The 56,688-nt window shown below is 64.6% G+C and carries 51 protein-coding genes, 2 tRNA genes and 8 pseudogenes (1 of these 61 only partly in view); 27 read left to right on the forward strand and 34 right to left on the reverse strand.

What is annotated here, in order from left to right:
* The 22 genes and pseudogenes from IPK20_12275 to IPK20_12380 form a co-directional block, all read right to left on the reverse strand.
* Nucleotides 1–641 (reverse strand): IS3 family transposase (locus IPK20_12275; GenBank protein MBK8017408.1); only part of this gene is annotated, 641 nt, incomplete at its 3' end.
* 32 nt (nt 642–673) lie between these two features.
* A complete protein-coding gene (locus IPK20_12280) occupies nt 674–940 on the reverse strand; it encodes a transposase (GenBank protein MBK8017409.1) in 267 nt (88 codons plus the stop codon).
* Between the two features lie 67 nt (nt 941–1,007).
* Nucleotides 1,008–1,790: pseudogene (locus IPK20_12285) on the reverse strand (hypothetical protein).
* Nucleotides 1,791–1,793: 3 nt separating this feature from the next.
* Nucleotides 1,794–2,354 (reverse strand): DUF2857 domain-containing protein, encoded by a 561-nt coding sequence (locus tag IPK20_12290; protein MBK8017410.1) that lies wholly within the window; start codon nt 2,352–2,354, stop codon nt 1,794–1,796.
* Between the two features lie 15 nt (nt 2,355–2,369).
* On the reverse strand, nt 2,370–4,028 hold the full coding sequence (locus IPK20_12295) for a ParB family protein (protein MBK8017411.1): 1,659 nt from the start codon (nt 4,026–4,028) through the stop codon (nt 2,370–2,372).
* Nucleotides 4,021–4,269, reverse strand: coding sequence for a type II toxin-antitoxin system HicA family toxin (locus IPK20_12300; protein ID MBK8017412.1), 249 nt, complete (start codon nt 4,267–4,269; stop codon nt 4,021–4,023). Before IPK20_12300 ends, IPK20_12295 begins: the two co-directional genes overlap by 8 nt.
* Nucleotides 4,253–5,128, reverse strand: a complete 876-nt coding sequence (locus tag IPK20_12305) for a ParA family protein (GenBank protein MBK8017413.1) — start codon at nt 5,126–5,128, stop codon at nt 4,253–4,255. Before IPK20_12305 ends, IPK20_12300 begins: the two co-directional genes overlap by 17 nt.
* Before the next feature lie 42 nt (nt 5,129–5,170).
* On the reverse strand, nt 5,171–5,383 hold the full coding sequence (locus IPK20_12310; GenBank protein ID MBK8017414.1) for an AlpA family transcriptional regulator: 213 nt from the start codon (nt 5,381–5,383) through the stop codon (nt 5,171–5,173).
* 118 nt (nt 5,384–5,501) lie between these two features.
* A complete protein-coding gene (locus tag IPK20_12315) occupies nt 5,502–6,257 on the reverse strand; it encodes a hypothetical protein (protein MBK8017415.1) in 756 nt (251 codons plus the stop codon).
* 900 nt (nt 6,258–7,157) lie between these two features.
* A pseudogene (locus IPK20_12320) lies at nt 7,158–8,247 on the reverse strand (zinc-binding dehydrogenase).
* Nucleotides 8,244–9,020 (reverse strand): SDR family oxidoreductase, encoded by a 777-nt coding sequence (locus IPK20_12325; protein MBK8017416.1) that lies wholly within the window; start codon nt 9,018–9,020, stop codon nt 8,244–8,246. The pseudogene IPK20_12320 and the gene IPK20_12325 overlap by 4 nt, the downstream one beginning before the upstream one ends.
* 6 nt (nt 9,021–9,026) lie before the next feature.
* Nucleotides 9,027–10,715 (reverse strand): NAD(P)/FAD-dependent oxidoreductase, encoded by a 1,689-nt coding sequence (locus tag IPK20_12330; GenBank protein MBK8017417.1) that lies wholly within the window; start codon nt 10,713–10,715, stop codon nt 9,027–9,029.
* Between the two features lie 60 nt (nt 10,716–10,775).
* Nucleotides 10,776–10,997, reverse strand: a complete 222-nt coding sequence (locus tag IPK20_12335; GenBank protein MBK8017418.1) for a hypothetical protein — start codon at nt 10,995–10,997, stop codon at nt 10,776–10,778.
* Between the two features lie 127 nt (nt 10,998–11,124).
* On the reverse strand, nt 11,125–11,517 hold the full coding sequence (locus IPK20_12340) for a hypothetical protein (protein MBK8017419.1): 393 nt from the start codon (nt 11,515–11,517) through the stop codon (nt 11,125–11,127).
* Entirely contained in the window at nt 11,471–12,094 is a 624-nt protein-coding gene (locus tag IPK20_12345; protein ID MBK8017420.1) for a LysR family transcriptional regulator, read from the reverse strand. Before IPK20_12345 ends, IPK20_12340 begins: the two co-directional genes overlap by 47 nt.
* Before the next feature lie 17 nt (nt 12,095–12,111).
* A complete protein-coding gene (locus IPK20_12350; protein ID MBK8017421.1) occupies nt 12,112–13,887 on the reverse strand; it encodes an alpha/beta fold hydrolase in 1,776 nt (591 codons plus the stop codon).
* A 251-nt stretch (nt 13,888–14,138) separates the two neighbouring features.
* Nucleotides 14,139–14,846, reverse strand: coding sequence for an ABC transporter ATP-binding protein (locus tag IPK20_12355; GenBank protein MBK8017422.1), 708 nt, complete (start codon nt 14,844–14,846; stop codon nt 14,139–14,141).
* On the reverse strand, nt 14,843–15,622 hold the full coding sequence (locus IPK20_12360) for an ATP-binding cassette domain-containing protein (protein ID MBK8017423.1): 780 nt from the start codon (nt 15,620–15,622) through the stop codon (nt 14,843–14,845). The genes IPK20_12355 and IPK20_12360 overlap by 4 nt, the downstream gene beginning before the upstream one ends.
* Nucleotides 15,619–16,650, reverse strand: coding sequence for a branched-chain amino acid ABC transporter permease (locus IPK20_12365; GenBank protein ID MBK8017424.1), 1,032 nt, complete (start codon nt 16,648–16,650; stop codon nt 15,619–15,621). The genes IPK20_12360 and IPK20_12365 overlap by 4 nt, the downstream gene beginning before the upstream one ends.
* Entirely contained in the window at nt 16,647–17,306 is a 660-nt protein-coding gene (locus IPK20_12370; protein MBK8017425.1) for a branched-chain amino acid ABC transporter permease, read from the reverse strand. Before IPK20_12370 ends, IPK20_12365 begins: the two co-directional genes overlap by 4 nt.
* A gap of 701 nt (nt 17,307–18,007) precedes the next feature.
* Nucleotides 18,008–18,325 (reverse strand): hypothetical protein, encoded by a 318-nt coding sequence (locus IPK20_12375; protein MBK8017426.1) that lies wholly within the window; start codon nt 18,323–18,325, stop codon nt 18,008–18,010.
* A 51-nt stretch (nt 18,326–18,376) separates the two neighbouring features.
* Entirely contained in the window at nt 18,377–19,666 is a 1,290-nt protein-coding gene (locus IPK20_12380) for an ABC transporter substrate-binding protein (protein MBK8017427.1), read from the reverse strand.
* A gap of 356 nt (nt 19,667–20,022) precedes the next feature.
* Here IPK20_12380 and IPK20_12385 point away from each other — a divergent pair.
* From IPK20_12385 to IPK20_12405, 5 genes and pseudogenes are all read left to right on the forward strand, one after another.
* Nucleotides 20,023–20,609, forward strand: a pseudogene (locus IPK20_12385) (IS21 family transposase).
* Between the two features lie 99 nt (nt 20,610–20,708).
* A pseudogene (locus IPK20_12390) lies at nt 20,709–21,067 on the forward strand (transposase).
* A pseudogene (locus tag IPK20_12395) lies at nt 21,053–21,918 on the forward strand (IS21 family transposase). Before IPK20_12390 ends, IPK20_12395 begins: the two co-directional pseudogenes overlap by 15 nt.
* On the forward strand, nt 21,908–22,462 hold the full coding sequence (locus IPK20_12400; GenBank protein ID MBK8017428.1) for an ATP-binding protein: 555 nt from the start codon (nt 21,908–21,910) through the stop codon (nt 22,460–22,462). Before IPK20_12395 ends, IPK20_12400 begins: the two are co-directional and overlap by 11 nt.
* Before the next feature lie 21 nt (nt 22,463–22,483).
* Nucleotides 22,484–23,261: pseudogene (locus IPK20_12405) on the forward strand (SDR family oxidoreductase).
* Between the two features lie 230 nt (nt 23,262–23,491).
* Here the strand turns inward: IPK20_12405 and IPK20_12410 are convergent.
* Nucleotides 23,492–23,704 (reverse strand): hypothetical protein, encoded by a 213-nt coding sequence (locus IPK20_12410; GenBank protein ID MBK8017429.1) that lies wholly within the window; start codon nt 23,702–23,704, stop codon nt 23,492–23,494.
* 116 nt (nt 23,705–23,820) lie between these two features.
* Here IPK20_12410 and IPK20_12415 point away from each other — a divergent pair, with 116 nt between their 5' ends.
* Nucleotides 23,821–24,024, forward strand: a complete 204-nt coding sequence (locus tag IPK20_12415) for a hypothetical protein (GenBank protein ID MBK8017430.1) — start codon at nt 23,821–23,823, stop codon at nt 24,022–24,024.
* A gap of 167 nt (nt 24,025–24,191) precedes the next feature.
* Here the strand turns inward: IPK20_12415 and IPK20_12420 are convergent.
* A pseudogene (locus IPK20_12420) lies at nt 24,192–24,323 on the reverse strand (IS110 family transposase).
* A gap of 420 nt (nt 24,324–24,743) precedes the next feature.
* On the opposite strand from IPK20_12420, the gene IPK20_12425 reads away from it, so the two are divergent.
* The 6 genes from IPK20_12425 (at nt 24,744) to IPK20_12450 (ending at nt 30,429) form a co-directional block, all read left to right on the forward strand.
* Nucleotides 24,744–24,817: transfer RNA gene (locus IPK20_12425), tRNA-Cys, on the forward strand.
* A gap of 384 nt (nt 24,818–25,201) precedes the next feature.
* Nucleotides 25,202–26,476, forward strand: coding sequence for a sulfatase-like hydrolase/transferase (locus IPK20_12430; protein MBK8017431.1), 1,275 nt, complete (start codon nt 25,202–25,204; stop codon nt 26,474–26,476).
* Nucleotides 26,439–26,624 carry a hypothetical protein gene (locus IPK20_12435; protein MBK8017432.1) on the forward strand — a complete coding sequence of 62 codons (186 nt, stop codon included), beginning with the start codon at nt 26,439–26,441 and terminating at the stop codon, nt 26,622–26,624. The genes IPK20_12430 and IPK20_12435 overlap by 38 nt, the downstream gene beginning before the upstream one ends.
* A gap of 530 nt (nt 26,625–27,154) precedes the next feature.
* A complete protein-coding gene (locus IPK20_12440) occupies nt 27,155–28,510 on the forward strand; it encodes a hypothetical protein (GenBank protein ID MBK8017433.1) in 1,356 nt (451 codons plus the stop codon).
* A 123-nt stretch (nt 28,511–28,633) separates the two neighbouring features.
* The gene (locus IPK20_12445) at nt 28,634–29,629 is read left to right on the forward strand and encodes a BatA domain-containing protein (GenBank protein ID MBK8017434.1); all 996 of its coding nucleotides are present in this window, start codon (nt 28,634–28,636) and stop codon (nt 29,627–29,629) included.
* A 92-nt stretch (nt 29,630–29,721) separates the two neighbouring features.
* Nucleotides 29,722–30,429, forward strand: coding sequence for a hypothetical protein (locus tag IPK20_12450; GenBank protein MBK8017435.1), 708 nt, complete (start codon nt 29,722–29,724; stop codon nt 30,427–30,429).
* Between the two features lie 310 nt (nt 30,430–30,739).
* Here IPK20_12450 and IPK20_12455 read toward each other — a convergent pair whose 3' ends face one another.
* Nucleotides 30,740–30,877: a hypothetical protein gene (locus IPK20_12455; GenBank protein ID MBK8017436.1), complete on the reverse strand. Its 138-nt coding sequence runs from the start codon at nt 30,875–30,877 to the stop codon at nt 30,740–30,742.
* 274 nt (nt 30,878–31,151) lie between these two features.
* Entirely contained in the window at nt 31,152–31,700 is a 549-nt protein-coding gene (locus tag IPK20_12460) for a hypothetical protein (protein ID MBK8017437.1), read from the reverse strand.
* On the opposite strand from IPK20_12460, the gene IPK20_12465 reads away from it, so the two are divergent.
* Nucleotides 31,699–33,156: a VWA domain-containing protein gene (locus IPK20_12465; GenBank protein MBK8017438.1), complete on the forward strand. Its 1,458-nt coding sequence runs from the start codon at nt 31,699–31,701 to the stop codon at nt 33,154–33,156. The genes IPK20_12460 and IPK20_12465 overlap by 2 nt on opposite strands.
* A gap of 178 nt (nt 33,157–33,334) precedes the next feature.
* Here the strand turns inward: IPK20_12465 and IPK20_12470 are convergent, their stop codons facing one another.
* The 3 genes from IPK20_12470 to IPK20_12480 form a co-directional block, all read right to left on the reverse strand.
* Entirely contained in the window at nt 33,335–34,045 is a 711-nt protein-coding gene (locus IPK20_12470; GenBank protein ID MBK8017439.1) for an LrgB family protein, read from the reverse strand.
* A complete protein-coding gene (locus tag IPK20_12475) occupies nt 34,042–34,395 on the reverse strand; it encodes a CidA/LrgA family protein (protein ID MBK8017440.1) in 354 nt (117 codons plus the stop codon). The genes IPK20_12470 and IPK20_12475 overlap by 4 nt, the downstream gene beginning before the upstream one ends.
* A gap of 226 nt (nt 34,396–34,621) precedes the next feature.
* Nucleotides 34,622–36,166 (reverse strand): response regulator, encoded by a 1,545-nt coding sequence (locus tag IPK20_12480; GenBank protein MBK8017441.1) that lies wholly within the window; start codon nt 36,164–36,166, stop codon nt 34,622–34,624.
* A 251-nt stretch (nt 36,167–36,417) separates the two neighbouring features.
* Here IPK20_12480 and IPK20_12485 point away from each other — a divergent pair.
* Nucleotides 36,418–37,175, forward strand: a pseudogene (locus IPK20_12485) (OBAP family protein).
* A 60-nt stretch (nt 37,176–37,235) separates the two neighbouring features.
* Here IPK20_12485 and IPK20_12490 read toward each other — a convergent pair.
* From IPK20_12490 to IPK20_12505, 4 genes are all read right to left on the reverse strand, one after another.
* A complete protein-coding gene (locus IPK20_12490; GenBank protein ID MBK8017442.1) occupies nt 37,236–37,646 on the reverse strand; it encodes a PEP-CTERM sorting domain-containing protein in 411 nt (136 codons plus the stop codon).
* Nucleotides 37,647–37,952: 306 nt separating this feature from the next.
* A complete protein-coding gene (locus IPK20_12495) occupies nt 37,953–40,148 on the reverse strand; it encodes a phospholipase C, phosphocholine-specific (GenBank protein MBK8017443.1) in 2,196 nt (731 codons plus the stop codon).
* Between the two features lie 31 nt (nt 40,149–40,179).
* Nucleotides 40,180–40,758, reverse strand: coding sequence for a PEP-CTERM sorting domain-containing protein (locus tag IPK20_12500; GenBank protein ID MBK8017444.1), 579 nt, complete (start codon nt 40,756–40,758; stop codon nt 40,180–40,182).
* Nucleotides 40,759–41,065: 307 nt separating this feature from the next.
* A complete protein-coding gene (locus IPK20_12505) occupies nt 41,066–43,108 on the reverse strand; it encodes a PAS domain S-box protein (protein ID MBK8017445.1) in 2,043 nt (680 codons plus the stop codon).
* A 290-nt stretch (nt 43,109–43,398) separates the two neighbouring features.
* Here IPK20_12505 and IPK20_12510 point away from each other — a divergent pair, with 290 nt between their 5' ends.
* The 11 genes from IPK20_12510 (at nt 43,399) to IPK20_12560 (ending at nt 54,471) form a co-directional block, all read left to right on the forward strand.
* Nucleotides 43,399–44,304, forward strand: coding sequence for an NAD(P)-dependent oxidoreductase (locus tag IPK20_12510; protein ID MBK8017446.1), 906 nt, complete (start codon nt 43,399–43,401; stop codon nt 44,302–44,304).
* Nucleotides 44,301–45,722 carry an MmgE/PrpD family protein gene (locus tag IPK20_12515; GenBank protein ID MBK8017447.1) on the forward strand — a complete coding sequence of 474 codons (1,422 nt, stop codon included), beginning with the start codon at nt 44,301–44,303 and terminating at the stop codon, nt 45,720–45,722. The genes IPK20_12510 and IPK20_12515 overlap by 4 nt, the downstream gene beginning before the upstream one ends.
* A 16-nt stretch (nt 45,723–45,738) precedes the next feature.
* Nucleotides 45,739–46,698 (forward strand): branched-chain amino acid ABC transporter permease, encoded by a 960-nt coding sequence (locus IPK20_12520; GenBank protein ID MBK8017448.1) that lies wholly within the window; start codon nt 45,739–45,741, stop codon nt 46,696–46,698.
* Nucleotides 46,699–46,718: 20 nt separating this feature from the next.
* Nucleotides 46,719–48,479, forward strand: coding sequence for a branched-chain amino acid ABC transporter ATP-binding protein/permease (locus IPK20_12525; protein ID MBK8017449.1), 1,761 nt, complete (start codon nt 46,719–46,721; stop codon nt 48,477–48,479).
* A complete protein-coding gene (locus IPK20_12530; protein MBK8017450.1) occupies nt 48,472–49,176 on the forward strand; it encodes an ABC transporter ATP-binding protein in 705 nt (234 codons plus the stop codon). Before IPK20_12525 ends, IPK20_12530 begins: the two co-directional genes overlap by 8 nt.
* 29 nt (nt 49,177–49,205) lie before the next feature.
* Complete coding sequence (locus IPK20_12535) at nt 49,206–50,441, forward strand: ABC transporter substrate-binding protein (GenBank protein MBK8017451.1); 1,236 nt, start codon at nt 49,206–49,208, stop codon at nt 50,439–50,441.
* 38 nt (nt 50,442–50,479) lie between these two features.
* Nucleotides 50,480–50,866, forward strand: a complete 387-nt coding sequence (locus IPK20_12540; protein MBK8017452.1) for a carboxymuconolactone decarboxylase family protein — start codon at nt 50,480–50,482, stop codon at nt 50,864–50,866.
* A gap of 133 nt (nt 50,867–50,999) precedes the next feature.
* Nucleotides 51,000–51,797 carry an N-acyl homoserine lactonase family protein gene (locus tag IPK20_12545; protein ID MBK8017453.1) on the forward strand — a complete coding sequence of 266 codons (798 nt, stop codon included), beginning with the start codon at nt 51,000–51,002 and terminating at the stop codon, nt 51,795–51,797.
* Nucleotides 51,798–51,895: 98 nt separating this feature from the next.
* The gene (gene ada, locus IPK20_12550) at nt 51,896–52,975 is read left to right on the forward strand and encodes a bifunctional DNA-binding transcriptional regulator/O6-methylguanine-DNA methyltransferase Ada (GenBank protein ID MBK8017454.1); all 1,080 of its coding nucleotides are present in this window, start codon (nt 51,896–51,898) and stop codon (nt 52,973–52,975) included.
* A 218-nt stretch (nt 52,976–53,193) separates the two neighbouring features.
* Nucleotides 53,194–53,571: a 4-carboxymuconolactone decarboxylase gene (pcaC, locus tag IPK20_12555; protein MBK8017455.1), complete on the forward strand. Its 378-nt coding sequence runs from the start codon at nt 53,194–53,196 to the stop codon at nt 53,569–53,571.
* 54 nt (nt 53,572–53,625) lie between these two features.
* The gene (locus IPK20_12560) at nt 53,626–54,471 is read left to right on the forward strand and encodes an NAD(P)-dependent oxidoreductase (GenBank protein ID MBK8017456.1); all 846 of its coding nucleotides are present in this window, start codon (nt 53,626–53,628) and stop codon (nt 54,469–54,471) included.
* 160 nt (nt 54,472–54,631) lie between these two features.
* Here IPK20_12560 and IPK20_12565 read toward each other — a convergent pair.
* Nucleotides 54,632–54,716, reverse strand: a tRNA-Leu gene (locus IPK20_12565).
* A gap of 295 nt (nt 54,717–55,011) precedes the next feature.
* On the opposite strand from IPK20_12565, the gene motA reads away from it, so the two are divergent.
* Together motA and motB are read left to right on the forward strand one after the other, a co-directional pair.
* Nucleotides 55,012–55,872, forward strand: a complete 861-nt coding sequence (gene motA / locus IPK20_12570) for a flagellar motor stator protein MotA (protein MBK8017457.1) — start codon at nt 55,012–55,014, stop codon at nt 55,870–55,872.
* A 24-nt stretch (nt 55,873–55,896) separates the two neighbouring features.
* Nucleotides 55,897–56,688: the 5' portion of a flagellar motor protein MotB gene (gene motB / locus IPK20_12575; GenBank protein MBK8017458.1), read on the forward strand. It continues 207 nt past the right edge of the window; 792 of the gene's 999 nt are visible here — the first part of the coding sequence; it begins with the start codon at nt 55,897–55,899; the stop codon falls past the right edge of the window.

Raw genomic sequence — 56,688 nt, forward strand, 5'->3', positions numbered from 1 at the left:
TCGCGGAACCGCCCGTTGAAGCTTTCGATGTAGCCGTTCTGCATGGGCCGTCCGGGCTGGATCAGCAGATGCCGGATGCCGTGGGCCTGGGTCCAGGCGATGAACGCCCGGCTGGTGAACTCCGGGCCGTTGTCGGTACGCACCGCTGCTGGATAGCCCCGGAAGGTGGCGGCCTGGTCCAGCAGCCGCGTGACGTAGGCGCCGCCGATGCCGAAGTCCACCGCGATGTCCACGCATTCGTGGCTGTAGTCGTCGGCCACGGTCAGGCATTTCAGGCGCCTGCCGCTGGCCAGACTGTCGCTGACGAAGTCCATGCTCCACACCTCGTTGACTTGGGTGGCGATGCCCAGCGGCGTGCGCTCGCTGGCCGCGCGACGCGCCTTGCGGCGCTTGCGCACGGCCAAGTTGGCGGCCTTGTACAGCCGGTACACCCGCTTGTGGTTCACGCCGGGGAACTGCGCGCGCAGCATGTCGTGCACGCGCCGGTAGCCAAAGCGCCGGCGTTCATGCGCGATGGCCACGATCTGCCCGCTCAGCGCCTGGTTCTCGGCACTGGTGTGTGGCGGATGCCGGTAGCTGTCTCGGCTCAGCCCCACAAGCCTGCACGCGCGGCGCTCGGACAGCCCGTGCTCGCGCACCAACTGCCCGATGGCCTCGCGCCGGGCCTGTGGGGCTAGCGCTTTACCCCCAGGACGCTCTTGAGTGCGTGCATGTCCAGGTGCGCCTCGGCCAGCAGCCGCTTGAGCTTGCCGTTCTCCTGCTCGAGCTCGCGCAGCCGGCGCGCGTCCGACGCCTCCATGCCGCCGAACTTGGCGCGCCACTTGTAGAACGTCGCGTCCGAGAACCCGCCTTTGCGGCAGATCTCAGCCACCGCGATGCCGGCCTCGGCCTGCTTGAGGAACCCGATGATCTGTTCCTCTGTGAACTTGCTCTTCCTCATGTCCGCCATTCTCCTGATAGGCGGACCCCTGCTACTTCACGTTGGTACGGCGGATGGGGAGCACGTCACCTGCTTCGGATTCCGAAGTGGGGTCATCACGATTCCGAAGAAGGCTCGCGGCCCCTTCTTCGGAATCGTGGATGTCCTTCTGCTGTGGATAACTTTCGGTGGTCGCGATGCCCTGGCTGGCGAGGCGTTCGGCCAGGACCTGCAACCGCGACGGCAGCGTGCGACCGGAGAGCAGTGGATCGTCCGCGATCTCCTTGAGGGTATTCAGGCCGATCACCTGGACGGCTTTGGCCGAATGCCCCAGGGATTGGCTGACCAGCGCCAGGTAGTCGGCGTCGAGCTGCATCGCCTCGAACGGCGTCAGCGGTTCGTCGTGCAAGACGTAGAGGTTACCGAGGATGCGGCCGGTCTTGGGGTCGCGCCGTCGCCGCACCAAGCTCAGCCATCGGGTGAGGCGCAGCAGCGTCAGCGCCCGCGCCACGGTTTCGTGCGAGGCCTGCCCGGCGCAGGGCATCGACGCCAGCCACGGCCGAAGCTGCTCATAGGTCGGGAACGCCGTCACGCCATCGTCGTTGAGCATCAACCGGAACACCTGCCAGGCGTTTCGCTCCAGCGGTGTCAGGCGGCGGTCGAGGAACAGCCGCCGCGGCACGGTCTCATGCCGGTTCCCGCTGAACAAGAAGGCATCGCCGGAGGTGCTGGGCGTGGGCGACTGTGCCGCCGCAGGCGCGCTGGGGCTGGGTTCGGAGTGGGCGTTGGGCGCAAGGTCTTGCAGCACAGCGTCGAACAGGTCAGCGAGTGCGACGGGGCCATGGCGTGGTGCAGTGTCGTCCACGGCCATGGCTCAACCCAGTCCCTGATCGACCCACGACTTGATCGCGGCCCAGACCACCGACAGGGGCAGCGACATGCCTTCGGCCAAGTCCATCGCGGCATCGAGGATGGAGGTCTCGTCTTCAAGATCGACGTTCCTGCTGCCGGTCACGGCCTTCCACTGCCGCCACAGTTCCGTGTCCTGCTTCTCGTCCAGCACGGGGTGGCGGCCTTTGCGCTTGGGCATGCCCAGGATTTCGCGACGAAGCGCCACTTCCTGGTGGGTGAGGCCGTAGAAGCGGCTGACCATCTCGGTGCTTGCGCCCAGCCTGAGCATGCGATCGACCGTGGCGATTTCCTTCTCCACGTCCTGCGCCTGTTTGAGCAACCGCCGGAGCACTTCGCGGTTGACCGTCACGGAGCACCACGAGACATTGGCGTTGGCCAGCACGCTGATCAGCGCGGGATGCTTGAGGGCGTCCAGTTCTTCCTCGCCAAACCCCATCAGCTTGCAGCGGCGCAGTTGCCCATTTCGCAGGTCATAGAGGGCTTGGGCGATGACGGCCTGGTTGAGTGGGTGTGGTGCGGACATGCTGGCCTCCCTCGCTCACGTTCCAGAAGCCGTCGCGCCAGCTTCCAGATCGAGCAGGCGGCGGGCCAGCCGCAGCAGCCGGAACAGCTTGACCAGTGCGGTGTCGCTCAATCGCCGGGCCGCATCGCCTTGACCGTGCAGCAGCGCCGGCAGGCCACTGACGACCTGTCCGTCATCCATGCCGACGTTGGTGGGCTGCTGACCGGCCAGACATGCCAGCAACGAGAGGACGGCACTGCCCAGCGGCCCCGGGTCTTGGGCGTAGGCCCGGCAGGCAAAGCCGATGCCATCTGCACGGTCATCGATGCACTCGCCCAGGCCAGCTTCGCCCACGATCTCGCGGGCGAACTGCGCGATGTGGGTGCGCAAACGCTCGGGCGTATCCAGTCCGGGCTCGATGTACCAGACATCGGAGATGGGATAGAGCCCGCCGGCCTGCACCGGGATGGACTGCAAGACATTCGCCGAGAAGTCGCGCGGCAGTGCATCGCCCAACTGGTCGGCGACCATGCGCTGGATGGACTCAAGCCGCTCGGTCGTCGGTGCCGGCGAGACGATGTGCTCCCGAAGCAGATCGGCGTCCGCTGCGGGGCTGCCTGCGCCTGCCTGGCCGGTATCCGCCTCGCTCTCGTGCGTCGAGGGGGTAGCCGCTGGCCGACCTGCAGGCGGCGCGGCCGCTGCAGATCCTGCGGTGATTGACGCGGTAGTGGCAGGTGGACGCGCGATGGCTCCCGGCTCCGGCAATACCGGTGGTCTTGAGGGCGGTGTCGGATCGCTGGTCAAGGCGCGCTGCCGGCTCTCGGATTCGGTCATGTCCAAAGCGAGCACGTCGTAATCAACACCCAGCAGCTCGGCCATCTGGCCGATCAGCTCGTCCTGTACGCGCTGGGGGGCGAACTCGTCGCCTAGCGTGTCGAATTGCGACAGCACTTCCTGAAAGAACTCGTCGAAGTCCTGAACCAGCGAGCGGCCTTTGCCGTAGCGCTCCCACGCGAACATGCAGGCTTTGCGCAGGACCGACAGGCGTTCAACCTGATGGCGTCCGAGGCCGCCATAGAGCACTGCGGGGATCGCGGGCAGGAGGTAGCGTACCGCGTCGCTCATGCGGCTGATGTGCGACTGCTGGACCGGGAAGCCATCGGCAGCGAGGCGGCGGGCCAACTCGGTTTGGCTGACGGCGGCGCTGCTTTCCTGCTCGTAGAACTCGCGCGCTTTCTCCACGCCCAAAGCCCTCTCGATGAACGTGAGGCTCCCGCGCAATTCGTTCTCGGCCAGGTGGCCGGTCAGCATGACCACTTCGCCACGGCTGGGCCAGGGACGGAACAGGCACGATATGCGAAAGAACTGTTCGTCTTTCGTCTCTGACCACAGTTCGCGCAGGATCGCCAGGCGTGTGTTGCCGCCGTTGCGGATGATGTAGTGGTCTTCACCGGGACGCCGCGTGATGGCCGGCGCTGCGTCGAGGCCACGCTCGCGGATGGATGCCTTGATTTCCTCGTAGGCCGAGTTGCGCTTCTTCCTGGGGTCGTGGTCGTAGGGGCGCAACTGGTCCAGCGTCACGACCATCGGCGTGTCGGCGATGGGGTCGCTCAAGGCCGACGCGGACGGGCCGCCGCGCTCGAACCCCGCCGCGAGCAGCTTGCCAGCCATCTGCTGGGAGGTGATCTCAGCCATGGTCGTTTCCCTGCACCTGGAACTGCGCTTCGCGCTCGGCGCGGCGGATCTGCGAACGGGCGTTGAGGGCCGCGCGGTGGTCGCTGGCCGTCGAACTGGTGTAGATCGCGGCGCAGCCGGCCTTGGTGAACTTGAGGTGGCCGCCAGGCGTGCGCTTGACGTGCCAACCTTCGCCGATCGCGAATTCGATCAGGGCGCGCAGCCGCTTGTGGCCGCGCGCCAGTTCATGTGCGTTCGCCATGGGGCCTCCCGGTATCAAGAGGGACAGGCGAACGGCCGGACACCGTGGCAAATCGGTGTTGCCACTGCGGGAACAGCTCGCCGGCGAGACCGCGCATGGTGTCTAGCGCGGTGGGGGCCACTCTGCCTAGCGGCTGTCGATACTCGACCCGATGCACCGGCAGGCCGCGCGTCGCGGCGCGCGGATAGGCTTCGATGGCCGGCACGTCGGTAGCCAACACCCGGATGCCGGCGTGGTCCTGGAACAGATCGCGCAGGGCTTGCTGGATCAGCCGGGCGTTCGCCGATATCGGATGGACGCGGTTGATGAGCAGGTGCAGCGGCGGCGGCTCGATGCCCAGGTGCCGGTACGGCGCGATGTCTTCGAGCAACTGGATGGTGCCGCGCCGCAACTCGCGGGCGGCGAGGATTTCCGGAGTCACGGGCGACAGTGCAATGTCAGAGGCAAGCACCGCCATCTCCAAGGTCACGCTGCGCGCGCCCTGGGTGTCGATCAGCACCAGGTCATAGAGGGGAGCCAGCACCGACCGCAGGTGGCGCAACCGAAGGCGCCCATCCGGGGCGTGCAGCAGCAAGGTGTTCAACTCGCCCCGGTGGTCGTTGGAGACCACCAGGTCCAGGCCCGCGATGATCGTGCGGGAAACGAGCTGGCTGAGTTCGCGCTCGTTGAAGGCCAGCAGCTCATAGATGCCGCCAGGTGCGCGGTGGCCCAGTTCGTAGTAGGACGACAAGGTGGGCTGCACGTCGAGATCGAGCAGCAGCACGCGCAGCCCCGCGTCGGCGGCGAGCCCGCCCAGGTTTGCGGCCGTGGTGGTTTTGCCGACGCCACCTTTCGTTGAAATGATGGATACAACCTGCATGGCGTTCTCCGTGTGAGGATGGAAGGTCCGCTGGAGAACGGGTCAGGCCCGGCTGTTGACGCGCTCGGCGATCCACTCATCGATCTCGATGGAATCCCAGCCGACGGCGCGCACGCCCAGGCGCAGCGCCTTGGGGAACTTGCCGGCGCGCATCAGGTTGTAGAGGTGGGCACGCTTGAAGCCGGATTTCGCTTCGACTTCTAGCAAGCGCAGGATGCGGCGCTCGGGCGGTGGAAGTACAGGTGTTTGCGACATGGCGGTCACTCCTGAACGCTCAGTGGCGTTTGTTGGCTTGACCTCTATTCAATAGACACGGCTGCGGAAAGCCATTGCAAATGCAATCTCCGCGGTTGCACATACAAGCTGGAAAACTTCAAACTGCCGCGCTACGCACCCGGCGTCTCGCCGTGGCGAACTTGCCGTTCAAGGTTCGCTCTGCGCTGCCCATGGCGCCGCTGTGATGCGCGACCAAGGCACTGACCACGGCCTCCTGCGTCTTGAAGCTGGAGTAAGGGGTGCCAGAAGGGGACTGACCGAGCATCAACTCCAGCATGCCTCCGATGCTGTTCTGGTAGGTGGCCTCGGCCCGGTCGCTGATCGGACACTGCGCGCATGCGGGGATCGCCGTGGACTGCTTAAGCAGCGCGTCGTGCTTTTCTTGTAGATCGCGGAGTTGGCGCTTGGACTGCTCCAGGGCGGATTTCAGGGCGAGCCGCTCGACCAGCATGGCTTGCCCGGTTTCCAGCGAGATGAAGGGATGGGCGATACGTTCGCTGCGGGAGAAGAGAAAGCCGGGCCGCTGCTCAGGGTAGTGCTGACGCATCCAGCGCTTCAGATCGACGTGGCGTACCGTCAGATCAGGGGAGTCGATTAGTGCGGTGTCGCGTGACGTGATGCCGTTCTGCCCGAAGGGCAGTTCCCCATTGAGGATGCCGTCGTAGATGCGGTCGGTGTACAGCAGCAGTTCGCCCCAGCGGGGGCAGTCCAGCGACTGCGGCAGGTTCCTCGGCGACGAAATCGAGGCCAAGATTACCTGCTCGTACCGCAGCAGTCCTGCCCAGCGGATGGACGCTTCGATCGGGCGGTAGAACACCTTTGATGATGGCGCATCATTCTTGTTCTCGTGCATGCTCCGTCTCCTTCCAGGAGAAAAACTACATGACCGACTCCTTTGCCGGCGTCCTCATGGTCGGCTTGTGGTCTGTGCAGGAAGCGAGTCCAGCGACTCGCTTTGAGTACTTCTCACCGGTTAGCGCGGCTGGTAGCCGTTGTGTGTTCGATGTGCAAAAATCCATCGATCGCTAGAGGATCGAGCGTCGGTATGCAGGCTCGACAGTGTCGCTCACGCTATCAGGGTCGTAAGAAGTAGCGGCTTCTGCAAAACCGTCTCGGTATGGCCTGATATGCCAACGGTTTCACGAGGCGCGAGGGGGATGGCCATCGTCGTCCAACGTCCGGGCGGACGTGGTCAACCGTTGCCTGTCATGCTTGCCCTAGCATCCTGATATATCGATAAAGAATCGCGCGCCGACACACCATAGCTACGGTGTGCGTTCTTTCGACGTGGCTTGCGATGATGAGCGCCGCGATGTGCGATGCGCGCCTTTCCACGGCGGCATCCGACCTGCGCCGCAACACCAGAAGCATCGACCTTGTCGGCATCGCGGTGGGGATGTGGGAGCAGAAAATGGTAGGTGGGTGGCCAGTCCGAGCCCGTCGCTGCTGGCGATATATCGAGCGTGTGTCTTTGCCTGCCAGAGCATCGCCGCCTACGGCTTCTTGATGGCGCAGTAGGTTCGGCATCCCGAGGGTACAGGCAAAAAACGCCGCCCAACGCGAAGAACCTGCACTACCCACGCATTACAAGCCTCGCGGCAACCCAGCGCAAGCAGCGCAACGTTCCATCATCGATCACGAGCTTGAGGCTGCGTATCACCGCAGCCTTGCTCCGGACCCTGTCTCGTTGCTCGTGCTTCCTGCGCGTAAACGCAAGGCTTCGCATATGACATAGTAAGACTAAGAATTACACTCAGAACTCGATAACAGCGCGAATCTCGAGCCGGTCGTTCAGCCGCTGCAGCGCGAGATTGACGTCTTCAAGCCGAAGTCGATTAGTGACATAGGGCTCGAGCAGCAAAGTCCCTTTGAGGTAGGCGTCGGCCAGGACGGAAAATGTTTCCGCGGCTGAGCCTCCGCCGTAACTGGAACGGGTGATTCGCTTCTCCCCCATCAAAGAACCCCAGCGGAACGCGACTTCCTGCCCTACAGGTACCTTACCTAGCCACACCACTTGGCCGCCTGGCCGGACGAGTTCCAAGCTTGCTCGGAAAGCCGCCTCGTTACCCGCCGCCTCGAACACATAGTCGGCTCCGCGGCCGTGCGTCAACACTAAATGCTCGCCCACTAAGTCCGATCCTAGCTGCATCGTATGCGTGGCACCCATGGCAACGGCGAGATTGAGCCGTTCCGGATCTCGATCAATGGCGATCACGGTGCCTGCGTCTGCCATTCGCGCGCCTTGGATCGCGGACAGACCCACCGCCCCGCAGCCGATCACAGTGACGCTGCTTCCCGGCACCGTCTTAGCTATGTTGAGCACTGCACCAACACCCGTGGCCACTCCGCAGCCCAGTAAACACGCCAAGTGCATCGGGATATCGGGGGGTACTGGCACGGCGCAAGCCCCGGTTACTACCGCCAGTTCCGCGAAGGTACCAGCATACATTAGCTGCTTTATCGGTGTGTCTCCGTAGTACACCCGAGGACGGCCGTCAAATGCAGCGCCGCTGCGGCGTGGTTGCGGTATTGCTGGCACAGAATCGGCTGGTGGCGGCTGCGGTGAAGCAACCTCCGCAATGAGGGTTCCACGAAATTACCACTGGATCCCCTGGCTTCACGTTGCTCACATCCCGCCCGACTTGTTCGACCACGCCAGCCGCCTCGTGGCCGGGTATGAACGGCAACGGCATGCCTAGGTGCCCCTGCACCGCTTCCAGATCAGTATGGCAAAGGCTTGTTGCCGCGATGCGCACCACCACATCTCCGTCGGCGAGGTTGCGCAATTCCAAGTCGCGCAACTGCAGTGGCTGGCCCGCCTGTTCGAGTACAGCAGCCTTCACGCGGTGTTCCCCCAGTAAAACTCGCGTCGCCCGCCGTCAATACAGACGATCTCGCCGTTGATAAAGCCCGCCTGGCGCGAGGCCAGGTAGGCCACCAGCGCTCCTATCTCATTGGGCTCACACAGCCTTCGCGTGGGATTCTGCTCACGGATCACCGCAAGCATCGGTGATGAGAAGCCGTCGATCAATTCGGTGGCAACGTAGCCAGGCGCGATCGCATTAACGGTGATCCCATCCGGTCCCATCTCCTTAGCGAGTGCGCGGGTGAAGCCAGCGATGGACGCCTTGGCTGCAACGTAATGCGAGGCTCCCGGGCGACCGCCTCCGGTGTAGTTCATAGACGAAGTGTTGACGATGCGCCCGTAGCCACCGAGGCGCATGAGAGGAATAGCCGCGCGCGACCAGAGGAAGGTGCTGCGCACATGCGCGCGCTGCATACTGTCCCAGACTTCCGCCGGCATCTCGTACGCGCTGTAATCCGGCTTTACTCCGACGCCGGCATTGTTAACGAGAATGGCTATCTTGCCGAATTTCTCGGCAATCTTGCGCATCGCTTCCGCCACTTCAGCTTCGTCGGCGGCGTCGGCGGGGAACGCCGACGCTTGGATGCCACGCGCACGCAGAATAGCGGCCGCGTCCATTGCTGCGACGGAGTCTATGTCGTTGATCGCGATCACCGCGCCTTCCGCCCCGAGCGCCTCGGCTTCGGCAAAGCCGATTCCGCGCGCCCCACCGGTGATAACGGCCACACGGCCTTCGATGCCCAGATCCATGGTCTGTTACTCAACATCGTCCGTGACGAACTCAGTCGCCGAAGGTTTCACTTCGGTGCGAGGCACGCAGAGATACTCTGATGGTTCGAACCGCTGGGTGATCTGCCAATACTCAAGTTGCTTCCAAGGCGAATTGACGGTTACCCGTCCGGCAGCATTTTTATACCAACTGGTAACGCGCGGGTGAGACCACACCATGTTGGCGCAACGCTCGTCGACCACGGCGTTGTAATGATCATGTACTTCCTGCTTGACTTCAATCGTTGCGAAGTCACTGTCGATCATTGCACGCAAGGCCTGCATGATGTAGCGGATCTGGCATTCGAAATAAAAGATGGTGCTGCCGCCCGGCCCCGGGTTGGTGTTGGGTCCATACATCACAAAGAAGTTGGGGAACTGGGGAACGGTCATCCCCTTATAGGCCCGCGGATCGTCATCGCCCCAGAGCTGGCGTAGGTCGACACCGTGGCGCCCCCGAATTTCCATCGGCCACAACATGCGTGACGCCTGGAAGCCAGTGGCGAAAACGATAGCGTCCACTTGATGGCGGGTTCCGTCTTCCATCACGATCGCGTTCTCGGTCACATGAGAGATTGCGTCGGTGATGAGCTCCACGTTGTCGAGCTTGAGCATGCGGTACCAGTTGTTGTCGCGCAGCATGCGGGAACCATAAGGCGGATAGTTGGGTGTGCACTTTGCGATCAGCGATTCGTCGCCTTCCAGTTCGCTGCGGATGTAAGCAACCAGTTGCTCACGAATTGCATGGTTCTCGCGGTTCAGGGAGATTTCGCTCATGGCCCACTTGGGATCCACCCGCAGCGTGTCATGAAAGCTCTCAGCCGACACCCAGAAGAGCTGGAATCGCTGCCACTGGGAGAAGAAAGGAATATGGTTCAGGGCCCAGCGATGGCCGTCAGTGACCGCCTTATGGTAGTTGGCGTTGCGCATCGCCCAATTGGGCGCGCGCTGGAACACCAGCAGCTCAGCCACGTCGGGGGCAATGCTGGGACCCACCTGCATGCCGCTGGCGCCAGTTCCGACCAGCGCCACCCGTTTGCCATTCACCTCGAAACTGTGGTCCCAGCGGGCGGTGTGGAACTTGGCACCCTTGAAGAACTCGAGCCCTTCGATACGCGGGATGAACGGGCGATTGAGCTGGCCCACCGCGGAAACTAGTGCCGTGGCACGTAGCCTCTCGACTCGGCCTTGGCCATCCACCGTCTCGATGTTCCAGCGATTGACGGCTTCGTCGAAGCTTGCTCGCGTGACCTCAACACCGAGTCGGATCCGATCGCGCAACTTGAATTTTTCCGCTGTCTTACGGATATAACTCAGTATCTCGCCCTGTTTGGAAAAATGATGGGGCCAGTCATTGTTGGGGCTGAAGGAGTAAGAGAAATAATGATTCGGCGTGTCGACGCCGCAGCCGGGGTACGAGTTTTCGAACCAAGTGCCGCCGATGTCTGCATTTTTCTCCAAGATCACGAATGGGATGCCCGCTTGCTCGAGTTGGATTGCCGCGCAGATTCCCGCCAAGCCAGCCCCAATCACCACGACCTTGAACCCTTTGGGAGGTTGCCGAGCCTCGCCGCCTGCTGCCGTAATGCGCGAATGCCTCTCGCTAAGCCCCATTTCTTCCAGCAGCAGTGGCACGTATGCTGAAGGCACTGTCTCGCCGACCGCTACGCTCATCATTTGGCGGAGGATGTCCTCATCTGGAGGGGTCAGGTTAAGGCTCGACGCCAGTGTGGCTCTTCAGCGTTTCCACCAGTCGGTCTCTGATTTTTCCTTCAGTTGCTCGGGAATCTCCTCCTGAAAGCTCCAGGCCCCTTTGATGAAGGGCGCCGCTTCGTGAAGAATTTTCATGTCGCCCGTGAGCTGCACCAACACCAGGAGCGTGGGAACAATGTCCGCTTCCTGCAGTGCCGCCCGGAGCGCACGTTCGTCATAGATTGCCGTACTGAATGATGCCTGCATTGCGAATTCCTTTCTAGGTGCGTTTGCCGTTTTGCGCAGAGGGTCAAACGATAGAGGTGAAAGCGCAGGCGTGGGTTGATATCGGATGAGCGCGTGGGTCAGAAAACGTGATTGATCGTGCGAGGCCCTAAGCGGCACGCTGCATTGGCGTTAGCGTCAGTCGAAGCGCTGGTCCAGCTGAAGTGCAGCTGCGGCGTTCTAAGACTTCAGCAAACTTTCTCTCCAGGATGTCGACGAAGCATCTCGCAGCAAGAGTGAGCGGGCGTCGCGGATGGTGTACGAAGTAAAGATCAAAGCTCATCTTCGGATTGACAATCGGATAGATGAAGATGTCCTTCCGGTCAAGCTCTTGCATCACGCCGATAGATTGGCATACGGCGCCCCAATCGGAACTTCGGATAGCTTCCATGGTGGCCACGAGTCCGTCGATGCGCATCACACGATTCACGGCGATTTCCCCCCTAGTGATGTAGTCAAGCAACGTGGCGCCCATCAGGTGGCGTTCGGAGGGAACTATCAACTTGAGGCTCGCGCATGGTCGACAAGTCGCAAGGTGTGAACTGCGGCCCGTTGATGGGCTGGCCGGAGATAAGGGCGAAGTGATCCTGAAAGCCTGGTCGGCAGGCAAGCCCGCTATGCTCCAGCGGCAAGGCGCCCAGAGCGACGTCAAGAAAGCCTGATTGCACCTGCTCCGTCACGTAGCGGCTGTAGGCCTCCACGACAGTCACGTCCACATTGGGGTAGAGGCCCATGAACTCATCTAATATTTCACCCAAAACTCCCTGACAGGTAGCCGAGGGAAGCCCTACGCGCAGAGACCCCGATACGCTATTGCCCTGGACCAGATCGCTCATCTCTTGCTTGGCAAAGGCAAGTGTCCGTGCGATGGGTTGGCACAGTTCATAGAACCGTCGGCCGGCCACGGTTGGCTCGACTCCGCGTTTGGTGCGGTCGAACACTACCGTGCCGAGTTCGTCCTCTAGGTTGCGAATTTGCATGCTCAGCGCGGACCGCACTACGTGCATCCGTTCGGCGGCCTTGGCAAAGCTTCGCTCCTCGTAGACACTCATGAAATAGTGGATAAGCCGAATGTCCATGCTGTCCCGTCTCCTTTTTAGTTAGCGAGAAAGTTCGAGATCTCGCCATTGAGCGCGAGAGCCGCATTCGGGTCCAGAGCGCTAGCCGCTAAATGGCCGTAATTGCTTTGAATATCGACCCACCGACAGTTGGCCACGTGACAAGCCACGCGATGCGCGGCCTCTACAGGGTTATATAGGTCCAAGGGCGGGGCGCCCACTAGGGTGGGGACGCATATCGAGGCAAGCGCCTTATCAGTGTCACCACCATGATCGGCCAACAGCCCCACGTCAAAGGCGTCATAGGCATAGGACTGCCAGATCCAGTCCAATGGATCGAAGCCTTGCGCAATCCACGCTCGCGTCTGGGCCGCCAGCCACGTCTCCACGCGCTCGCTATCGGCAATTTCACAGTCGAACTGCGACGGAGTGCGCATGCTCGCCGCTTGCATGAGGGGAACCCAATCCGTCCATACGTCGTGCGGCGGCGCTCCACGTTCCACGCGAGCCAGGCCTGCCTCTAGGTGCGCGCGGGCCATCAGGTTTATTAATCGCGCCCAGGGAGTTGTTTTCGCCATGGGAGTGAGCGCAACCACGCGCCGTGCAAACCCTGGGTACAGTACCGCCCATGCAAGCGCCTGCATTCCGCCCATGGAAGCGCCCACTACCGCATGAAGCTGCCTAATTCCCAACTGCGCCAGCAACGCATGCTGGCTGTGCACCATATCATCGATACCGAAGCGCGGAAAAATGCGGCCCGACTGACCGGGAGAATTGGACGGGGAACTGGTTAACCCGTTGCCGATGGCATCCACCGCCAGTATGCGAAAGCTCCGGGGGTCCAACGCTCGGCCAGGGCCGATCAGAAAGTCGAGGCGATGATGTGTGCTGCCGATGGCGCTGAGTACCAGCACGACGGGTTTTTGCGCCACCCCATCATGTCCATGATCCGCATATGAGATGCGCATGTCGGCGATCTGCCCGCCGCCGGTCAACGAAAAGTCGCCCAGCGAGACAACACCATGCGGTGCATCGACGCAGCCGGGCAGCAACCGATGTCTCGATTCAGGGGAGTCAGCCAGGGGGCACTGCAGCGCGCATAGATACCGCGCCGCGTCATTTAGCGCAGTGGCCGCTTCGGGCACCACGGCCGCCATCTGGAGAAACCCGTGAACAAGACCAGGCTGTTCCGCTTCAGTCACGACCAGTCCGGCAGCGCGTGCGCGCCTAGCCAAAGCGCGGCTGTCATCAGCGAGCGGATCGCACTGCGCCGCCATGATGAGCATTGGCGGCAGGCCGGACAAATCGGCCAGCAGCGGTGAGATCCGCGCATCGGTGGCTCTTGCTTCGCCTGCGGCCTGTAAGTAGTTCGAGCGGAACCAAGCCATGCGAGCGGTTGAAAGCCCATAGTCTCCCGAGCCAAATCTGTCGTTCGACTCACCGCAGCAGTCAGGCCCGAACACGCCATAAAATAGCAACGCTGCGGACGGCATCGCCACATGTTGTCCGCGGAACTCCAGCATCGCCGCCAGCGCCAGGTTGGCGCCAGCCGAATCGCCGGCAATGAACAGCGGTCTTCCGGTACTGTCAGCCTCAAGCCAGTGCCACGCGCTCAGGCAGTCGTGCAGGGCCGCCGGAAACGGTGCTTCGGGCGCCAGTCGATAGTCGATGCCGACAACTTCGGTGCCTGAACCTAGCGCCAGCCGCGACATTGCTGCGAGGTGGGTGTCAACGCTGCCCAGTACCCAGCCGCCGCCATGTAGGTAGAGTACCCGCGCTGCGGGCAAACGCCCGCCCTGAGCACGAACGGCCACCGCAGGGAGTGGTCCGGCACCAGTGGCGATAGAAAACCTGCGGATGGTGACCCCCGGCGGTACGCGGGGCCGCCATAGTTGCTGTTGCGCTGCGTAACATGCACGGGCTTCTCCTAGCGGCATGGTAGTGATGTCAGGGCCTTCACGCATTCCCACGCGCAGGGTCGCGACAACGTGGCGAATGCCAGGCGCTAGCAGCGCATCGTCCGCCAGCGCGAGCGACTCTGCCTCATGGTCCGTCGGCATCCTGGTTACTCCAAGCCTTTAATGATCTTCATGGTCGCGGCATCCGCCTCCGCCTGCGCCCGCGTCCCCTCAAAGACGATCTCGCCCCGCTCGATGACGTACAGCCGATCTGCGAAGCGAGGTAGATGATAGAAATTTGATTCCGCGAGCAGCACCGCGCGTCCTTGATCCAGGATGCTTCGCAGTCCGGCGCTGATGGTTGGCAGGATTGCAGGCGAAAGGCCTTCGAAGGCTTCGTCCAACAGCAGAAGATCTGGATCAGTGCAAGGGCGCGAAATTGAAACCATCTTGCGTTCGCCACCGGATAGCTGCTGCCCTCCGCGATGCGCGTAGGTGCGCAGTTTGGGAAATATAGAGTAGGCAGCCTCCAGTCGCTCGCTTGCAGGACGAGCAGTCTTGCGCGTCCAGGTCGGCAATGCGATGTTGTCCTCGACAGTGAGGTCGCCGAACACATCGCTGCCTTCGGGGGTGTAGCCCACGCCCTTGGCCGCGATCCGGTGCGTAGGCCACCCCTCTAGCGAGTCGCCGCCAAACCGGATCTCGCCTGAGGCAACTTTGTGGTAGCCCATGATGGCGCGAAAAGTGGTGGTTTTGCCTGCCCCGTTTCGTCCGACAAGGCACACCAGCTCCCCCGGTTCAACCCGCAGCGACAGATCGTGCAGGACATGGTTTCCTTGTCGGTGGACGTTCACATTCTCAAGTTGTAGCGTCATGCCGTTGTCTCCAGTTTCCCGACGACGACTGACAGGATCTCTTCATTAGAGAAGAAGTCATCAGTGGGTTGGTCGGCGATCTTTCGCCCCCCCTGCATTGCCACGATCCGACTGGAATAGCGCCGGACTAGGTCCATGTCGTGCTCGATCAGCAGGATCGCGCCGACATTCATCTCGCGCGCCGCCACCAGGAGGGTTTCCATGACGCCATGCTTGTCGGCGGTGGAAACGCCGGCCGTTGGCTCGTCAAGAAGTACGACCTTAGGTCGCAGCGCGAAGGCACTAGCCACGTCCAGCAGCTTGCGCTTGCCGTGTGGCAGTGAGCTTGCAACGATGTCAAGCGCATCTTCGAACCGGAATGCAGCCGCCGTGGCGCGCACTACTTCCGCTGCCGACCGATGAGACCGTGCATCGCCAAATAGCCTCCAGCGCAGGCCCAACTGAGAGCAAGCGGCAACTGTGAGCGTGTCCCGAACAGTCAAGTCGGGGAACACATTCACCAGTTGGAATGTTCGTGCGAGGCCGCGCGTTGACAGCTCGACCGAATTCGAGCCACGGATGTCGCGACCCATGAAGTGTGCCCGGCCATACGTAGGTGGAACAAAGCCAGTGAGCACGTTGACCAGCGTCGTCTTGCCGGCGCCATTTGGACCGACGGGGGATACGAACTCGCCTTGGTTGAGACGCAGATCTACACCTTCCAGCGCGATAAACTGTCCGTACGATCTTCCGACACCCTGTGCCTCCAGGAGCGGGGTTTGCTGCGTTGATGTCATCTGTTCCTCCAGCGATTCCAGAGCGTGCGCACCGTCCCAAGGAGGCCGCCGGGCATACCGATTACCAGAGCCGCGAGAGCTACACCCAGGAAGAAGCGCCAATACTGTGTTGCTGCCTGGAGTTCGTCTTGCAGCAGGATAAAGACAAAGGCCCCTACTACAGGCCCCAGGAATTGCTGGAAGCCTCCGAGCACCGCCATGAAGACGAGGTGCCCAGAATGCGCCCAGTGGGCAAGCTCCGGGTCAGCAAGACCTGTATTCACGCCAAGAATCACACCACCTACCGCGCCGTACATTGCCGAAATCAGAAACGCAACACCGCGAACCTGACGCGTCTTTACGCCGAGGTAATTGGCCTTCACCTCGTTGTCGCGAGTGGCCTGCAGGTGTAACCCGTAGGGGGATCGGACGATACCCCACATCACCAGAACGCCTAGCGCCAGCAGCACAAGGCAGTAGTAGTAGAAGGGCCCGGTCAGAAATTCCATCTTGCCCATTGCGGCGTAGCTGCGGCCCAGCAGCGTCGGCTGAGGCACATTCATGCCGCTATCTCCTCCGGTCAAGTGATAGAACTTGTTGAGAAAAGAATAGAACAGCATGCCAAAAGATAGGGTCAGCATGCCGAAAAAAATTCCAATGAATCGGCTGGCTACAAAGGCAATCGGCAGAGCCACCAAAAGCGAAACACCCACCGCGCATAACAGCATTCCCTCGATCGAGGTCAACCCAAAATACCGTGCGGATATGGCGGAAGCATAGGCGCCAAGGGAGAGAAAAAGAGCGTGCCCAAAAGACAACAGTCCTCCATAGCCGAACAGAAGGTTGAAGCCGAGCAGCGCCACAGCGTAGGCCATGAACGGAATACCCAAGCTGACGTAATAGGCGTCGGCGAACTGCGGCACGGCGGCCAGCGCGATCACGCTCAAGAATATTGCAGCTTGAAGCCCCCGGCGCGCGAACCTGCTTGGCTTGTTGTCGCGCAAAGATGCGGTGTGGCCTGACGCCACCGATCTAAATACAGTACTCATACGGCCGCCTTCCCAAAGATTCCAGAGGGCTTGAAAACGAGAATGCCGAGGACGATGACGTAGGTCGCCAGAACTTCAACCTCGGGGTACAACACCAGCGCCGCGGCACGAATCAAACCGACGATCAACGCGCCGGCCACGGCCCCTTTCATGCTACCCAGTCCACCAATGACGATCACCGCAAAGGCTTCCACTACCAGATCCACGCCAATCTGCAGCGAAACGGCCGCGGTCGGGACTACCATGGCGCCGCCCACTGTGCCGAGTGTGGTGCCCAAGGTGAACACCAGTAAATAGACCATCCGAACGTTTACGCCCATCGCCGCGCTTGCTTCGCGGTTCTCCGCTGTGGCGCGCAACATCTTGCCCAACGTTGTGCGACTCAAGAACCACCCGAGACCAACGGCTATGGCTATGGCCAGCAGAATAACGAATACGTTGTAAGCGGGCATTTGCGCGCCCCACAACGATACGCTGCCATAGTGCATCGCGACGTTGGCCAACTGTTGGGGATTGGCGCCCCAAAAAAATCGCAACACATCCTGGAACACCAGGATTAGCGAGAACGTCGAGGCTGTAGAAAAACCCCCGTTCTCCCCTTGATCGCCGATCTGGGCCTCGGCACCGCGCGTTGCGCGGAGAAGTCGGCCGCCGATCCGTCGACAGGAACCTCAAGTTCATCGCCGTCGACTTCGACGCGCAGATCCTCCCGGCACCTTCGAGCACGCGTCAGGTGCGGTGGACTCGCCGTTCATCGAGACCTACCGCAACGACGCACGGCGCGCCCTTCACCCTCGGTTCTCTCGTCATCGGCTGGCGGCCGATCAGCTGCGCCACGCGGTGCGGCAGCACGTGCAGTTCATCGCCCGCGGGACGGCGGACTTTCCGCAGGCTTCGTCAGCCGGCGGGCGCGTCGCTCTTCCCCAGGTGCGGTCTCTGCAGCGGCCTCCGGCCACGGATGTTCGCCCGCGGGGTCGCGCGGCAAGTGCGGGGCTTGCCGCGGGCAAGGTGGAACACGCGGGAAGTGTTGGCCCGGCGAAGTGGCCGCGCAGGAACGCGGTCGAAGTCGAGCGGCTCGACGCAGCGAGCTCGGACGGCGGAGAAGCCCCAGGGACGCTCGGGCGGGAAGCCGGTGCTGAGGCGCCCGTCGCATCCGGGCCGGCGGGCTGCGGTGTCGCGCCGGATGGAAGCCCAGATCACGTCGCCAGGCGGGGGCTCGAACAGGGCTGCCGGAAGGGAAGCCGAACCTGTTCTGACGCCGGGTGATCGGGCCGATGCGGTTACACGCGAAGCCAACCTGCCACCTAGTCCGCGAGGCCGGGCCCCCCCGCCCCACCACAACCCGGGGCCCGCCATTTCAGCTCGTTAGCAACAACTGGAAGGATTCGGGTCGTTTGTAGATGGTGCTGATCAATCGCTCTAGGGGTAATCCGATGAGGCCGGCAAGTAGGCCCGCCGCCAGCAGGGCCAGCGGAAACATCGGAATGGGCAACCCCTGTGCCAGCGCCCAAGTGGTGAAGGAAATGCCGACGTAAGCGCCAAGCGCGTACAGAGAACCGCAGGCCAGGTTCACGACACGTTGAACGCCAAACACAAGTTGCAAGCCTGAGGTGAGCAAAAAGAGTGCGGCCGCATGAAAGACGCCGGCCATCAAAATGCCGATAAGAGATGCCATAGTAATCTGGCGCGGCTCGCTTGGTCGCGGCCGAGCCTGTCTCCGGTTGTTTTAGACCTCGAATTTTGTCGATTCAAGCCACTGCCAGAAATCTGCACCTGCTGGCTTCTGGATATGCTCAGTGGACATGCTCTCGACCGAGGCGAGCGTAGGAAAGTCGTAGGCGTTCTTATGCGTCGTCAAGCCCTGGAATATCACTTGGTTGGCGATGTGGTCCGCACGCATGGATGCTGGTCCGCCGAGGGATTCGACCTTTAGGCCTGGCATGGCCATCGCGATCTCGGTGGAGCTTGGCCACGAACCCGACTTCGCCGCAAGCGCACGCTCTACTCCCGCCTTGTAGAGCTGCAGGCAGAAGTAGGCGCGGTCGCTTTCCCAGTGCGGGTAGTCCTTGTATTTGTCGGCATACCATTTGACGAACTCTTTTTGTAGTGGCGAAGCGGCCGGATTTTCGAAATACATAGTGCTGTGCCCGAACACAACGCCCTCAGGAGTGAACTCTTTCTTCATTGCCGTGTGTTGCCACCCCGCCGCCGGCATCACGAACTTGCAGTTTTCCGTCAGGCCGACATTGTGGGCTTGACGCATGAATACCGGAAGATCGGCGAAAAGCATGGACGTGAAGATCACGTCTGGCTTAGCGGTCTTCAACGCGGCGACGTTGGAGGTGAGGTCCATGGTGCCGACCTTCACCCACTGCTCAGCCACCACCTCGTGCGCGATGCCAAACTTCTTCAAAATGGCCGTGAAAGTTGTCCAGGTGTTGCGCCCGTAGGTGTAGTCAGCGTTGATGCCGGCGACGCGTACCATACTGCCCTTGAAGTGGCGAATGGCGAGCAGGGAGGACATGACAGCATCGACCTCATTGTCGATTGCGCGAAAGACGTACTTCGGATTCGGCATCATCTCCTTCACGCCGTCTTGGGTCGTGCCGTCCCACAAAAGCGTTAGCATCTGTGACTGCTCGGCGGCTGGTGCCAAGGCCAGGCTGACTCCCGACGAGATCACGCCGTGCACGGCGTCCACCCGGTCCTGCAAAACCAGCTTGCGATAGCGATCAATCGTCTCCTTGGGGGTGGTCTCTTCCTGGATGACCAGTTCAATCTTCCGTCCCCCGATACCGTTCATGGCATTGAGTTTGGCCACCGACCATTCCATCGCCCGGATGCCGCCTTCGCCAGCCGTGCCCGCGATTCCGCCACGGGGGGCAATGACGCCGATTTTCAGCGGCTTGTTTTGCGCAAAGGCTGGCGCAGCTAAAAGGCCGGACGCCCCCAACGCCATGCCGGCGCCAATTTTCTTGAGTGCCCTGCGGCGGTGAACATTCAGGTTGTCGGTCATGTGTTGTCTCTCTAGGTTGTGGTGGAGGCTCGAAACGTGTCAGAAGACACCAGGCTGGACCTTAGCCAAAGAGTCGTCAAAACCAAAGCAAGATCGAATGAATCGAAGCGTCAGAAAAGCTGATCCTTGCGGGTTGCGTCCAAGGGTGCGACATCGGTTCTCGTCGCATTTAGGGATTAATTGAAAAGCGCGATTCGCAGCGTGCTACCGCCGCGCGATTGACCTGCCGATGACCTTGTCGTATTGGCGCCGACCGAAATCTGAGCCACTTTTGAAGGGTCCGCCGATTACAACTGAGCCAGGTGAGCACCTACTCTGCTTATTTTTTGTGCAGCAGAGGAAGAGGAGTGATCACCATGGACATGGTTGACAGAATCCGACGGCTGCACAGCCGGGGAAACAAATCGGAGCGCGAGATCGCGCGCATCACAGGGCTGTCGCGAAACACGGTCTCCAAGTGGCTGCACGGGCAGGTCGATGGTCCGCCGAAGTACCAGCGCGGCGAGCAGCCGACTAAGCTCACGGCGTTCCACGAGGCGCTGCGCCAGGCCTTGAATGCCGATGCCCGTCGCCCCCGGCAGCAGCGGCGCACCGTCCGCGCCCTGTACATCGAGATCAAGGCAGCAGGCTACGAGGGCGGCTACAGCCGCGTGATCGACTTCATCCGCGCATAGCGCCAGTCCGAGGGCCAAGGCGCTGCGACCAACGCCTTCATCCCGCTGGCCTTCGCGCTCGGTGAGGCCTACCAGTTCGACTGGAGCGAAGAGGGCCAGGTGGTGGGCGACATCTCTACTACCGCGTGCAGGTCGCGCACGTGAAGCTGTGCGCCTCGCGGGCGTTCTGGCTGGTGGCCTATCCCAGCCAGGGCCACGAGATGCCGTTCGACGCCCACACGCCTTCGTTCGCAGCGCTCGGCGGCGTAGTCCGGCGCGGCATCTACGAATGCCAGTGACTTCCCTGGTCGTAGCGGCGCTGGCTGGTAGCAGCATCGTCGATGTCAGCATGGAGATCTCACCGTCAGCTGAAGCCGAAGGAGATGACCATGCCGATTGCAATCGTGGGAATTGACCTGGCCAAGAACGTCTTTGCCGTGCACGCTGTCGGCAAAAGCGGGCTGGTCGAGCAGAGAAGGCCGGAGGTGCGCCGCTGTAAACTGTGGAGCTGGTGGCCTCCTGGCCTCCTTGTTTGATCGGGATGGAAACCTGCTCGGGCGCGCATTACTGGGCCCGCGAGTTCGAGAAGTTGGGCCACACCGTGCGGCTGATGGCCCCCAGGTTCGTTGCGCCGTATCGCATGGCTGGCAAGCGAGGCAAGAACGATGCGAACGACGCGCAGGCCATCTGCGAAGCAGTGGCTCGGCCGACCATGAGGTTCGTACCGATCAAGAACATCGAGCAGCAGACCGCGGTGGACAAGGTCCGCAAGGGCAAGGGCCGCGTGGTCAACGAGCGCTTCGCCACCATGTGCGCGCACTACCTGGTCGATCCGGACTTCTGCAACGTGGCCTCCGGCTGGGAGAAGGGCGTGGTGGAGAAGAACGTGCAGGACAGCCGCCGGCGCATCTGGATCGAGGCGGCCAAGCACAAGTTTTTCAGCTTCGCCGAGCTGAACGCCTGGCTGGCCGAGTTGCTGGAGCACGAGCGCGCGCACCTGATGCCCATGCCGGCGCCGTTCGATGGCTACGTGGAGAAGCCCGCACGGGTGTCCAGCACCTGCGCCACTCGGTGCGGTGCGAGCTGCACGGGCAGATGGTCAGCACGCGGCTGTACCCCGCCAGCGTGGCCATCGTGGCGGGCGACAGCATCGTCGCGCGCCACGACCGGCTGAGCAACGCTGGGGAGACCCGCTACGACTGGCGGCACTACATCCCGCTGCTGCAGCGCAAGCCTGGCGCGTTGCGCAATGGCGCGCCGTTCGCCGACATGCCCGAGCCCCTGCAGCGCCTGCGCGGCGGGCTGCTGCGCAACCCAGGCGGTCACCGCGTGATGGCACAGGTGCTGGCCATTGTGCCGGCGGCCGGGCTGGATGCGGTGCTGGTCGCGGTGGACCTGGCGCTGGAGACCGGGCCACCGGGAAAGGGCAGCGTGGAGCACGTGGTCAACGTGCTGGGCCGGCTGAACGCGGCGCCCATCACGCCGACAGCATCCACGCACGTGAGGGCCATCACGGCGCCGCTGGCCGACACCGCGCGCTATGACCGCCTGCGTGCGGTGAACGACAGCGTCGCCCAGGAGGTCCGCCATGAAGACTGACGTGCTGATCGAACTGAAGGCGCTGCGCCTGCACGGCATGGCCGGCGCGTGGGCCGATCTGGTCGAGCAAGGCGGTGGTGCGGGCGCCATAGCGCTGGCATCGAGTCCTCGCGCTGGCTCATCGAACACCTGCTACAGGCCGAGGCCACGGACAGCGCGATGCGCTCGGTCAGCCACCAGATGCACGCGGCCCGCTTCCCGGTGCATCGCGACCTGGCAGGCTTCGACTTCGAGGTCTCGCCGGTGGATCGTGCGCTCGTCACCAATGCTGGCCAGCACCGCCTTCACCGACAACGAGCACAACGTCGTGCTGGTCGGCGAGCCGGGCACCGGCGAGACCCATCTGGCCCCAACCATCGGCGTGTCTCGCATCAGCATGCAAGACCAAGCTGACGTCAGCGATACAGGGGCGGGAGATGGCATTTTTTTCATGTCCATAGTCAGATTTTCTGATGTAGCGCTTCACATTAAATCGCGCGTCCCGACCCCTTACTCGGGAATAATCTCCGTTCATTCGCGATCGTTCCGCACGCGAACCCAGTGACCTACCGGAGGAAGTTGAGGTATGCAAAGTTTTGATTTGGCAGGACGGAGAACACTGGTGACGGGCGGTGCCGGTGGGATCGGAAAGGCGGCAGCCGAGTTATTCACGCTGCTGGGTGCCCGTGTCGTAGTCGCCGATGTAGAGGCGCGGTCCGCCTCCGAGGCTGCCGCTGAGACCCAAGCGGTGGGATTCCAGGTCGGCGATGTTTCAGTGGAGGCGGATGCCATTCGCATGGTTGATGGCGCAGCCGATCAACTCGGTGGTCTGGATGCGGTATTTCACTGCGCCGGCATCCACAAGCTGGCGCCGGCGATGGCGCAGCAGATCAGTGACTGGCAGCGGGTGATGGACGTTAACGTGCGCGGGACCCAGTTCGTCTGCAGCCTTGCAGCAAAGCACATGGCGCCACACCGCGCCGGCGCGATGGTGGTTGTCACCTCTATCGCCGGTTACAACGGCCAACCCCGGCGCAGTGCCTACGGCACTTCGAAGGCGGCAGTCGCGTATCTGGCGCGATGTTTCGCGACAGAGTGGGGGCACTTGGGCATTCGCGTTAATGCCATCGCCCCAGGATACGTGCTCACTCCGATGGCCCGTGGAATCATCGAGAGTGGCGCCACCGACGCCGCGCGCATTATCGGTCGCACGCCTCTGGGCCGCTTAGCGGAACCGGTTGAGATCGCGCGTGCGGCTGCCTTCCCTGTTGTCAAGTTGGTCCTCCTACATCACCGGTGCTGAACTGTTCGTAGACGGCGGATGGGCTGCATATGGCGGGTCTGGAGAGGTCAACGGTTTTTAGAGCTCCTCCGTGCCAATGAGCTGCGGCACCTACCCCGATAGATCAGTGAGCAACGAGGTAGGGTATGACGATCAACAATCAGCCTAAGGCCGCAGTGCACGCAGCGAGGAGTTTGCGGCGCCGGCCGACCTGCGCGCCATCGGCTCCGAGGTCGTGTCCGGCGCACGCCGCTGACATTTCATCAACTGCACCCATCCTGCGGTGACGTACTCGGCAATGTCTATGCAGCTTTACCTGGGCAACGACCGAGCCGGGCAGTTCTCCGTGTCGGGCAAGAAGTTGAGTTCTTCTACCGTGGGCACGCGTTGTACGGCCGACGACTGCGCCCCGTGTACAACGAGCGCCGCGCAACCGGTGAACTCGTCCACGTAGAGGTCGGCCACGGTGTTGTCATCGCGGTCGCCGGCTGGATGCTGGATGCAGGCCGCGTGCTTTGCCTTCACCCTGGGTAGTCCACGCGCATCGTGCAAGGCGCTCGCGGATCGGCACCGCCTGCTGGTCGAGCAAGGCCATCGGCGAAGCTTGCCGGGTGTTCATCACACCGTCGGAGAAGCTTCGCATGAAGACAAGTTCGAGTCTGGATCCCTTGCAAGCCAGGCCGCCCCTGGTGGTCGGCCCGCGGCAGCTGTGCATGACGTTCGGGAGGTCCGTGCTCCTGGCAGCGACGCCAGAGCAGTGCGCGACGGCGATGCAGGCGCTCGCCGCCGTGTTGATGCAGGCCGCCGGCCTTGACAATCCGGAGGCTGATGATGTCCAGCCATGATCTGCGGCCTGCGGATGTGCTGCGCCGCAAGGTCGTGGTCTACGTGTGTCAATCCGCAGACCCTGGTCCAGGTGAACCTAGAGAGCAAGCGGCGCCATTACAACCTCGTCCAGGAGGCCTCCGTGTGGTAGTTGTTCTTCGTTGCGCTGGTTCAGGCTGCGGCTGGGCTACCCACATAGCCCGCATCGAACTGCCGGGTCATGTGCCTGCAGCGCCCACACGATTCGCGCGTTCTTGTTCGCAAGCGCTACCGCGGCCACATTTTTGTATCGCCGGCTGACGACCGAACTGATCCAGTTGCACGTGTCGGCCCGTTGGCCCACGCGATAGACGCCCCTCTCGGTTCTGGTGGTTGGACTGTGGGAGGTTCGCTCAACTGCGGGTGGGGGCGTCCATCCATTGCTTACGATGCGATCGCTGCGGGAGAAGAGAAAGCCGGTCCGCTGCTCAAGGTAGTGCTGACGCATCCAGCGCTTGTGTGTCTTGTGTGCTCAGTCCGTGTCTATGGACGTCGGTGGACTTCTTTGGACGATCTTGGTTGCCGAGGGCAAAAAACAAGGCTACAATTGAGGTCTTCGCTGACCACCTTGGCGAAGAAAGTGATTGGGAAACAACGACTTACTGTCCTAGTAAACGTCTCGTCTCCCGCTCCAGAATTCCTCCGGGGAAAACGATTGACCACATTCGTTTTCCCCGTTTCGTTTTCGCTGGTGTGCACCGGCGGGGTGGCAGAGTGGTCATGCAGCGGCCTGCAAAGCCGTCTACGCCGGTTCGATTCCGACCCCCGCCTCCAATGCGCCCGACACCTTCGGAACGCCCGTCGTCATTCCGCTGAGGTTTTCGGGGCCGCGTCGGCACGTGTCCAGCCATTTCCGACGCAGCGACCAAGCGAATCCAGGCGTCGCCGACGCGGCGGTCGTACGCCTCCGTTCGCACGGGTCCACAAGGCTGTCGTCCGGCCTTGCGGCGAAGCGCACCGCACGAAGCATCACCATCTCCCGACGTTGAATCTGTCCCCACGATGCCCGCCACCCACGAAGTCATGGCGATCGTGAACTGCCGTGATCCTTCGTCGACTCGACGCAGGCGGAGGCCCGCAGCAATATCGCACCCGGCACGCCTGTTCGACGCCGTGTCCCACCGTATCATCGAGCCAGTCGACGAATAGAGGACGGAAATGGACATCAATCTCACGCGACCTGGCGATCGTGGCAATGGCCGTGCGTGGTTCGCGCTGCTGCTTGCGTTGGCGTTCGCAGCGAGTCCCCGGCTCCAGGCGGCGGAGCCTCCCAACATCGTCTACGTGCTCGCCGACGACCTCGGATGGAAGGACGTCGGATTCCACGGCGGGACCCTTCGTACGCCGACCCTGGATCGACTGGCGGCCGGCGGAGCGATCTTCAATGCGTTCTACTCGCAGCCTTACTCGACCCAGACACGGGCCGCGCTGCTGACCGGCCGTTATCCGATGCGGTACGGCCTCCAGACGCTCTCGCTGGAACCTTCCAGCCGCTATGGCCTGCCGACGGAAGAGCGCACCCTGCCGCAGGCGCTGAAGGCGATCGGCTATCGGACCGCCTTCGTGGGCAACTGGCTTCTTGGCCATGCCCAGCGCGAGCACTGGCCCGGGCAGCGCGGCTTCGATCTCTTCTACGGTTCGCTGGCCGGAGACGTGGATCCGCAACTGCGCAAGAGTGCGAGTGCGGACTGGTACCGCAACGACCGGCGCGTCAAGGAGGAAGGTTACGTGACCGACCTGCTGGCGCGCGATGCCGCCCGGATCATCGCCACGCACGACCGGTCCTCGCCGCTTTTCGTGATGGCGGCCTTCAACACGCCGGCGCAGTTCCACGGCGTGCCGAAGGCGTACCTGGACCCCTACCGGGATGTTCCGGACGATGCACGCCGCAGCTACGCAGCGGCGGTCACGGCACTGGACTCCGCTGTGGGCAGCATCGTCGCCGCGCTCGAAAAGCGAGGCATGCTGGACAACACCCTCATCGTTTTCCAGAGTGACAATGGCGGCGCGGTGCCGTTGCGCTACGTCACCGGCGACCGCGATATCGACCGGCCGGCGGCCGACAACGGAAGCAATCGCGAAGGCCGGGGCAGTCTGTACGAAGGGGGGACTGCGGGTCGTGGCACTGGCGTCGTGGCGGGGCAGGATTCCGCCCGGAACGATCGTGACCCAACCGCTGCACGTGACCGACATGTACGTCACCCTGCTCACTCTCGCGGGCGCTGCGACGGAACAACCCAGGAAGCCCGATGGAAAGGACGCATGGCCGGCGATCGCCGAAGGCAAACGGATCGGTCGCAAGGACATCCTGCTCAACGTGGACGATTTCGCGGGAGCGATCCGCGTGGAGGAGTGGAAGCTCATCCTGCACGCGTCGCTGCCGAGCCGCATCGAATTGTTCGACATCGCGAACGATCCCGAAGAATCCCATAACGTTGCATCGAGCCATCCGGACCGCGTCAAGGGACTCCTTGCCGCACTCAACGAGTACGCGTACGACATGGTGCCGTCCCTGCATCTGGAAGAGTCGATCGCTGCGGGCCGGCCGGTGTTCTGGCGCGCCAATCCACCGCGCCGTTGACGGCTGCACCCCTGGGTTTCTGCTTCTCCGCATCAGGTTGTGGCCGCCCCCGCTTCACTTGCGACGCGACGAACTCATCGCATCGGCAGACGCGGGACATGAACCGGTGCCCCGGTCACACACGCGTTCCGGCGAACGGACCGGCGCGAGGCCCGGAGGGCGAGGGACGGGCAACGAAACGTTCCACGCGCGACGTTGACGTGAGGTGCCTGCGAGCCCGGTTCTCCGCGGGCACGCCTCGCCCCGTGCGTTGCGCTGGTTCGTTCTTTGAGTTCGACCGGGGCGTGTGATACGGTCGCCACTCCACTTCGTGACGCGCCCCTCCGGCGAATCGCTTCGTGCCCGAGGTCCATCGCCTCGCGTCCCAGCGAGCGACCGGCGGCATCGCCCCCGCACCCCCGGCCCCAGTGAAACCGCGAGCCGTTCAAACGTCGATATCCGAGCGCCACCTGCCGTTCGATTGGCTGGGTCGCGGCGGGCGGCGCTTGCGTGCGAACGACTGCTTGCGTGATGCAGGTTGGACCGCCTGCGTGTTGCTCGCGGCCGCCGCCTTGTACCTGCTGCTCGAGCGCTCGGGGATGCCGGCATCCGTACGGGCCGCGCTCGTGCCCTTTTTCCTGTTCGCTGGAGCAGCCGCCATCGGCTGGCTGACGTGGCGCTGCACGCGAAGGCGTTCTCTCCAGAACGTGGCGGCCCTCGCGGACGCGCGTTGCCGCTTGAACGACGAACTGGCCAGCGCATGCTGGTTCGCGCGGCAGGAAACGCCTTCCGCCTGGGAGGCGTTGGTGCTCGGACGGGCCGTGCGAACGACCGGCAGACTCGACACAGCCGCCGTCTTTCCCTTGTGTGTTCCGCGCAGCCTCGCAGCCGCGGCAGGGCTGGGGGCCGCCGTGCTGGCGCTGATGTTCGTCGGCAGCGGTACGGTCGTGCCTGCGGATCGCAGCGCGGGTGTCCTTCGCAGCCTTGATGTGCAGCCGAGTTCCGACGACGACACGGGCGTGCGAAGCGAGATTGCGTCGAGGGCAAGGGCCATGGCCGCGGCCTCCGGCGCGGACCAGGCCGTGTGGACCCGCGCCGAAGCACTGGCGGGGAGTCTTCGAAGCGGCGCGGAGCTGGCTGAACTGAAGCGCGCGGTCGAAGCAGGCGATACCGAACGCGTTCGGGAACTGTTGGACCGCGCGGCACAGGCCGCGAAGGCCGCGCCGGCGGCCCAGGATTCGGGTGACCCGATGGGCGACGGCTTGGCCCGGGCCGGGCAAGACCTCTCGGCCGGATTGCCCGGACTGCCGTCCGATGGCAGCCCTCCCAGGAAAGCGCCGCCGGAGCCCGACGACCTCGAGGATGCCGAGCAGGCGGGCGAGAAGGAAAGGGCGCCCGAGCCTCCGACAGACCGCCTCGACACCGAGATCGGTGCGCTGAAGGACGCGCTTTCCAAGCTGGGCGAAGAAGGAGGGGATAGCCACTTGAAGGAGGCGAACGGGTCCCCTCCCGGGCCGGAATCGCAAAGAAGGGGGCAAGCCGAGCCCGGCGACAGCGAAGCGTTGCACGCAGTCACGCTCACCTCCGGAACGGACGCAGGCGAGGGCACCCCGCCGGAGGGGCCGTCCGGGAACCCGGAAGAATCGGCGCCGGGCTCGCCGGGAACGCGACCCGCCACACGCATGCAGCGCGTGGACGACAAGGTCGCGGCAGGCGAATCGACTCGGCATGGAAAGGAAAGTCCCTATGCCGTCACCGAATCGGGGACCGCCCGTGTCGGATTGTCCGCGGTGCGTGCGTTGCGGCCCGGGGCGAGCGACGCGGCGCTCGCGCGGGAGCAGATTCCCGTCGCGTATCGCGCGTCGGTCAGACGCTATTTCCTGACCGAGCACGGCAAGGAACGTTGAGATCCGATCATGCGTGGCAACCGCCATCCGTCGAATTTCGCGGTCGCCTTGCCCGGCCGTGATCACTGCCTCGACACCGGCCGTTCCAATGTCTAGAAGCGACGCGCTGCCGAGGCGGTTCCATTGAACTTCGCCGTGCTTTCGACCGCCGGTGCATTTGGTCTGATCGCCGCCGTGGCCGTCTTCATCGGTCTCCTGTATCTGATCAGACCACGCACGCGCCGCATCACCATTGCGTCGACCGTGCTGTGGCAGCGGATCGCGTCGAAGGGAGGCGTCCGCAAGCGACGTTGGCGCTGGCTGCTGTCGCTGCTGCTCTCGCTGGCGATCGGGCTTTGCCTGGTTCTGGCGCTGACGCACCTGCAGTTGCCCGCTCTGGAGCCGGCGCCGCAGCGCATCACCGTGATACTGGACAACTCCGCGTCGATGGGCGCGCGCACCGCCGACGGACGCACGCGGTGGCAGCATGCGCTCGATGCGTCTCGCCGCCTGATTCTGCAAACCGGTCGCGGCGCGGAAGTCCTGCTGCTGGACACGGCCGGGCGCGCACCGCTCAGCGGCTTCCTTCCTGCGAGCGAGGCAGCCGAGCGGCTCGGCCGCCTGGCTCTCTCGCCAGAGGCTCGCACGCGCGTCCCGCCCCTGCCCACCGGCGCGGAAATCACCGACGCCTATTTGTTCACGGACGGCGTGGGTGTGAGCGATGTGCCGAAGGCCATGAGGGTGCACTCGGTCTTCGAGCCTGCCGACAACGTCGGCATCACCGCGTTCACCGCGCGGCCGCTGCCCGCCGATCCCGCCCGCTACAGCGCCTTCCTCCAGATCACCAATGCGGCGGGGACCGTCAAGCGTGTCTCGCTGGAAGTGGTCGGCGCCGACGGTTATCGCATCGAGCGGCAGTTCGACGTCGGCGCAGCCTCCACCGCCAATCTGGCCCTCGATGTGAGCAGCATCGCCCAAGGTCCACTGCGGGCGCACATCGCGACGCAAGGGATGCCTTCGATCTGGACGACACCGCGTATTGCGTGGTGTCGGCTCATCGCATCCGGCATGTTGTCCTCGTCACCCGCGGTAACCCCGTTCTCGAGGATTCGTTGCGCGCGCTGCCCGGAATCGCGTTGACCGTACGCTCTCCGAGCCTGAGCTCCGGGCTGCCTTCTGCAGACGCTTACGTGTTCGACGGGAATGCACCGCCTCGTCCACCGGACGCCGGCGTGCTTCTGTTTCGTCCCTTGACTGCGGAGTGGCTCGGCATTCGCTGGAAGGCGCTGACGCCCGCAGTGGTCACGGGTTGGGACGACTCCGATCCGCTGACGGCAGGCGTGGACTGGGCCCGACTGCGCCCCATGAGCGCATTCGTGGGGCAAGGGATCGCCGGGGCAGGGGTGGTCACGGCAGGCACTGCGCCAGATGCAGCGGGAAGTGGCGCGCTGATCATGAAGGGGCGCGCCCGTTCCCACTGGATCGCGGTGGGGTTCTCTCCGCAGGATTCCAACTTTCCGCTGCAGCCCGGCTTTCCGATCTTCCTGGGCAACGCGTTGGCCAGGCTCACCGAAAGCCCCGACGTCACGAGCCAAGGTCTCGGCTATGTCGAAGCCCCGCTTCCGGGTGCGCGCGTCACCGAGGGCGGCCGCCAGCGGATCGCCGCGACCACAACGGGATCGGGCACTCTGTTCGAAGCCTCCCGGCCCGGCGTCTACGTGGTCGAGGATGGCAAGAAGCAGCTCGTCGTGGTCGCCAATGCCATCGATCCGCATCTGCCCCAGATCAATCGACGGTCCCTCCAGGACCCGGGGGCCCTCGCAGAGGCGTCCACGGTTCCGGGCTGGAACTGGCCCGAGCCTTGGGAAGGGCTGCTGGCACTGGCCTTCGGTCTGCTCGCCTTCGAGTGGGCCGCGTTCAGCCGTCGGGTGACCGAATGAGTCTGCACGTCGGTATCGCGAATGCCTGGGCCCTGTGGTTGCTGCTTGCGGCCCCGATCGCGTGGTGGCTTGCCCGGCATCGTGCCAGTTCGGGCGAGCGTCGAAGGATCTGGCTGGTGACCGTTCTGCGATCCCTTGCGCTGGCATTCGTGGCGCTGGGACTGGCTTCCCCCTTCGTCCACACGCGCTCGAATTCCCTTGGCGTGGTCTACGCGTTCGACATGTCCGCCAGTGTCCAGCCGGAGTTCCTGGGTCAGGCGGTGCAATGGGCGCGCCGGGCAGGCGAACACTTTCGCCCCGAGCACGAAAGCTACGTCGTCTTCGCGCACCAGGCCAGGCTGCTGCGGAATCTGGACGACGTTGCCAGGCTTGCGGGGGCATCTTCCGCGAACCCGGCCGAAGCGGCCGCCACGATCGACAGGACGGGAACGGATCTGGAACGCGCCATCGAGGCGTCTCTCCTGGGCTTCGCGCCGGGGGACGACAGGCGCCTGGTCCTGATCACCGACGGCAAGCAGACGAGCGGCGACGTCTGGCGAGCGTTGCCACGTCTGCAGTCGGAACGCGTACGCGTGTTCGCGCTGCCGGCTCCGACCCTCTCCGGACTGCGTGCCTGGATCGACGGCCTCGACGTGCCCGAGACCGTGCGCGAGCGCGAGCCCGTCACGCTGCACGTGAGGCTGCATGCGCACACAGCCATGACGACCCGTGTGCAGGTCGTCTCAGCCGGGGAGACCTTGTTCGATCGTCGTGTGGATTTCGTCGCGGGACACAACAAGGTTCCCGTCGACCTTCGATTCCAGCGAGGAGGCACCCGGGAGATCAAGGTCTTGCTGGGAGCGCGCGGCGAATCGGGGGATACCTGGCAAGGCAGCGTGTGGGTCGCTCCCCGCCTGCGCGTGCTGCAGGTGGAGGGCGAGGCGATCGGCGCGGGATACCTCGCCGAGGCACTCGCATCGCAAGGCGTGGAAGTCGAGCGCGTTGCGGCGGCGCAGTTCGCGCGAGATCCGGAAGCGAGTCTGCGCGGCGCCGACACGGTCGTGCTCAACGACATCCCGGCGGCGCGGCTCGCCGGCGATGCGGGCCGCCATCTCGAGCGGTTCGTTCGCGACGACGGCGGCGGTCTGGTGTTCGTCGCGGGAGAGAACACTTTCGGCAAGGATGCATTCGCCGGGAGCGCGGTGGAGCGCCTGCTGCCGGTGAAGTTTCGAAGCCCGCCGCAAGCCCAGGGGACTGGATCTCCTGCTACTCATCGACAGTTCCGCCAGCATGCTGGGCGCCAAGTTCGAGTCGGTGCAGTCGGCGGCGCTCGCGACCCTCGACATGATGGAATCCGACCAGCGGCTGGCTGTTATCGCCTTCGACTCGCAGCCGCGAGAGGTGTTCCCGCTCGCGGAAGTCGGCGGAAAACGGCGTGCGGAGGACGCGATCAGCGGCCTGGAAACCGGCGGCCACACCGACATCCAGAAAGCCCTCGCTCGCGCGCTCGAGGTGCTCAGGGACTCCCGGTCGGTCACCAAGCACGTGATCCTGCTGTCGGATGGTCATACCTCAGCGCCGCCCAACCCGGTGCCAAGGGAGGGAAGGGGAGCTCCCCGCAGGGACATCCGGAAGATCCTCGAGGAGCAGGGCTACAGCGCAAGCCACATCGAGCGGATGCTGGGCGACGCTTCGAGCGCACAGGCGGGGAACCGCAGGCTGGAGGATCTCGTCGCCGGCATGGCCGCGGCGAACATCACGCTTTCCACGCTGTCGATCGGCGATGAGCCCGACGTGCAGTTGATGGCCACGTTGGCGGAACTGGGCAGCGGCAAGAGCTATTGGGCCCGCCAGGACAGCGAGATCCCGGCCTTGTTCGTCACCGAAGCACGGCGCCTGCTGGGCACGTCCATGGTCGAGGAATCGTTCAGACCAGTGGTGCGGAACCACGGAGAGACACTGACCGGGCTGGATTTCGTGGCGGGGCCCCCGCTCAAGGGGTACGTCGCCACCAAGCCGAAGCGCTTCTCCGAAGTGCTTCTTGAAGCCCGGCCGGCCGAGCCCGTCCTCGCAGAGACCCGCTACGGCCTGGGCAAGACGGTGGCATTCCTGTCCGACGCCAGGAACCGTTGGGCGAGCGACTGGCTGGCCTGGCCCGGATACGCACGGTTCTGGGCGCAGGTGGTGCGCGATGCCGCACGTGGCGCCGGGACGCCGGAACTCGGCTGGCGGATCACGCGTGAAGGTGGATCCGGCCTTCTGCGCCTGACAGCGCTCACACCGGAAGGGGGCTATCGCGACGGGCTGTCGCCCATAGTGCGAGTCTTTCGACCGGACGGGACACGCACGGAGGTGGCGCTGCGGCAATCGGCGCCCGGTACCTACGTCGCCCGAGTTCCCCTGCTAGCCGGATCGCCGGCCCCATACCGGTTCGAACTCCAGGCCGGTCCGGGCCTCCCGGCATCGGAGATCGCAAGGGTCGGCGCCCGCACGCTTCACTACGCCACCGAAGACGAGTTCCGGCCCGGTCCCGCCGATATCCCGTTGCTCGAGGCCCTGAGCGAACGGACGGGCGGAAAGTACGCTCCCGGCAGCGACGAGATCTTCGCGCCTGCCCAGGCCGGCAGGCCCGTGCCCAGGCCCCTCTGGCCCGCGTGCGCCGGCGCCGCGCTGCTGTTCTTCCTGCTCGAGATTGCGGCCCGCCGCGCGAACTGGCGATTCCTCGAAGGCTCCTCGAAGCGAGGCTGACCCCGCCATGTGGGGTGTCGTCCTGGCTGTACACCGGAGTGTGATGAGGGAAGTGCAGGGAGCAGAAGACTCGTCACGAGGCAGCGAACGGCACGCGGCGCTCTGAACGGCAACGGCAGTCCGCTGGCCGTTTCGTCGCCCGGAGTCCATTGCCCCGACGCGCAGAAGACGACAGGACTCACAGGATCAACGGCAGCACGATCCCCTGAAGCAATGCCGCCAGGGCAAGCGCCAGTGCGGCGTAGACACCCGCCTCGTTGCTTACCTGATACGCCCGGGCGGTTCCGATCCCGTGAGCCGTCAGGCCCGCCGCGAAACCTCGGGCCGGCCAGTTGCGGAAACGGAAAAGGTTGAACAGTGGCGTGACGATCACCGCGCCCGTGATGCCCGTGAGCAGCACCGCGCACATCGAGATGCTGGGAATGCCGCCGACGCGCTCGCTCACCGCCATGGCCACGGGCGCGGTGGCGGACTTGGGCAGGAGGGAGAGGGTGATTTCGCCGGTCAATCCGGCAAGGTGGCACAGCGCCCAGGTGGTCCCGACCGAAACGACCACACCCACGACCAGCGCGCCCATGATCGGAACCAGTTGCCGTCGAATGGTCCCGCCGTGCTCGATGATGGTGACGCCCAGCGCAATAGTGGCCGGACCGAGCAGGAAGTGCACGAACTGCGCTCCCGCGAAGAACTCCTCGTAGGGCGTGTCCGTCATCCACAGGATGAGGCCCAGCATCACCGAAGCCCCGGCCACCGGATTGGCCCAGGCAGCACCATCGGAGGCGTCCTGCAGGCGCCGCGCCATCAGCCATGCGCCGAGCGTCAGCACAAGCCAGAGCAGCGGCTTGGCCTTCAGGAAAACCCACAGATCGAAGATCGGGGGCGGACTCATTGCACCTCCTTCGCCGAACGGCGGGAGAGCATGGTGAATGTCGCCGCCGTCGCCACCAGCGTGACCGCCGTCGACACGACCACGATCCACACCACGTGCCATGCCGCAGGCCCCAGACTGCGAAGCTGGAACAGGATGCCGGAGGCCACCGGAACGAACATGAGGCCGAGATTCGCCATCAGGCCCGCCGCCACCTGCTGTCCCGACTGCCCCAGCTTCCCACCCAGTGCCGACCACGCCAGAAGCAGAATGAGGCCGATGATCGGCCCGGGGACGGGGAGGTTGGCGAGGTGCGCGACGGCTTCCCCGAGCAACTGGAACAGCAACAGCGCCATGAATCCTTCGATCATGGGTGAGACTCCTTCGATGAATGGACGTGCCCGTCCCGCATTCTGGCCGACAGGCAACCATCCCCACAATGGTGCTCAGAGGGGGCCGCCATACCGGTGCGCAGGAGGAAGGTACGTGGCGACGGCTGCACGGGTCCCGCACCACCAGGACGACCGGTGAACGCCATCCGGCAAGTGCCATTTCCCTGGCGCCCTGGTCTCCGTCCGCAAGTTGCCGTCGACCCGCTCAGGTGCCAGGGGCCGAGTCCGCGTCCCTTCGCTCCAGCCACTTCACCAGCACCGCCGCCAGGTCCTTCGCGTCGAACGGCTTGGCCAGAAAATCGTCCATGCCCGCATCACGGCAGCGCAGCCTGTCTTCCGGGAAAGCGTTGGCGGTCATGGCAATGACGGTGGCTGATTCTCCGTTGGGCAGTGCACGCAGCAGTCGAGTCGCCTCCAGGCCGTCGAGGTTGGGCATCCGCACATCCATGAGAATCACGTCGTAGCCTCGCTCGGCGACCATGGAGACGGCATCGATTCCGTCCGATGCCACATCGACCGTCAAGCCCAGATGATCCAGGAACTGCCGGGCCACGGCCTGATTGATCCGGTCGTCCTCCACGAGCAGCACCCGTCTTCCCGCGTGATCGCGGGCGAGAATGCGCTCCGCGTCCATTTGATCCGCAGGGGCCGTCGGGGCCGCCGACCTGACGGTGGGCTGCCCCGCAGCGCGTTCCAGCCAGGCAGTGAACCAGAACGAGCTTCCCCGGCCGGGCTCGCTCTTCGCCCCGGCCTCGCCCTGCATCAGTTCGGCGAGATGCCGGGTGATTGCAAGCCCGAGACCGGTGCCACCGTAGCGCCGGGCAATCGAGGCGTCGGCCTGCTCGAAGGGCATGAACAACCTGGCGATCTGTTCGGGCGGGAGGCCGATGCCCGTGTCGTCGACGGTAAAGCGCACGAGCACACGGTCCGGTGTCGAGTCAACGCGCTCCACGAGTATCGTCACGGTACCCTGGTCAGTGAACTTGACCGCGTTGTTGCCGAAGTTGAGCAGCCCCTGAAGCAAGCGCGTGGGATCGCCGCGCAGTGCGGGTAGATCCGGGTCCACTCGCGTTTCGAGTGCGAGTCCCTTGGCCTGGGCGCGCGGACCCAGCATCGCGACAGCGTTTCGGACCAGGGACTGGATATCGACGTCGTCCGCCTCCAGTTCGACCTTGCCGGCCTCGATCTTGGACAGATCGAGAATCCCGTTCAGCAGGTTGAGCAGGTGTTTGGCGGCCTCTTCGATGTGCTCCAAGCGTTCCGCCTGTTGTGACGATACCCCATCCCGGCGCAGCAGAGCGGTCATGCCGACGATCGCAGAGAGGGGGGTGCGGACCTCGTGGCTCATGTTCGCGAGGAACGCGCTCTTGGCCGCCGCGGCGCCTTCCGCGTCCGCCTTCGCCTGCAGTAGCGCGACTTCGACTGCCTTGCGCCGAGTGATGTCGCGCACGATCGCCCACATGGCTTCCGGTTGCCCGTGAAGGTCGCGGAGCAGAAAGGTGCGCAATTCCACCGGAAACACCGTTCCGTCCTTGCGGACGTATTCCTTCTCGTACACGCGGGACCGGTCGAACGGCAGGACTTCGTCCCGGACGATCTTCGCCTCCATGGCGTGCCAGCGGGAGGGCGTGAGATCGACGTAACTCAAGCGGCGCAACTCGTCGTCGCTGTAGCCCAGCATGTCGCGGTACGCGTGATTGAAGTCGAGGATGCGGCCGTCCATCGCGACCTCCACGAACGCGTCCATCATGCTTTCGTGAAGGCGGCGGAAGCGGTCCTGACCGTTCTGCTCTGCGGCGTTCCCTGGCGGGCTGGCGGGCATCATCGAAGGTGGCGGGCGCTCGTCGTCCCCTGGAGGGGTATGGGATATTTGCAAGGCATTGTATGCCGGACGGTTCGCGCCGTCGGGGCGCTGTAGAGTGATCCGACAGAGCACACGCCCCCGGCACCCTTCGGAACGCGGCTTGCTGCCGTTCCTCTTTCCACGAGAGGAGGCCCGCCATGTCCATCCCCCTGCGCTGCAGTCTGTTGCTCGCCGTGTCCCTGGCCGCGTGCGGAGGCGGAAACTCCGAATCGCCTTCACCCACGCCAGGCGGACCCACGACTGGCAAGACGGAAGCGCTCGATGTGGGCGCCGCGCTGATCCAGAACAAGCCGCCCGTCGGAGCTCTCAACGCCTATCTGGATGGTTTCCACTTCGCCTCGGGCGACATGACCGCGCAGGTTGAGGCTCACCACTACTGCGGCATGTTGTCCGAGGATCTGACGCAGTGCGTGATCTTCGACGCCAATACGAAGGACGCCAAGCTCATGGGTGTGGAATACATCGTGAGCGCAGCGCTGTTCCGCACGCTGCCGGCGGCAGAGCGCAGACTGGCACAGCCATGTGTACGAAGTGAAGTCAGGGCAGCTCGTCGCGCCTGGTCTGCCGGATCTCGCGGAACACGAGCTGATGGAGAAGGTCGTTTCCACCTACGGCAAGACCTGGCACACGTGGAACACCCACGGAAAGAAGGATCTGCCGGAGGGTATCCGCAACTCATGATGGGGTTCACACGGGACGGCCAGGCGAACATCGCCATGATGACGGGCCGCGACGAGCGGATCGGAGTCGACACCCGGTCGAAGCAGAGGGCGCGGGACGACATCGTGGTCCCGAAGATCGAGAAGGGGCCGACGCCTGGCAAGGTGGAAGGAGCGTGCAACTGCGCGCCGTCGCCGGAAAGAACAAGAGCGTCAGCGATTCCCGGTCTCGATGAGACGGATCTCTCCCCCGGACCGCTGGGGGCGGGGCGGGGGAGGATGGGAAGAAGTGCGGGTCAACGAGTGCGCCGGCGAGCCACGGCACCCAAGGCGCCGAGGCCGGCGACGAGCATCGCCCACGTGCCCGGCTCCGGTACGGCCGTCACGGAGAAGTAGAGGTTGTCGGCATAGCCGTCGTTGTCTCCACCGCTGAAGCGGATCATCTCCAGTTCCAGTTTGACCTTGGCTGTGTCGGTGGGGAGCAGGCCGGAGGTCTCGCGGAAGAACAGACCGGTCTCGTTGTTGCGCTCGCCGGGCGCGATCGGGCCGATCTGGGCCGAACCGAGTACGCTGTCCGTGGCACTGAGGAAGGTCGCGGAGAAGCGCGAGGTGTCGGTCTGGGCGAGCCAGCCGCCGAGCCAGCCGTTGAGGTCGTACGAAACCTTGCCTGCGGCGATGTCGCTCTTGTTGGCGGACAGATCGACCATCTGATAGCCGTAGGCCTTCGCGTTGCCGCTGTCGCCCACGAACAGCAGGAAGCCGCGGTCCTCCGGTCCGGGCTGATCGATGCCGACCCAGTTGGGACCGTACTCGACGGCGCCGAACAGGTTGTCCGAACCGTTGCCCTGCCAGTTGAGGGAGCTGTCGCCTGCCTCGGCATCGCCGTCCTTCACCAGGTTCGTGCCATAGCTCACGGCGTTGGCGAGTGCGGCGTGCGCGCCGAGAACGGCAACGAGTGCCGCGCGGATCAGTGTCGTCTTCATGTTCATGATGTCTCCTTGGTTGAACGCGAACTACCGGTCCTGTACCGCCGGGCCGGACATGGTGGGATCGCTGATGGAAGGCAGCCCGTTCTCCAGCCGGCCGGCCACCCGGCGGCGGTACTCCGCCTGGCCCTGGACCTTCACGGTGAAGTCGTACCAGCGGCCGCTGTCGTTGAGCGAGCGGTAGATCCGCTGCTGTGAACGTGCCGGCACGGTGTGTGTCGCCGCGGGATCCGAAAAGTAGCGCGTCGCCTCGACCACGAACGTGCAGGGCACGCTGCCGCTGTTGACGAGATCGATCACCAGATCGCCGTAGCTCTTGTTGTAGCTGACGATCACTTCGGGGTTGGCCTGGGCGGCAGCCGCCACGCGCCGGGCATTGCCGACGAAGTGCCGATGGAAACCGTTCGGTCCCAACACCCACAGGTCATAGGCGCCGCTCGATGCCGGCGTCCATGCGCCCTGCAATTTCCGGCCTGGCTCGACCGTGTAACGGCGCGGGATTGCCGCCAGATCCAGCCGGTTGTAGACGTGGAACACGGCTGTCGCATTGCCCGTGTTCTCGAACACGATCTGCACGTTCGTCGCCCCGACCCGCGTCCGGTCGGGAGTGATGCGGCAATGGGCGTGCAATTCGTAGGGCAGGGCACGGGAAGGCCGCGGACCGTCGGCCTGCACCGGCATCACCGGCGTCGTGGGCGGCAACGGTGCCCGCTGCCCGACGAGCGCCCGGGCCCGTGTCGCCAGTTCCAGCGTCTTGGGCAACGACTCGAAGAAGGCGCGGTCGTCCGGATCCGCGAAGTTGAACGTGGAGGTGAGATCGCCGCAAACGGCGCGACGCCACGCGGTCACGTTCGTCTCGCGCACGCCGAACCGGCGCTCGATGAAGCTCAGGACCGACGTGTGATCGAAGACCTCCGAGTTCACCCAGCCGCCCTTGGACCAGGGCGAGACGACATACATGGGCACGCGCGGTCCAAGACCATAGGGGCGGTGCAGCAGGGCCTGCTCGGTGCCGTTGTTGTGATACGGGACCAGCACTTCGTGATACTCGCCCGTGGCGTCGGCCGTCGTGGCCCCCGCAAGCACCGCCTTGGCCGGATCCGCATCCCAAGCCAGATAGGACGGCGGGGCCGGCGGCGGCACGTGGTCGAAGAAGCCGTCGTTCTCGTCGAAGTTGATGAACAGCACCGTCTTGCTCCACACCTCCGGATTGGAGGTGAGCGCATCCAGCACCCTGGCCGTGTAGTCGGCGCCCTGGGCTGGGCTGGAGGGGCCAGGATGCTCCGAGCCCTCGGCCGTGGCGACGATCCACGAGACCTGCGGCAGCTTGTTCGCGAGGACATCCTCACGCAGCTTGTCGAGGTCGCGGGTGCTCACGCCACGGTCGCGCAACGCCTGCGAGTAGCCGGGCCGCTGGAACCAGGCATCGCGATACGCGTGAAAGCCGGCCAGGGGGTTGTCCGTGAAGTTGTCGGACATGTTCTCGTAGACCTGCCACGAGATGCCGGCGGCCTCGAGACGTTCCGGGTAGGTCGTCCAGGTGTAGCCGCCGTCTCCGTTGTCCGTATCGAACCAGTCGTAGTCGTTGTACGTGGTTGGTCCGTTGCCCGTCGCCAGACCGTCGTTCGTGCCGGTCCACAGGAATAGCCGGTTCGGGTTCGTGCCGGTCTGCGCGGAACAGTGGTAGGCATCGCACAGGGTGAAGGCATTGGCCAGGGCGTACTGGAACGGCATGTCCTCGCCGTTGAAGTACGCCAGCGAGTGGTTGCCCTTGGCGGCAGGCCACTTGCTCATGCGGCCGTGATCCCATGCGGCCTGCGCGTCGCTCCACGAATGGGGCGTGCCGCTGATGCGCATCAGCGCGAAATTGGCGACCGTGTTGGCGCGGAACGGAACGATCACGGGGGCACGGGAGTTGGGTCCCGACGAACTGGGTTGCGACCAGACGGTCTTGCCGGTGATGCGAGTGGAGTCCGGGACCGGTATCGGGAACGGGTCTGCGAAACCGCGAACGCCGTTGAGCGATCCGAAATAGTGATCGAACGCGCGGTTCTCCTGCATCAGGATCACGATGTGTTCCACGTCCTGGATCGTGCCGGTGCGGACGTTGGCGGGAATCGCGAGAGCGCGCTGGATCGCGGGAGGAAACGCCGTGAGCGCGATTCCGGCCGCGCCCGCGTGAATCATGGAGCCGAGGAACTGTCGGCGGTCTTGAGACGTCATTCGAGCCTCTCTGAAGGTTGGAAGCAGTGGATCAGCGCGCCGTTTGTGAACGCCGGCGTCCGCGGGCCGCCCGCAGCGTGAGCACCGAAATGCCCAGCGCGAGGAGTGCGACCTCGGAAGGTTCCGGAACCGGAGCGAACGTCACGTCGTCCATCACGAAGGAGCCATGCTCCGGGCTGGCGACGACGAACGCATCGACGAGGCCTTCGTAACCGGTGGCAAGGAACGCAGGTGCCGCTCCCGGATCCAGCGTGGAAGACGTCGCCACGAGCACGTCGTCGCGATAGAGCTGGAAAGTCACCGTCGCCCCGTTCAGACCTGCGAACCATGCCCCGTCGAAACGCGTCGGTGTGGCGAAACGCACGATGCTGGATTGATCCTGCGCAGCGAAATCGGTGGCGACACGCACGTCACCCGAGTGCGCCGTGTAGGGCTCCTGCTCGAGCGAGAAGGCGAACCAGCCGGCCGCAGACCAGTCGAGGCCGCCATAGTGCGCCGGCACGATGCCGTCCTGGCCCAGATCGTCGAATGTCAGGACGGCGGCGGAGAGTGTGGAGCTCGCGGCGAGCGCAATGACGGCCGCGAGCCCGTGCAGAGCCGGGATCTTCAATGAGGTGCTCCTCTTTCGAGAATCGTTGTGGTGGTGTCGCGGTGCGCGGCGAGCGCACACCGGAGTCACAATCTAGAGAGGGCGTATTGCGCCGTCAGGGGCGAGGCGGCGGTGAAAGACGGTCCGAAGCGACCATGCATATCGCATGGCGCCGGCGCCATGCATGGGCTGACAGGATCATTGACACGCTTGTGCCCGTGCTGACTCGGGGCTGGACGATGAAGACAGGTTGACGCAGCGCCGGGCAGCGCAGGCAGTGGCGGCGACGGCCCGCGCCCCACGGCGCCTCGGGGCGCACAGGACCACGTCAGGTCACGTCGGCCCGGTCGATGAGCGACGCCACGACGATCACCAGTTCGGCGATGTCCACCGGCTTGGAGATGTGCGAGTGATAGCCCGCGAGGATTGCCTTCTTGCGGTCTTCCGAACGCGCGAAGGCGGTGAGGGCGACGGAAGGTATCCGCCGATACGCGGCGTCGCTGGAGCGCACCCGCCGCATGAGTTGGTAGCCGTCCATGCCCGGCATGCCGATGTCGCTCAGCAGGACGTCGATGGCCTGGCTCTCCAGCGTCGAGAGCGCCTCTTCCGCCGAGGATGCCGCGAGCACGGTGGCGCCCTGGCCCTCCAGCACGCGCCTCGCGAGATCCCGCGCATCGGGCTCGTCGTCGACCACCAGCAACCGCACGCCCGTGAGCATGGGCAGGAGGCTGATCTCGGTCGCCGTGTGATGCGCAGGATGCAGGCGTTCCTCCGGCGGATTGCTTGGTAGAACGATGCTGAGGGGAAGCTTGATGACGAACGTGGCGCCGCGGTTCTCGCCGGCGCTGCTCGCCGAGAGAGTACCGCCATGCAGTTCCACCAGCTGCTTGGCGATCGCCAGTCCCAGACCCAGGCCGCCGTAGCTGCGGCTCGCCGACGCGTCGTTCTGAGAGAAGCGGTCGAAGACGCGCGGCAGGAACTCGGCCGGAATGCCGATGCCCGTGTCCGCCACGGTCAGCTCCACATGCGAGTTGACGCGTTCGAGCAGCACCTGAACGCGGCCGCCCTTGGGCGTGAACTTGATCGCGTTGGAGAGGAGATTCCAGATCACCTGCTGCAGGCGGGCCGGGTCGCCGGAGACGGGGCCGGCCTGCGGATCCAGCACTTTTTCGAGCCGGATGTTCTTGGCGGCGGCAGCGGGCTCCACGGATTCGACCGCGGCTTCCGCCACCGTTGCGAGCATGAGCCGCTGCACGTCCAGACGGACGCGTCCGGCCATGATGCGGCTGAGGTCCAGCAGTTCGTCGATGAGCTGAACCTGCGCGCGGGCGTTGCGCTCGATCGCTTCGGTACCGCGCTTGAGATCCTCCGGGCTCAACGCCTGGTTGCGCGTGAGCACCTGTGCCCACCCCAGAATGGCATTGAGCGGTGTGCGAAGTTCGTGCGAAAGCGTCGCCAGGAACTCGTCCTTCATCTGCGCGGCCCGCTGCGCCTCCATCCGGGCGTTCCGTTCCGCTTCCAGCAGTTCCTCCCGCCGGGCGCCGTGCTCCAGCAGGGCCTCCGCCTGCTTGCGATCGGTGAGATCGCGCGTGATCTTCGAGTAGCCGTGCAGGTGGCCTTCTGCATCTCGCAGCGCGGTGATCACGGCGTTGGCCCAGAAACGGGAGCCATCCTTGCGGATGCGCCAGCCTTCATCCTCGAAGCGGCCTTTCTCGGCCGCTTCGCGCAGCGCGTGATCGGGCCAACCGCCCCGCTGCTGATCGTCCGGATAGAAACACGAGAAATGCCGCCCGACGATCTCCTCGGCCCGGTACCCCTTGATGTGCTGCGCGCCGATGTTCCAGCTCATCACGTAGCCGTTCGCGTCGAGCATGAAGATCGCGTAGTCGACGACGGCCTCGATCACCAGCCGCAGGCGCTCCTCGCTGCGCCGCAGGGCCTCTTCCTGCGCGCGCCGTTCGGTGAGATCGCGCGTGATCTTGGCGAAGCCCTGCAGCACACCTTTTCTGTCGCGCAGGGCCGTGATGACCACGTTGGCCCAGAAACGCGAGCCGTCCTTGCGCAGCCTCCAGCCCTCGTCCTCGAAGTGACCCTGCCGCGCCGCCTGGCGAAGTTCCTCCGCGGGCCAGCCTCGCTGCACCACGTCCGGAGGGTAGAACTGGGAGAAATGCCGGCCGACGATCTCGTGCGCCTCGTATCCCTTGATCCGCTGCGCGCCCGTGTTCCACGTCAGCACGTGACCTTCGGCATCCAGCAGGAAGATCGCGTAGTCCGTGACCGTTTCCACCAGCAGCCGGAAACGCTCTTCGGTGTTCTGCAGGATGTCCGGTGCCGCCTTTGCCGGGCGATCATCGGACGGAGTGGAGGCCATGCCGCTTTCCTCGATCTCTGGATGAGGTCGCCGACGCGCGCTGCGGAACTTCTGACAGCTACGGTCTTCGACACGTGCCGGGAGGCTCCTTTCGGGTTGACCATCTCGGGCTGGCGATCACGCGCGCAATCGGCGAATTCAGCGCGCAGGTCCGGCGCAGCGGTGCGGTTGACGTGAATGGGGCGGCCCGCCGATACTGACACAAAACATGCCGGTCCGTGACATGCACCGCGGGAAGTCTCGCAGAGTGCGGCGCGGCACCGCAACCCTGAGATAGCTGCTAGGCAGCAATGGGAGGAGTGGTGAGCTCGACAGTCTTCGGATTCGTCGGCGTGGGCAAGATGGGTGCGCCCATGTCCGGCCGTCTCTTGAACGCAGGCCACGCCGTCGTCGTCCACGACCGTGACGACGCAGCAGTGGCCGCAATGGAAAAGTCGGGCGCTCAGCGCGGCGGGTCCGCGGCAGAGGTCGCGAGCCGCGCCGAAACCGTGTTCTTAAGCCTGCCCAATCCGGACATTGTCCGCGAGGTGGCACTGGGCCCCGGCGGTGTCATCGAAGGAAAGTCGGTCCGCAAGGTCGTCGATTTTTCCACCATCGGTCCGCGCACCGCCGCCCTCGTGGCGAAAGCGCTCGCCGAACGCGGCATTGCCTATGTCGATGCGCCGGTGAGCGGCGGACTGGCCGGCGCGCGCAACGGCACGCTGGCCGTGATGGTCTCCTGCGCGAAATCCCACTTCGACGAACTGCTGCCCGTCCTGTCCACCTTCGGCAAGCCGTTCCATCTGGGCACGGGCGCGGGTCAGGCGCAGACAATGAAGCTTGCCAACAATCTGCTGGCGGCGGCGGCTCTGGTCGTGTCTTCGGAAGCCATGGTGATGGGCGTGAAGGCCGGGCTGGATCCGCGCACGATGCTCGATGTGATCAATGCCGGATCGGGCCGCAACAGCGCCACGCAGGACAAGTTCCCTCGCTCCATTCTTCCCGGTACCTTCGACTTCGGATTCGCCACCGGTCTCTCCTACAAGGACGTCCGTCTTTGCATCGACGAGGCAGAGTCCCTGGGTGTGCCGATGGTGGTGGGGGCGGCGGTCCGCGAGATGCTCGCCGTGACCAATGCGATGTACGGCGGCGACTCCGACTTCACTTCGATCTGCCGCGTGCTGGAGTCCTGGACCGGCGTCGAGGTCCGGGGATGACTCTCCCGGCGGAGGGCATTCCGGATCCGTCCGCGCAGCGTCCTCCCTCTTCTTCCGGCGCGAGTTCCGATCGGCCGCTTGCGCGGCGGATAGCGGAATCCATCGCATCTTTGGACGACTCCCGGCTCACGCCCGAGGTCGTCGACAAGGTCAAGATCTGTCTGCTGGACTTCGTGGGCTGCGCCTTCGAATCGCGCGATCTTTCCTGGAGCCGGCAGGCCGTCGCCGTGGCGACGGACATGGCCGCTCACGGCAGCGCGATCATCGGGTCCTCCAAGACGTCCACGGCGTTCGACGCCGCATTCGCCAACGCCGTGATGGGGCATGGCCTCGTCCGGGAAGACATGCACTCCGGCAGCATCAGCCACCTGGGCATCGTCGTGATGCCGGCGTTGCTGGCCCTGGCGGGGTCGTCGAAGGTGACGGGACGCGCCTTCATCAACGCCGCCATGGCGGGCTACGAGGTGGGCGGGCAGATCGGCCGCGCCGTGATGGATGCCGCGATCGCCCGCATCCACCGGCCCACCGGGGTGACGGGCCCGTCAGCTGCCGCTGCCGCCGCCGCAAGGCTGCTGGGACTGTCCGTCGACGCCACGACCAGCGCACTCGCGCTCGCCGCGAACACTCCGGTCGGATTCAATCAATGGGCCCACACCGGCGGCAGCGAGATGTTCTTCCACGCGGGGTACGCGGCACGCAGCGCGCTGACGGCCGTGCGGCTGGCGCAGGCCGGGGCGTTTGCCTCGCCCTCCGCCTACGACGGCGAAGCCGGACTGTTCGCCTCGCTGGGAAAGCGCGACAACGCCGCGCGGGTGCGGCTTTTCGAAGGCACTCCGGAGATCCTGTCGGTCTACCACAAGCCCGTGCCGGCCTGTAACTTCGCACAGACCGCCTGCCAGGCCGCACTGCGGATCGCCCGCGACCACCAGGTGGCGCCGGAGCGCATCGAGCGCATCACGATCCGCGTGCCCCGTGCCGGCGCGTTGTATCCCGGCTGCGACTACTCCGGCCCGTTCGAGCACATCCTGCAGGCCAAGATGAGCATCCAGTACAACGTGGCCGCTGCGCTCATCGAACGCAGTGTCTCGGAACGCAACTTCCTGAGGCTCGACGATCCCGTTCTGGCCCGGCTGCTGTCGATCACGTCGCTGGAGATCGACGACGGCATGTCTCAGGCGTACCCGGGACTCCAGGGGGGCGAGGTGGAGATACGGGATGCGGACGGCGCGACCCGGGGGGTTCGGCTGGACGACGTGGTGAACGCCACGCCGTCCGACGTGCTTGCGCGTTTCCGCGCGGCTGCCACCGAGGTGGTGGGCGAAGACGCCGCCCACGAGATCGAGCAGCGCGTCGCTGCGCTGGAGACTGCAGACGACGTCGGTGCCATCGTCGCGCTGTTCCGCGGCAAGGCCCCCTGACGTCCGGAGCCTTGCCGTGAACGGTCCGCAGCTCACCGAGAACTTCCTGCAGGCGCTCACGGCGGGCATCCTCACCGGAAGCCTCTATGGCCTCATGTGCGTGGGGCTCAGCGTGATCTTCGGGGTCATGCGCGTGATCAACTTCGCGCAGGGCGACTTCATGATGCTGGGGATGTACGTCGCCTATTACGCCTTCGGCTGGTTCACGGCGCAAGCCGTCCTCGGGCCGGAGGTCGCGCCGTATGTCGCGGCGGTGCTGGCGGGCCCCGCGGTGTTTCTCGTGGGCATGGGCGTCCACCGGCTGCTCGTGAGCCGCGTGACGGGGATGCGCAGCACGGCCCTGGAATCGGGCGGGCATTACGCTCAGCTCATCCTCACGCTGGGCGTGGCGCTCGTGCTGCAGAACGGCGGCCTGTATCTCTTCGGTTCGGCACCGGTGTCCATCGCGACACCGCTCTCGTCCAGCGCCTGGGCCGTCGGGCCCCTCTATGGCGATCTCGTGGAGGTGTTCGTCAATCAGGGCCAGACCTATGCGGCAGTGGTTGCCGTCATCGCGGTGGTGGCGTTCGGCGCGCTCATGGGCCACTCGCGTCTGGGCAAGTCGCTGCGCGCTGCGGCGGACAACCCCGAAGCGGCGGTGTACATGGGCATCGATGTGGAACGCGCGCACCGGCTGGCGTTCGGATTCGGTGTGGCCATGACAGCCATCGGCGGAGGACTGCTCGCATCGGGCGGGCCGTTCCAGCCTTACGTGGGCCTGGAGTACGTGATCGTGATGTACGCCGGCGTGGTGCTGGGCGGTCTGGGCAGCATCTCGGGGGCGTTCCTCGGCGGTCTCACCATCGGCCTCGTGCAGCAGTTGTCCACGCTCGTTCTGCCTACCCAATTGCAGAACACGGCGATCTTCGTGGGATTCCTCCTGATCATCCTGCTGCGCCCCGAGGGCCTGTTCGGCCGCTCGCTGCGCAGAACGTGAATCCGGCAAAGGGGCGGGAGATGCCGCGGCAGACACTGGCGATACTCGCGTTCTGCGTTCTGTACGCGGTCGCGACCGCCTTCGCGGAGAACTCCTACCACCAGCTCATCCTGACCGTCGTGCCAGTCTGGGCGGTGATGGGGCTCGCCTGGAATCTGCTGAGCGGCTACAGCGGCTTCGTGTCGTTCGGACACGCGGCTTTCTTCGGCCTGGGCGCGTACTTCGTGGCGCTGGCCCAACTGCTGTGGGGCTGGTCACCCTGGTTTACCGTTCCCGGCGCGGCGGTCGTGGGTGGCGCCGCAGGACTGATCGTGGGCCTGCCCACGTTCCGTCTGCGCGGCCACTACTTTGCGCTGGCCATGCTGGCCTATCCGCTGGCGTTGCTGTACGTGTTCGAGTGGCTCGGCTATCAGGAGCTGACCGTGCCCATGGAACGCGAGCGGCCCGCTGCCTTCATGCAGTTCGAGGACCACCGCATCTATGCGTGGCTCGCGCTCGCGCTGATGGCGGGCGCCATGATCCTGACGGCAGCGATGGAACGCTCGCGCTTCGGCATGTCGCTCGTCGCCATCAAGCAGGACGAGGCCGCGGCGGAGGCGGCGGGTATCCGCACGCTGCGCTGGAAACTCAAGGCCATCACCTTGAGTGGCGCCATGGCCGGGTTGATCGGCGGCTTCTACGCGGTCGTGTTGCTCGTCGTCACGCCGGCCGCGGTGTTCGGCATGCTGGTCTCCGCACAGGCGCTGATCGTCACCATGTTCGGTGGAGTGGGGACGGTATGGGGACCGGTGATCGGCGCCGTGGTCCTGGTTCCTCTGAGCGAGATCCTGCAGGCACGGCTGGGCAACGTCATTCCGGGGATCCAGGGCGTCGTGTACGGAATCGCGATCATCGGGGTCATGCTGCTCGCACCCGAGGGCGTGTTCTGGAAGGCGAAGGATCTGTACGGAAAGCGGCGAACGGTCTCTGCCGGTGACGCCCCAGCGCAGAGGAGCGCGCCGCCGGCCGCCACGGCGATCCGTCGCACCGATTCGGCCCTCGAGGACCGTGCCGTGGTGCTGGAAGCCCGCGGACTGTCCCGTGCCTTCGGCGGTCTGAAGGCGGTGCAGGACGTGACGCTCGAGGTGTATCGCGGCGAGATCCTGGGCATCATCGGCCCGAACGGCGCGGGCAAGACGACGCTGTTCAATCTGCTCAACGGCTTCATCGCCCCGGATACCGGGCGTGTGGTCTTCCAGGGGCAGGACATCACCGGCCGCAAGCCGTACGAGATCTGCGAAGCGGGCGTGGGCCGCACGTTCCAGGTGGTCCGGCCCTTCCGCCGCATGACGGTGCTGGAGAACGTGACCGTGGGGGCCTATGTCCGGAGCGCAACCGACCTTCAGGCCGTCGCCATCGCAAGGGATGCGCTCGACAAGGTGGGACTGCGCGACGCCTCCGACAGACTGGCAGGAAGCCTGTCCAACCGGGAACTGCGCCTGCTGGAGATCGCCCGGGCGCTGGCCGGAAGACCGTCCCTGATGCTGCTCGACGAAACGCTGGCCGGCCTGGGCGCCACGGACGTGGAATCCGTGACATCCGTCGTGCGGCGGCTCGCGGACGAAGGACTCACGATCGTGATCATCGAGCACACCATGCAAGCCATGGTGAAGCTGGTCGATCGCTTCGTCGTGCTCGACCACGGCGCGGTGCTGACTTCCGGAAAGCCGGCGGAGGTGACCCGGGATCCCGTGGTGATCGATGCCTATCTCGGCAAGCGCTGGAGGCAGGCCGATGCTTGAGATCGACGGACTCACCGCCGGCTATGGCGGCGCCCCCGTGCTGAAGGGCGTGAACATCCGGGTCCCGGAAGGTGAGCTGACGGCCATCGTCGGGCCCAATGGCGCGGGCAAGACGACGCTGTTCAAGACGATCTCCGGGATCGTCTCGCCTACGGGAGGATCGATCCGGCTGCAGGGGAGCGATCTTCTCGCCGTGCGCCCCTGCGACCGCCCGCACCATGGCATCGCCCACGTTCCGGAAGGTCGTCAGGTGTTTCCGTCGCTGTCGGTGCGGGAAAATCTGGAGATGGGCGCGTACACGCCCGCGGGCCGCAAGGCGTTCCAGGAGAATCTGGAAAGGATCTACAGCTGGTTCCCCGTACTCAAGGAGCGCGCCGAATCACTGGCCGGAGCACTTTCCGGGGGACAGCAGCAGATGCTGGCCATCGGCCGCGGGATCGCGTCCTCGCCCAAGCTGCTGATGCTGGACGAACCGTCCATGGGGCTGTCGCCTTCGGTGGCCGACGAGATCTTCGAACGGATCGTGGCGATCCACCGGGCGGGCCTCACGGTGCTGCTGGTGGAACAGAGGGTGGCAGAAGCGCTGCACTACGCGAGCCGCGGATACGTGCTGGAGGCCGGCACCGTGGTGCTGGAGGGCAGCCACGACACGCTGCGCAACGACGACCGGGTGCGGCAGGCGTACCTGGGCATGTAGGGATGGGCCAAGGAGGAGGAGAGAACACCATGAAGGAACGCAACTCGATCCGGAGCCGCATCCGGGCCCTGGCGGCGATAGTGCTGGCAACGCTGTCGCTGCAGGCCGCAGCTCAGTCGAAGGATGTGGAAGTGGGGCTGATCGCCCCCATGTCCGGCCCCTGGGCACGGCAAGGCCAGGTGATGAAGATGGCGGCCGATCTGGCCATCGACACCATCAACCGGCAAGGCGGCATCAAGTCCATGGGTGGCGCCAAGCTCAAGCTGTCGGTCTTCGATGCCGGCGATTCGGTGGAGAAGGCCAAGAACGCCGCTCAGCGGATGGTGGCCGATGCGCCCGGATTGGTGGTGGCGACCGGGGCCTATCTCAGTTCCTTCACGCTGGCGGTGACCGAAGTGACCGAGCGCGCGGCGCTGCCCATGGTGACGTTCTCGTACTCCGACCTCATCACGTCCCGTGGCTTCAAGTACGTTTTCCAGACGTCCGCGACGGGCGACCAGCAGGCAGAAGGGTCGCTCCCCGCGCTGATGGAGATGGCGGAGAAGGCCTCGGGCAAGCGGCCGGCGACCGTGGGCATCGTGATGGACAACACGGCGGCGTCCGTGGCGTTCGTCAAACCGATCAAGGACCACCAGCTCGAAAAGCTGGGGCTCAAGCTGGTGGTGGACGAGACCTTCACGCCGCCGCTCGCCAACGCCACCCCGCTCATCCAGAAGGTGCGCTCGGCGCGGCCGGACATCCTGTTCCTGCTGCCCACGGCCATCTCCGACGCCAAGCTGCTGCTCGAGAAGATGAACGAGTTCGGCCTGGGCAGGGGAAAATTGCCGACGGTATCCAATGGCGCGGCGATCCTGGACCCTGATCTGCGGTCGAACATGAACGTGGCGCAACTCGAAGGGGTGATGTCGGTCGTGGCGAACTGGTCCACCTCGAGCCAGAAGGACGCCGTGGCGGAGTTCAACCGCAAGACCGGAGAGCCGTGGCCCACCCAGCACTTCCTGACCACCTACGGCGACATGTGGATCTTCAAGGCGGCGCTGGAAGCGGCGGGCAAGGCCGACCGGGCTGCAGTGGCCAAGGCGCTGCGCGGGCTGGATCTCACCGACGGGGCAGCGAGGTACTTCCCCGGCGGCCGGGTGAAATTCGACGACAGCGGACGCCGCACCGGTGCGAGCCTGGTCATCGTCCAGTGGCAGAACGGCATCCCCATCACGATCTATCCGCCCAAGGACGCCCTCGCGGCCCCTGTCTGGCCCAAGCGCTGACGGCGCCCGGAACGCGATATCTCATACGAGGAGGCAACATGAACGACGAACTGTTCGAACGCGGCCTGGCCATTCGCAAGGCCGTGCTGGGCGCGGAATTCGTGGAGAAGTCCCTGGCATCGGCCGACGACTTCAACATGCCGCTGCAACGTCTGGTCACCGAGTACTGCTGGGGTGAGGTGTGGGGGAGGGAGGAACTGCCCCGTAAGATGCGCAGCATGCTCAACCTCGCCTTGCTGAGCGCGCTCAACCGGCCGCACGAGCTGAAGGTCCACGTGGGCGGCGCGCTGCGCAACGGGGTGTCGAAGGAGGAGATCCGCGAGGTGCTGCTGCAGGTGGCCATCTATTGCGGCGTGCCCGCGGCCGTGGATTCGTTCCGCGTGGCGCGCGAGGCCATCAAGGAATTCGAAGCCGCCCAGAAGTGACCGCCGGGCCCGGGAAGGTCCGACCAGCCGCCGCTGTCCGTCTGGGCAGCGTCCGTTCCGGCGATGGCGCGATCCGCGTAAAGTCGCCCGATCTTCCCCGAGCCGGTGCGGCAGACCCTGCCTAAGGCAAGACATGACCGACGACACCTACGAAATCTTCGCCATCAAGTACGCGCGCGTGGACCGGCGCTCTCCCGACAACTTCATCGGGGGAGACGAGCACGACGTCCCCATGCCTCTCAACTACTACGTGTGGGTGATCCGCAATGCCGCCCGCACGTTCGTGGTCGACACAGGCTTCAACGAGAGCATGGCCCGCAAGCGGTCCCGCACCATCCTTCACCCGGTGGCGGAGGGCCTGCGGGCGCTGGACATCGACCCGGAGAAGGTCGAGAACGTGATCATCACGCACATGCACTACGACCACGCGGGCAATCTGCCCCTGTTTCCACGCGCCCGCTATCACGTGCAGGACCAGGAGATGGATTTCGTCACCGGCCGCTGCATGTGTCACGGCGTGCTGCGCCATGGCTACGAAGTGGACGATGTGGTGCAGATGGTGCGCTACGTTTTCGACGAACGCGTGCAGTTTCACGATGGAGCCTCGCAGATCGCGCCGGGAATCGAGTTGCATCACATCGGCGGCCACACGAAGGGGCTGCAGTCGGTGCGTGTGAAGACGGCCCGCGGCTGGGTGGTGCTGGCCTCGGATGCAAGCCACTTCTACGCGCACATGGACACGGCACGCGCTTTTCCCATCGTCTACAACGTGCACCTGATGCTGGAAGGGCATCACAAGTTGCGCCAGCTGGCGACCTCGCCGCAGCATGTGATTCCCGGTCACGACCCGCTGGTGATGGACCGGTACCCGGTCGCGCGAGCAGGAGTGGAGGACTGGATCGTGCGGGTGGACGTGGCGCCCACGGCGTGAGCACGGGCGCCGGCGCGCGAATTCGAGCGCAAGCGGCGGAGTTCGGCCACCCTGCTTCCGGAGCAGACTGGGCTCGTGACATCGACGAGGAATCCGCCATGAATGCCGTTCACGAACTGCCCGGGGACCGCCCGTTCGACGACGACACCTCCCGTTGGGAGGCCGTGGTCGGGCGGGACCCTCGCGCCGACGGGAAATTCGTCTTCTGCGTGAAGACCACCGGTGTCTACTGCAAGCCTTCCTGCGCCGCCAGGCTCGCACGGCGCGAGAACGTGAGTTTTCACACGAGTTGCGATGCAGCCGAAGCCGCGGGATACCGGCCGTGCAAGCGGTGCAAGCCCGATGAAGCGGCGGCCGACAGCCGGCTCGCCGGGGTGGTCGCCCGGCTCTGCCGCCTGATCGAGACGTCCGAGACAGCCCCGACGCTGGCCGCGCTGGCGCGAGAAGCGGCGATGAGTCCCTTTCACCTGCAGCGGGTGTTCAAGCGGATCACCGGTCTTTCTCCCCGCGACTACGCCATCGCTCACCGAGCGCGCAGAGTCCGCGAATCCTTGAACCCTGAGACAACCGTGACCGAGGCCTTGTATGCGGCAGGCTACGGGTCGAGCGGGCGCTTCTACGAGAACGCGGATGCTGCGCTGGGCATGGAACCGTCGCGATACAAGTCCGGAGGTGAAGGTGCGGACATTCGCTTTGCCATTGCCCGGTGCTCCCTGGGGTGCGTTCTGGTGGGCACGAGCGGAAAGGGGGTCTGCGCCGTGTTGCTGGGCGATTCAGCCGACGACCTGGCCCGCGAGTTGAAGGCGCGTTTCCCGTCTGCTCGCCTGGTGGCCCGCGATTCCGACTTCGCCAGGCTGTTGGATGACGTGGTGTCGCTCGTGGAGCATCCGGAACGCCCCATCGAACTGCCGCTCGACGTCCGCGGTACCGCCTTCCAGCTGCGCGTGTGGCAGGCCTTGCGACAGATACCGCCCGGAACCACGGTGACCTATTCCGACCTCGCCGCGAAGGTGGGCGCACCCAAGGCAGTGCGGGCAGTCGCCAACGCCTGTGCGGCGAACGTGCTTGCCGTGGCCGTTCCGTGCCACCGGGTCGTCCGGTCCGATGGCGGTGTCGGCGGCTACCGCTGGGGTGTGGAACGCAAGCGCGCCCTGCTCGACAGGGAAGGGGAGCCCTGAGCCCCGCCGTCCTCGCCGCCGCCGGAGGATGACGCAGTTTCGACGCGGCCTGCTTCCGTCACGCTCCTTCGAGCAGCGTGGCCCGCCGACTCGGCTTTGTGCAATCGCTGCGGTGCAATCTTCCTTGACAGGCCCGAACAGCCACGCGGACACTCGAATGCTTGAGCGCGTCGCCGGTCCGGCGCCGCATCGACCCCTGTCAACTGGAGAGATCTGCCATGAGCGACGAACTGTTCGAGAAGGGCCTCAAGGTCCGCCGTGAAGTGCTGGGTGCGGAATACGTGGACAGCGCCATCAAGAACGCGGACGACTTCAATCGTCCGCTGCAGGAACTGGTCACCAAGTACTGCTGGGGCGAAATCTGGAATCGCCCCACGTTCGACCGCAAGACCCGCAGCATCATCAACCTCGCCATGCTCACGGCGCTCAACCGCCCGCACGAAGTGAAGCTGCACGTGCGCGGCGCCATCAACAACGGCCTCACCAAGGACGAGATCCAGGAAGTCCTGCTGCAGGCGATGATCTACTGCGGCGTGCCCGCCGCCATCGACAGCTTCCGCATCGCGCGCGAAGTGTTCAAGGAAATGGGGATCTAGATCGTGGTTGCCGAGGCTTCCACGACGCGCGTCGCGTTCGTCGGGCTGGGCACCATGGGCTATCCCATGGCGCTCCAGATCGCACGGAAGGGTTTCGCGCTGACCGTCTACGACATCAATCCCCAGGCCGGCCCCAAGCTCGCGAGCGAGGTGCCGTGCACCGTTGTTCCATCACTTCCCGCGGCCGCAAGTGGTGCCGACGTCCTCGTCACCATGCTTCCGAGTTCCAAGGAAGTGGATGCCACCGTGCTGGGCAGCGAACAGGCGCCCGGAATTCTTTCTGCCCTGAAGCCAGGCGCCGTGGTCATCGACATGAGTTCCAGCGATCCCATACGCACGCGCGCTCTGGCCGGGAAGGTCGGCGCGGCAGGCGGCACCCTCGTCGACGCCCCGGTGTCGGGTTCGGTCCGCCGGGCGCGCGACGGCACGCTCGCCATCATGTTCGGCGGATCGGAAGCCGACTTCGAGTTCTGCAAGCCGGTGCTCTCGTGCATGGGCACATCGCTGTTCCGTGTCGGCGATGCAGGTGCGGGCCACGCGATGAAGGCGCTGAACAACTACGTATCCGCTGCTGGACTGGTTGCCGCTGTCGAGGCGTTGCACGTGGGCGAGAAATTCGGCATCGATCCACATGTGATGACGAAGGTGCTGAACGCCTCCACCGGCAAGAACAACACGACCGAGAACAAGGTCGAGCAGTTCATGCTGTCCGGGTCCTACGCGTCAGGCTTCTTCCTGAAGCTGATGGCCAAGGATGTGGGTATCGCCATCTCGCTCGCCGATCACCTGGGCATCCCCGCCACGCTGGGTCACGTCTGCACGCAGATGTGGCAGGACGCGGCCGCGGAGAGCACGCCCACCACCGATCACACGGAGATGTACCGGTTGTTGCGGAAGTAGGGCGGCACTTTCCGAGAATCGTGGACCGCAACTTCCTCAGGGTGCGGGGGTCCGCCCGGCACAGAAACCGGACGGGAAGCGAGAGCCGAATCGAGGGCCGGGAGGAGCGGGAGAATTGCTGGCAGGGTTCGGCGGAAGACCATGAATCCGGGGCGCCCGGTGGTGCGCCCAGCCGGACTCGAACCGGCATGACCGAAGTCGAGGGATTTTAAGTCCCTTGCGTCTACCAATTTCGCCATGAGCGCGCGGCGGCGATTGTCGCATGGCGGATGCGCTGGTTCGCTTCCTTGGCGGCGTCCCGGGTCACCGGCGCGAGCGCCGGGAGCCTCCAGCAACGGGTGGAAGGAAGCAGGGCGCTTTCGCACTGGCTTCCCGTGGCCGTATTCCATCGCCATGACGCCCGTCCCGCACTTCTAAAGTCGCCCTCCCGATATCCGTTAACCCGGCAAAGGAACTCGCCGGCCGGGGCATCTCCATGCCTCGCTCGGGCGCGTTCGTTCACCCCCTGAACAAGAGCGACTCCCCGAGGAGTGTAGTGACATGACCGTAATTGTCGGTTACCTCGTGATCCTGGGCGCCGTGATCGGCGGCTTCATCATGGCCGGTGGCCACGTGGGCTCTCTGATCCAGCCCACCGAACTGATCATGATCGGTGGCGCCGCCGCTGGCGCATTCGTGGTTACCAACACCGGCAAGGTGATCAAGAGCACGCTCAAGGCATTGCCCACGGTGCTCAAGGGGTCGAAGTTCACCAAGGCGCTCTATCTGGAGCTGTTGTCGCTCCTCTACGACATCCTTGCGAAGGTCCGCAAGGAAGGCTTGATGTCGATCGAATCGGATGTCGAATCTCCCGAACAGAGCCCGATCTTCTCGAAGTACCCGATGATCCTGTCCGACCACCACGCCATGGAGTTCATGACCGACTATCTGCGGATCATGGTGGGCGGAAACTTGAATGCCTTCGAGATCGAGAACTTGATGGACGTGGAAATCGAGACCCACCATCACGAGGGCGAAGTCCCGGCGCAGGCTGTCGCCCGGCTCGGAGATGGCCTTCCCGCCTTCGGGATCGTGGCGGCCGTGATGGGGGTGGTGCACACGATGGAGTCGGTGGGCCTGCCGCCCGCCGAACTCGGAAAGCTGATCGCGGCCGCTCTGGTCGGAACGTTCCTCGGGATTCTGCTGGCGTACGGTTTCGTCGGTCCGCTCTCGACGCTGTTGGAACACAAGCTCAACGAGAGCACCAAGATGTTCCAGTGCATCAAGGTCACGCTGCTCGCCAGCCTCAACGGCTATGCACCGCAGGTGGCGGTGGAGTTCGGCCGGAAGGTGCTGTATTCGACCGAGCGCCCGACGTTCAAGGAACTCGAAGAAGAAGTGAAGAGCCGCAAGGGCAAGTAACCGCGTCCTGCCGGCGAGATTTCCATGAGCGACGATTCCCAACAGCCAATCATCGTCAAGCGGATCAAGAAGGGCGGCCATGGTCACCATGGCGGCGCCTGGAAGATCGCTTACGCCGACTTCGTGACAGCGATGATGGCGTTCTTCCTGCTGATGTGGTTGCTCGGTTCAACGACCAAGGGCGACCTGCAGGGGATCGCCGACTATTTTCAGCAGCCGCTCAAGGTCTCGCTGATGGGAGGATCCGGGGCGGGCGACGCGACCAGCATCATCAAGGGCGGTGGCAACGATCTTTCTCGCAAGACCGGCCAGGTCAACAACAAGGTGGACGGCAAGAAGAAGGGTTCGCCCATCGACGCGGAAGAGGCGGAGAAGGCGATCCTGGTCAAGGAAGCCGAGCGCCTGAAGTCGCTCAAACAGGAGCTGGAAGAGGTTATCGAAAAGAACCCGACCCTCCAGGCGTTCCGCGACCAGCTTCTGATCGACATCACGACGGAAGGCCTGCGCATCCAGATGGTGGACGAACAGAACCGGCCGATGTTCGCCATCGGCAGCAGCCAGCTCCAGTCGTACACGCGCGAGATTCTTCGGGAGATCGGCAAGGTCGTGAACGAAGTACCCAACCGCATCTCCATTTCGGGGCACACGGACGCCACACCGTATTCCGGCGGGGATCGGGGTTACAGCAATTGGGAACTCTCCGCGGATCGCGCAAACGCAGCGCGCCGGGAGTTGCTCTCGGGGGGAATGGAAGAACATCGCATCGCACGCGTCATCGGTCTGGGCTCCGCCGTTCTGCTGGACGCCTCCGACCCG

It is taken from the genome of Betaproteobacteria bacterium, from assembly GCA_016713305.1.
Classification (GTDB): Bacteria; Pseudomonadota; Gammaproteobacteria; order Burkholderiales.

Excerpts from the sequence above, each read along its gene's own strand:
- IPK20_12525 (MBK8017449.1), top strand. The coding sequence starts at position 46,719 with ATGCCGCGGCAGACACTGGCGATACTCGCGTTCTGCGTTCTGTACGCG.
- IPK20_12470 (MBK8017439.1), bottom strand. The coding sequence starts at position 34,045 with ATGAGTCCGCCCCCGATCTTCGATCTGTGGGTTTTCCTGAAGGCCAAG.
- IPK20_12300 (MBK8017412.1), bottom strand. The coding sequence starts at position 4,269 with ATGGCGAACGCACATGAACTGGCGCGCGGCCACAAGCGGCTGCGCGCC.
- ada (MBK8017454.1), top strand. The coding sequence starts at position 51,896 with ATGAATGCCGTTCACGAACTGCCCGGGGACCGCCCGTTCGACGACGAC.
- IPK20_12460 (MBK8017437.1), bottom strand. The coding sequence starts at position 31,700 with ATGCTGGCGGAACTGTCGATGAGTAGCAGGAGATCCAGTCCCCTGGGC.
- IPK20_12280 (MBK8017409.1), bottom strand. The coding sequence starts at position 940 with ATGAGGAAGAGCAAGTTCACAGAGGAACAGATCATCGGGTTCCTCAAG.
- IPK20_12505 (MBK8017445.1), bottom strand. The coding sequence starts at position 43,108 with ATGGCCTCCACTCCGTCCGATGATCGCCCGGCAAAGGCGGCACCGGAC.
- IPK20_12330 (MBK8017417.1), bottom strand. The coding sequence starts at position 10,715 with ATGATGAGCGTAGCGGTCGGCGAGACAGTGCCTTCAGCATACGTGCCA.
- IPK20_12290 (MBK8017410.1), bottom strand. The coding sequence starts at position 2,354 with ATGTCCGCACCACACCCACTCAACCAGGCCGTCATCGCCCAAGCCCTC.
- IPK20_12455 (MBK8017436.1), bottom strand. The coding sequence starts at position 30,877 with ATGGCGCGTTCCAGATCCGTTCCCGTCCTGTCGATCGTGGCGGCCGCT.
- IPK20_12345 (MBK8017420.1), bottom strand. The coding sequence starts at position 12,094 with ATGGACATTCGGCTTATCCACTATTTCATGAGTGTCTACGAGGAGCGA.
- IPK20_12310 (MBK8017414.1), bottom strand. The coding sequence starts at position 5,383 with ATGTCGCAAACACCTGTACTTCCACCGCCCGAGCGCCGCATCCTGCGC.
- IPK20_12335 (MBK8017418.1), bottom strand. The coding sequence starts at position 10,997 with ATGCAGGCATCATTCAGTACGGCAATCTATGACGAACGTGCGCTCCGG.
- IPK20_12305 (MBK8017413.1), bottom strand. The coding sequence starts at position 5,128 with ATGCAGGTTGTATCCATCATTTCAACGAAAGGTGGCGTCGGCAAAACC.
- IPK20_12535 (MBK8017451.1), top strand. The coding sequence starts at position 49,206 with ATGAAGGAACGCAACTCGATCCGGAGCCGCATCCGGGCCCTGGCGGCG.
- IPK20_12560 (MBK8017456.1), top strand. The coding sequence starts at position 53,626 with ATGGGCTATCCCATGGCGCTCCAGATCGCACGGAAGGGTTTCGCGCTG.
- IPK20_12360 (MBK8017423.1), bottom strand. The coding sequence starts at position 15,622 with ATGACATCAACGCAGCAAACCCCGCTCCTGGAGGCACAGGGTGTCGGA.
- IPK20_12355 (MBK8017422.1), bottom strand. The coding sequence starts at position 14,846 with ATGACGCTACAACTTGAGAATGTGAACGTCCACCGACAAGGAAACCAT.
- IPK20_12540 (MBK8017452.1), top strand. The coding sequence starts at position 50,480 with ATGAACGACGAACTGTTCGAACGCGGCCTGGCCATTCGCAAGGCCGTG.
- IPK20_12480 (MBK8017441.1), bottom strand. The coding sequence starts at position 36,166 with ATGATGGACGCGTTCGTGGAGGTCGCGATGGACGGCCGCATCCTCGAC.
- IPK20_12365 (MBK8017424.1), bottom strand. The coding sequence starts at position 16,650 with ATGAGTACTGTATTTAGATCGGTGGCGTCAGGCCACACCGCATCTTTG.
- IPK20_12495 (MBK8017443.1), bottom strand. The coding sequence starts at position 40,148 with ATGACGTCTCAAGACCGCCGACAGTTCCTCGGCTCCATGATTCACGCG.
- IPK20_12530 (MBK8017450.1), top strand. The coding sequence starts at position 48,472 with ATGCTTGAGATCGACGGACTCACCGCCGGCTATGGCGGCGCCCCCGTG.
- IPK20_12465 (MBK8017438.1), top strand. The coding sequence starts at position 31,699 with ATGCTGGGCGCCAAGTTCGAGTCGGTGCAGTCGGCGGCGCTCGCGACC.
- IPK20_12315 (MBK8017415.1), bottom strand. The coding sequence starts at position 6,257 with ATGCACGAGAACAAGAATGATGCGCCATCATCAAAGGTGTTCTACCGC.
- IPK20_12475 (MBK8017440.1), bottom strand. The coding sequence starts at position 34,395 with ATGATCGAAGGATTCATGGCGCTGTTGCTGTTCCAGTTGCTCGGGGAA.
- motA (MBK8017457.1), top strand. The coding sequence starts at position 55,012 with ATGACCGTAATTGTCGGTTACCTCGTGATCCTGGGCGCCGTGATCGGC.
- IPK20_12430 (MBK8017431.1), top strand. The coding sequence starts at position 25,202 with ATGGACATCAATCTCACGCGACCTGGCGATCGTGGCAATGGCCGTGCG.
- IPK20_12295 (MBK8017411.1), bottom strand. The coding sequence starts at position 4,028 with ATGGCTGAGATCACCTCCCAGCAGATGGCTGGCAAGCTGCTCGCGGCG.
- IPK20_12490 (MBK8017442.1), bottom strand. The coding sequence starts at position 37,646 with ATGGTCGATCTGTCCGCCAACAAGAGCGACATCGCCGCAGGCAAGGTT.
- IPK20_12545 (MBK8017453.1), top strand. The coding sequence starts at position 51,000 with ATGACCGACGACACCTACGAAATCTTCGCCATCAAGTACGCGCGCGTG.
- IPK20_12415 (MBK8017430.1), top strand. The coding sequence starts at position 23,821 with ATGAAGACAAGTTCGAGTCTGGATCCCTTGCAAGCCAGGCCGCCCCTG.
- pcaC (MBK8017455.1), top strand. The coding sequence starts at position 53,194 with ATGAGCGACGAACTGTTCGAGAAGGGCCTCAAGGTCCGCCGTGAAGTG.
- IPK20_12380 (MBK8017427.1), bottom strand. The coding sequence starts at position 19,666 with ATGACCGACAACCTGAATGTTCACCGCCGCAGGGCACTCAAGAAAATT.
- IPK20_12325 (MBK8017416.1), bottom strand. The coding sequence starts at position 9,020 with ATGGATCTGGGCATCGAAGGCCGTGTGGCCGTTATCACCGGTGGGGCG.
- IPK20_12515 (MBK8017447.1), top strand. The coding sequence starts at position 44,301 with ATGACTCTCCCGGCGGAGGGCATTCCGGATCCGTCCGCGCAGCGTCCT.
- IPK20_12510 (MBK8017446.1), top strand. The coding sequence starts at position 43,399 with ATGGGAGGAGTGGTGAGCTCGACAGTCTTCGGATTCGTCGGCGTGGGC.
- IPK20_12400 (MBK8017428.1), top strand. The coding sequence starts at position 21,908 with ATGAAGACTGACGTGCTGATCGAACTGAAGGCGCTGCGCCTGCACGGC.
- IPK20_12375 (MBK8017426.1), bottom strand. The coding sequence starts at position 18,325 with ATGGCATCTCTTATCGGCATTTTGATGGCCGGCGTCTTTCATGCGGCC.